At 63.1% G+C, this 48,318-nt stretch carries 44 protein-coding genes and 2 tRNA genes; 34 read left to right on the top strand and 12 right to left on the bottom strand.

Going from position 1 to position 48,318, the window contains the following annotated elements:
• Positions 1-24: 24 nt before the first annotated feature.
• Positions 25-111: transfer RNA gene (locus AC4FIJ_RS13100), tRNA-Leu, on the bottom strand.
• A 129-nt stretch (positions 112-240) separates the two neighbouring features.
• Positions 241-1,368, bottom strand: coding sequence for an alanine dehydrogenase (gene ald, locus AC4FIJ_RS13095; RefSeq protein WP_490337158.1), 1,128 nt, complete (start codon positions 1,366-1,368; stop codon positions 241-243).
• Positions 1,369-1,575: 207 nt separating this feature from the next.
• On the opposite strand from ald, the gene serS reads away from it, so the two are divergent.
• From serS to AC4FIJ_RS13060, 7 genes are all read left to right on the top strand, one after another.
• On the top strand, positions 1,576-2,868 hold the full coding sequence (gene serS, locus AC4FIJ_RS13090) for a serine--tRNA ligase (protein ID WP_490337157.1): 1,293 nt from the start codon (positions 1,576-1,578) through the stop codon (positions 2,866-2,868).
• Positions 2,868-3,644 carry a 5'/3'-nucleotidase SurE gene (gene surE, locus AC4FIJ_RS13085; RefSeq protein ID WP_490337156.1) on the top strand — a complete coding sequence of 259 codons (777 nt, stop codon included), beginning with the start codon at positions 2,868-2,870 and terminating at the stop codon, positions 3,642-3,644. The genes serS and surE overlap by 1 nt, the downstream gene beginning before the upstream one ends.
• On the top strand, positions 3,634-4,734 hold the full coding sequence (locus AC4FIJ_RS13080) for a potassium channel family protein (RefSeq protein WP_490337155.1): 1,101 nt from the start codon (positions 3,634-3,636) through the stop codon (positions 4,732-4,734). Before surE ends, AC4FIJ_RS13080 begins: the two co-directional genes overlap by 11 nt.
• Before the next feature lie 151 nt (positions 4,735-4,885).
• On the top strand, positions 4,886-6,922 hold the full coding sequence (locus AC4FIJ_RS13075) for a TadE/TadG family type IV pilus assembly protein (protein WP_490337154.1): 2,037 nt from the start codon (positions 4,886-4,888) through the stop codon (positions 6,920-6,922).
• Positions 6,923-6,926: 4 nt separating this feature from the next.
• Positions 6,927-7,418, top strand: coding sequence for a TadE/TadG family type IV pilus assembly protein (locus tag AC4FIJ_RS13070; RefSeq protein WP_490337153.1), 492 nt, complete (start codon positions 6,927-6,929; stop codon positions 7,416-7,418).
• A 2-nt stretch (positions 7,419-7,420) separates the two neighbouring features.
• Positions 7,421-7,843, top strand: coding sequence for a TadE/TadG family type IV pilus assembly protein (locus tag AC4FIJ_RS13065; RefSeq protein ID WP_490337152.1), 423 nt, complete (start codon positions 7,421-7,423; stop codon positions 7,841-7,843).
• 246 nt (positions 7,844-8,089) lie between these two features.
• Positions 8,090-8,854: a Crp/Fnr family transcriptional regulator gene (locus AC4FIJ_RS13060; RefSeq protein ID WP_490337151.1), complete on the top strand. Its 765-nt coding sequence runs from the start codon at positions 8,090-8,092 to the stop codon at positions 8,852-8,854.
• A 10-nt stretch (positions 8,855-8,864) separates the two neighbouring features.
• On the opposite strand, the gene hmgA is transcribed toward AC4FIJ_RS13060, so the two are convergent.
• From hmgA to phhA, 3 genes are read right to left on the bottom strand one after another with little or no spacing between them, the layout of a single operon-like run.
• Positions 8,865-10,175, bottom strand: coding sequence for a homogentisate 1,2-dioxygenase (hmgA, locus tag AC4FIJ_RS13055; protein WP_490337150.1), 1,311 nt, complete (start codon positions 10,173-10,175; stop codon positions 8,865-8,867).
• Positions 10,176-10,200: 25 nt separating this feature from the next.
• Complete coding sequence (gene hppD / locus AC4FIJ_RS13050) at positions 10,201-11,307, bottom strand: 4-hydroxyphenylpyruvate dioxygenase (protein WP_490337149.1); 1,107 nt, start codon at positions 11,305-11,307, stop codon at positions 10,201-10,203.
• Positions 11,300-12,178 carry a phenylalanine 4-monooxygenase gene (gene phhA, locus AC4FIJ_RS13045; RefSeq protein ID WP_490337148.1) on the bottom strand — a complete coding sequence of 293 codons (879 nt, stop codon included), beginning with the start codon at positions 12,176-12,178 and terminating at the stop codon, positions 11,300-11,302. Before phhA ends, hppD begins: the two co-directional genes overlap by 8 nt.
• Positions 12,179-12,281: 103 nt before the next feature.
• Between phhA and AC4FIJ_RS13040 the strand changes: the two genes are divergently transcribed.
• Positions 12,282-12,746 (top strand): Lrp/AsnC family transcriptional regulator, encoded by a 465-nt coding sequence (locus tag AC4FIJ_RS13040; RefSeq protein ID WP_490337147.1) that lies wholly within the window; start codon positions 12,282-12,284, stop codon positions 12,744-12,746.
• A 42-nt stretch (positions 12,747-12,788) separates the two neighbouring features.
• On the opposite strand, the gene AC4FIJ_RS13035 is transcribed toward AC4FIJ_RS13040, so the two are convergent.
• Positions 12,789-17,552: an NAD-glutamate dehydrogenase gene (locus tag AC4FIJ_RS13035; protein WP_490337160.1), complete on the bottom strand. Its 4,764-nt coding sequence runs from the start codon at positions 17,550-17,552 to the stop codon at positions 12,789-12,791.
• Between the two features lie 671 nt (positions 17,553-18,223).
• On the opposite strand from AC4FIJ_RS13035, the gene AC4FIJ_RS13030 reads away from it, so the two are divergent.
• From AC4FIJ_RS13030 to AC4FIJ_RS12940, 19 genes are all read left to right on the top strand, one after another.
• Complete coding sequence (locus AC4FIJ_RS13030; RefSeq protein ID WP_490337146.1) at positions 18,224-18,469, top strand: Flp family type IVb pilin; 246 nt, start codon at positions 18,224-18,226, stop codon at positions 18,467-18,469.
• 148 nt (positions 18,470-18,617) lie between these two features.
• Positions 18,618-19,487 carry a Flp pilus assembly protein CpaB gene (gene cpaB, locus AC4FIJ_RS13025; protein WP_490337145.1) on the top strand — a complete coding sequence of 290 codons (870 nt, stop codon included), beginning with the start codon at positions 18,618-18,620 and terminating at the stop codon, positions 19,485-19,487.
• 4 nt (positions 19,488-19,491) lie between these two features.
• Positions 19,492-20,880 carry a type II and III secretion system protein family protein gene (locus AC4FIJ_RS13020; RefSeq protein WP_490337144.1) on the top strand — a complete coding sequence of 463 codons (1,389 nt, stop codon included), beginning with the start codon at positions 19,492-19,494 and terminating at the stop codon, positions 20,878-20,880.
• Positions 20,870-21,169, top strand: a complete 300-nt coding sequence (locus AC4FIJ_RS13015; RefSeq protein ID WP_490337143.1) for a hypothetical protein — start codon at positions 20,870-20,872, stop codon at positions 21,167-21,169. The genes AC4FIJ_RS13020 and AC4FIJ_RS13015 overlap by 11 nt, the downstream gene beginning before the upstream one ends.
• A 33-nt stretch (positions 21,170-21,202) precedes the next feature.
• Positions 21,203-22,795 carry a pilus assembly protein TadG-related protein gene (locus tag AC4FIJ_RS13010; protein WP_490337142.1) on the top strand — a complete coding sequence of 531 codons (1,593 nt, stop codon included), beginning with the start codon at positions 21,203-21,205 and terminating at the stop codon, positions 22,793-22,795.
• Positions 22,792-23,301, top strand: a complete 510-nt coding sequence (locus AC4FIJ_RS13005) for a TadE/TadG family type IV pilus assembly protein (RefSeq protein ID WP_490337141.1) — start codon at positions 22,792-22,794, stop codon at positions 23,299-23,301. The genes AC4FIJ_RS13010 and AC4FIJ_RS13005 overlap by 4 nt, the downstream gene beginning before the upstream one ends.
• Complete coding sequence (locus AC4FIJ_RS13000) at positions 23,298-23,957, top strand: TadE/TadG family type IV pilus assembly protein (protein WP_490337140.1); 660 nt, start codon at positions 23,298-23,300, stop codon at positions 23,955-23,957. The genes AC4FIJ_RS13005 and AC4FIJ_RS13000 overlap by 4 nt, the downstream gene beginning before the upstream one ends.
• Positions 23,958-23,969: 12 nt before the next feature.
• A complete protein-coding gene (locus AC4FIJ_RS12995) occupies positions 23,970-25,157 on the top strand; it encodes a CpaE/TadZ family protein (RefSeq protein WP_490337139.1) in 1,188 nt (395 codons plus the stop codon).
• A gap of 56 nt (positions 25,158-25,213) precedes the next feature.
• Positions 25,214-26,533 carry a TadA family conjugal transfer-associated ATPase gene (locus tag AC4FIJ_RS12990; RefSeq protein WP_490337159.1) on the top strand — a complete coding sequence of 440 codons (1,320 nt, stop codon included), beginning with the start codon at positions 25,214-25,216 and terminating at the stop codon, positions 26,531-26,533.
• A complete protein-coding gene (locus tag AC4FIJ_RS12985) occupies positions 26,530-27,531 on the top strand; it encodes a type II secretion system F family protein (RefSeq protein WP_490337138.1) in 1,002 nt (333 codons plus the stop codon). Before AC4FIJ_RS12990 ends, AC4FIJ_RS12985 begins: the two co-directional genes overlap by 4 nt.
• A gap of 4 nt (positions 27,532-27,535) precedes the next feature.
• Positions 27,536-28,507: a type II secretion system F family protein gene (locus AC4FIJ_RS12980; protein ID WP_490337137.1), complete on the top strand. Its 972-nt coding sequence runs from the start codon at positions 27,536-27,538 to the stop codon at positions 28,505-28,507.
• Positions 28,508-28,528: 21 nt separating this feature from the next.
• Positions 28,529-29,332, top strand: a complete 804-nt coding sequence (locus AC4FIJ_RS12975; protein WP_490337136.1) for a hypothetical protein — start codon at positions 28,529-28,531, stop codon at positions 29,330-29,332.
• A 6-nt stretch (positions 29,333-29,338) separates the two neighbouring features.
• Positions 29,339-29,812 (top strand): A24 family peptidase, encoded by a 474-nt coding sequence (locus AC4FIJ_RS12970; RefSeq protein WP_490337135.1) that lies wholly within the window; start codon positions 29,339-29,341, stop codon positions 29,810-29,812.
• Positions 29,813-29,869: 57 nt separating this feature from the next.
• On the top strand, positions 29,870-30,604 hold the full coding sequence (locus tag AC4FIJ_RS12965) for an energy transducer TonB (protein WP_490337134.1): 735 nt from the start codon (positions 29,870-29,872) through the stop codon (positions 30,602-30,604).
• 258 nt (positions 30,605-30,862) lie between these two features.
• Complete coding sequence (locus tag AC4FIJ_RS12960; RefSeq protein WP_490337133.1) at positions 30,863-33,202, top strand: glycosyltransferase; 2,340 nt, start codon at positions 30,863-30,865, stop codon at positions 33,200-33,202.
• On the top strand, positions 33,159-34,463 hold the full coding sequence (locus tag AC4FIJ_RS12955; protein ID WP_490337132.1) for a glycoside hydrolase family 130 protein: 1,305 nt from the start codon (positions 33,159-33,161) through the stop codon (positions 34,461-34,463). The genes AC4FIJ_RS12960 and AC4FIJ_RS12955 overlap by 44 nt, the downstream gene beginning before the upstream one ends.
• Positions 34,464-34,472: 9 nt before the next feature.
• Positions 34,473-35,510, top strand: coding sequence for a mannose-1-phosphate guanylyltransferase (locus AC4FIJ_RS12950; protein ID WP_490337131.1), 1,038 nt, complete (start codon positions 34,473-34,475; stop codon positions 35,508-35,510).
• A 57-nt stretch (positions 35,511-35,567) separates the two neighbouring features.
• On the top strand, positions 35,568-36,371 hold the full coding sequence (locus AC4FIJ_RS12945; protein WP_490337130.1) for a class I mannose-6-phosphate isomerase: 804 nt from the start codon (positions 35,568-35,570) through the stop codon (positions 36,369-36,371).
• A 42-nt stretch (positions 36,372-36,413) separates the two neighbouring features.
• On the top strand, positions 36,414-36,854 hold the full coding sequence (locus tag AC4FIJ_RS12940; protein WP_490337129.1) for a DUF2721 domain-containing protein: 441 nt from the start codon (positions 36,414-36,416) through the stop codon (positions 36,852-36,854).
• A 7-nt stretch (positions 36,855-36,861) separates the two neighbouring features.
• Here AC4FIJ_RS12940 and AC4FIJ_RS12935 read toward each other — a convergent pair whose 3' ends face one another.
• The 3 genes from AC4FIJ_RS12935 to AC4FIJ_RS12925 are packed head-to-tail and all read right to left on the bottom strand — an operon-like array spanning position 36,862 to position 39,313.
• Positions 36,862-37,158 carry a polyhydroxyalkanoic acid system family protein gene (locus AC4FIJ_RS12935; protein WP_490337128.1) on the bottom strand — a complete coding sequence of 99 codons (297 nt, stop codon included), beginning with the start codon at positions 37,156-37,158 and terminating at the stop codon, positions 36,862-36,864.
• Positions 37,159-37,179: 21 nt separating this feature from the next.
• Positions 37,180-38,088 (bottom strand): hypothetical protein, encoded by a 909-nt coding sequence (locus AC4FIJ_RS12930; RefSeq protein WP_490337127.1) that lies wholly within the window; start codon positions 38,086-38,088, stop codon positions 37,180-37,182.
• 10 nt (positions 38,089-38,098) lie between these two features.
• Positions 38,099-39,313, bottom strand: a complete 1,215-nt coding sequence (locus AC4FIJ_RS12925) for a toxic anion resistance protein (RefSeq protein ID WP_490337126.1) — start codon at positions 39,311-39,313, stop codon at positions 38,099-38,101.
• A gap of 226 nt (positions 39,314-39,539) precedes the next feature.
• Between AC4FIJ_RS12925 and AC4FIJ_RS12920 the strand changes: the two genes are divergently transcribed.
• The gene (locus tag AC4FIJ_RS12920) at positions 39,540-39,671 is read left to right on the top strand and encodes an entericidin A/B family lipoprotein (RefSeq protein WP_490337125.1); all 132 of its coding nucleotides are present in this window, start codon (positions 39,540-39,542) and stop codon (positions 39,669-39,671) included.
• 26 nt (positions 39,672-39,697) lie between these two features.
• Here AC4FIJ_RS12920 and AC4FIJ_RS12915 read toward each other — a convergent pair whose 3' ends face one another.
• The gene (locus AC4FIJ_RS12915; RefSeq protein WP_490337124.1) at positions 39,698-41,551 is read right to left on the bottom strand and encodes a glycoside hydrolase family 15 protein; all 1,854 of its coding nucleotides are present in this window, start codon (positions 41,549-41,551) and stop codon (positions 39,698-39,700) included.
• A gap of 106 nt (positions 41,552-41,657) precedes the next feature.
• Between AC4FIJ_RS12915 and AC4FIJ_RS12910 the strand changes: the two genes are divergently transcribed.
• Positions 41,658-43,244 (top strand): DUF389 domain-containing protein, encoded by a 1,587-nt coding sequence (locus AC4FIJ_RS12910; RefSeq protein ID WP_490337123.1) that lies wholly within the window; start codon positions 41,658-41,660, stop codon positions 43,242-43,244.
• A gap of 15 nt (positions 43,245-43,259) precedes the next feature.
• On the opposite strand, the gene AC4FIJ_RS12905 is transcribed toward AC4FIJ_RS12910, so the two are convergent.
• Entirely contained in the window at positions 43,260-45,008 is a 1,749-nt protein-coding gene (locus tag AC4FIJ_RS12905; RefSeq protein WP_490337122.1) for a fatty acyl-AMP ligase, read from the bottom strand.
• 291 nt (positions 45,009-45,299) lie between these two features.
• Between AC4FIJ_RS12905 and AC4FIJ_RS12900 the strand changes: the two genes are divergently transcribed.
• The 4 genes from AC4FIJ_RS12900 (at position 45,300) to AC4FIJ_RS12885 (ending at position 47,455) form a co-directional block, all read left to right on the top strand.
• Positions 45,300-45,884 (top strand): regulatory protein RecX, encoded by a 585-nt coding sequence (locus tag AC4FIJ_RS12900; protein WP_490337121.1) that lies wholly within the window; start codon positions 45,300-45,302, stop codon positions 45,882-45,884.
• The gene (locus tag AC4FIJ_RS12895) at positions 45,884-46,411 is read left to right on the top strand and encodes a DUF192 domain-containing protein (protein WP_490337120.1); all 528 of its coding nucleotides are present in this window, start codon (positions 45,884-45,886) and stop codon (positions 46,409-46,411) included. Before AC4FIJ_RS12900 ends, AC4FIJ_RS12895 begins: the two co-directional genes overlap by 1 nt.
• A gap of 88 nt (positions 46,412-46,499) precedes the next feature.
• A complete protein-coding gene (locus tag AC4FIJ_RS12890; protein ID WP_490337119.1) occupies positions 46,500-46,898 on the top strand; it encodes an NADH:ubiquinone oxidoreductase subunit NDUFA12 in 399 nt (132 codons plus the stop codon).
• Positions 46,895-47,455, top strand: coding sequence for a DUF2155 domain-containing protein (locus tag AC4FIJ_RS12885; RefSeq protein ID WP_490337118.1), 561 nt, complete (start codon positions 46,895-46,897; stop codon positions 47,453-47,455). The genes AC4FIJ_RS12890 and AC4FIJ_RS12885 overlap by 4 nt, the downstream gene beginning before the upstream one ends.
• Here AC4FIJ_RS12885 and aat read toward each other — a convergent pair.
• On the bottom strand, positions 47,386-48,126 hold the full coding sequence (gene aat / locus AC4FIJ_RS12880; protein WP_490337117.1) for a leucyl/phenylalanyl-tRNA--protein transferase: 741 nt from the start codon (positions 48,124-48,126) through the stop codon (positions 47,386-47,388). The genes AC4FIJ_RS12885 and aat overlap by 70 nt on opposite strands.
• Positions 48,127-48,235: 109 nt before the next feature.
• Between aat and AC4FIJ_RS12875 the strand changes: the two genes are divergently transcribed.
• Positions 48,236-48,311, top strand: a tRNA-Trp gene (locus AC4FIJ_RS12875).
• The last annotated feature ends 7 nt before the right edge of the window (positions 48,312-48,318 follow it).

Below are 48,318 nucleotides of genomic sequence, written 5' to 3'. Positions count from 1 at the left end.
TTGGGAGAACGTGAGAAGAACAAATGGTGCCCAGAAGAGGACTCGAACCTCCACGCCCTTGCGAGCGCCGCCACCTGAAGACGGTGCGTCTACCAATTCCGCCATCTGGGCACATGTGCGAGGCGGCCAAGTGCGCCGCTGCACGGTAGGAGCGCGCAACTAGGGCGCGGCTTGATTCGTGTCAATGGCCCCTTCGCCAAAAACGTTCGGGAAATTGACGCGCTCCTTCAATTCCTTCGTTCAGGCCAGAATCCGCTCCACCGGCACATATTCATAGCCAAGCTCTTCGGCCACGGCGCGGTAGTTCAGCTGGCCGGCATGGACGTTCAGCCCCTCGGCCAGATGCGGATCGCTGCGCAGGGCATCGCGCCAATCGCCCGCATCGAAAGCCGCCGCGATGCGCAGCGCATGCGGCAGGGTGACATTGTTGAGCGCATAGGTGCTGGTGCGCGACACCGCACCGGGCATGTTGGCGACGCAGTAATGCACGATTCCGTCGACCACGAAGGTCGGGTCGTCGTGGGTGGTCGGATGCGACGTTTCGAAACAGCCGCCCTGATCGATCGCCACGTCGACCAGCACCGCGCCGGTCTTCATGTCCTTCAGCATCTCGCGGCTAACGAGCTTCGGCGCGGCCGCGCCGGGAATCAGCACGGCGCCGACGACCAGATCGGCGTCGCAAACGACCTCATGCAGGTTCGCCTTGTTCGAAAAGCGGGTCTTGGCGCGGCTCTCGAAATACATGCCCAAACGTTCGAGCTGTTCAGGGCTGCGGTCGAGGATGGTGACATCCGCGCCCATGCCCACCGCCATCTGCGCCGCGTTCCAGCCGACGACGCCGCCGCCGATGACCGCGACCTTGCCCGGCGCCACGCCCGGCACGCCGCCCAGCAGCGTGCCTCGACCGCCATGCGCCTTTTCCAGCGCGGTCGCGCCGGCCTGAACGCTCATGCGGCCCGCGACCTGGCTCATCGGCTTCAGAAGAGGCAGGCCGCCGCCCGGGCCGGTCACGGTTTCATAGGCGATGGCCGTCACGCCCGACTTTATAAGATCGGCGGTCTGCGCCGGATCGGGTGCGAGGTGAAGATAGGTATAGAGGATCTGCCCCTCGCGCAGCATCGCGCGTTCCGCCGGCTGCGGCTCCTTGACCTTCACAACCATGTCGCAGCTGGCGAAGATCTCCTGCGGACCATCGACGATGCGCGCGCCCGCCTGCACATAGGCCGCGTCATCCGCGCCGATCCCCAGCCCGCCGCCAGTTTCGACAAGCACTTCATGGCCGTTCGAGACGAGTTCGGTCACGCTCTCGGGCGTCAAACCGATACGATATTCGTGGTTCTTGATTTCGCGGGGCGTGCCGATGCGCATGGTGTGCTCCGTTGCAGTCGGAAGGTTGGAATTGCCGCCCCGATAGACCCGAAACGCGTACCAGATCGACAGGTTTCAGCCTGCTTTCATCAAAATTGCCCAATATGTCCTTTCGCGCCGAACCGGGCATCGCCGCATCGCTTTTGCGCGCAAGATTTATTCCCCACTGGACAGGGCCGACCCGCTTTCGCCATAGCCGCGACCAACATGCACGATATCCGCCTTGTCCGGGACGACCCCGAAGCTTTCGACGCTGCCCTCGTGAAACGTGGGGCCGAACCCGCATCCGCCAGCCTGCTTGCGCTGGACGAGGATCGCCGCGTGCTGCAGACCCGCGCGCAGGAAGGGCAGAACCGCCGGAACGAGGCTTCGAAAGCGATCGGCAAGGCGATGGCGCAGGGCGACAGCGACACCGCCGAGGCGCTGAAGGCCGAGGTGGCGCAGCTTAAGGATACGCTCCCTGCGTTGGAGGTGGAGGCCAAGGAAAAGGCCGACGCGCTCGACGCGATGCTGGCTGCGCTGCCCAACCTGGCCGCCCCCGACGTACCCGACGGCGCGGACGAGAACGATAATGTCGAGATTGCCCGCTGGGGCACGCCGCGAGAGTTCGACTTTCAGCCGAAGGAACATGCCGATTTCGGCCCCGCGCTTGGCCTCGATTTCGAGACGGCGGCGGCTATCAGCGGCGCACGCTTCACCTTTATGCGCGGACAGATGGCGCGGCTGAACCGGGCGCTGGGCGCGTTCATGCTGGACATGCAGGGCGCGGCGGACTTCACCGAATGCAACCCGCCGCTGCTGGTGCGCGACGAGGCCGCCTTCGGAACCGGGCAATTGCCCAAGTTCGAGGAGGATCTGTTCCGCACCACCGACGGCCGCTGGCTCATCCCCACCGCCGAAGTGTCGCTCACCAATGCGGTGAACGGCCAGATCCTCTCCCACGACCAGCTGCCGATGAAGCTCACCGCCCTCACCCCCTGCTTCCGCAGCGAGGCGGGGTCGGCGGGGCGCGATACGCGCGGGCTGATCCGCCAGCACCAGTTCGAGAAGGTGGAACTGGTCGCCATCACCGCCCCCGACCAGTCCGAGCAGATGCACGAGGACATGACCCGCGCCGCCGAGGCCGTGCTGGAAGCGCTCGAGCTGCCCTATCGCAAGATGCTGCTGTGTGCGGGCGACATGGGCTTCAGCGCGCGCAAGACCTATGATCTGGAAGTATGGCTGCCGGGGCAGAACGCCTACCGCGAGATCAGCTCGATCTCGAACTGCGGGGATTTCCAGGCACGGCGGATGAGGGCAAGGTTCAAGCCGCTCGATGAGAACGGCAAGCCTTCGAAGAAGACCGAATTCGTTCACACGCTCAACGGTTCGGGCCTGGCCGTGGGCCGCACGCTGGTCGCCCTACTGGAAAATTATCAGCAAGCCGACGGGTCGGTTACCATCCCCGCCGCGCTGCATCCCTATACGGGCGGCCTCACCAAGCTGGAGCCTGGCGCCTGATGCGTATCCTGCTGACCAATGACGACGGCATCCACGCCCCCGGCCTCGACGTGCTGGAAGCGATCGCGCGCGAGATTTCCGACGACATCTGGATCTGCGCCCCCTCTGAGGAGATGTCGGGCGCGGGCCATTCGCTCACACTTACTCGCCCGGTGCGCCTGCGCCGGCACGGCGAGCGGCGCTTCTCCGTCACCGGCACGCCGACCGATGCGGTGACGATGGGACTGCGCAAGGTGATGCCGGAGAAGCCCGATCTGATCCTGTCGGGGGTCAATCGCGGCGCGAATCTTGCCGACGACATCACCTATTCGGGCACCGTGTCCGCCGCACTGGAAGGCGCGCTGGCGGGCGTGCGCTCGATCGCGCTCAGCCAGGTCTACAGCCACGAGGCCGCCGGTGAGAACGTGTCCTTCGCTGCCGCGCGGGCCTGGGGCGCGAAAGTGCTTCGCCCGCTGGTGGGCATGGATTTTTCCGACCGCACGCTGATCAACATCAACTTCCCCGCCCTGCCTGCCGAGGATGTGCAAGGCATCCGGGTGGTCCGGCAAGGCTTCCACGACTATGGCCGCGGCACGCTGGTCGAGAGCACCGATCCGCGCGGCTTTCCCTATTTCTGGTTCGGCCTCGAACCGATCGAGCACACGCCGGGCCACGAAACCGATCTGGAAGCGGTGCAGGACGGCTTCATCGCGGTGACCCCGCTGCAGCTCGACCTGACGCATTACGCGTCTCTGGACCGGCTGGCGGGACGCTTCGCGGACAGCAATGGCGGATGACGTAGACCTTCTGGACAAGGCGCAGCCCGAAAGCGCCGCGCAGCGCCGCCGGCGCGAGCGGTTGAGGTTGCACCGGCCGCTGCGCCGCCGGGTGAAACTGCCGGTCTGGGCCGATGTCTTCATCCGGCTGGGCGCGGCGATCGCGCTGGTGTTCTTGGTCGTGCTGATCCACTGGTGGGACCGCACGGGGCTGGTCGACAATGTCGATGGCCATGTCAGCTTCCTCGACGTGGTCTATTTCACCATGATCTCGATCACCACCACCGGCTTTGGCGATATCGCGCCCGTGTCGGACAAGGCGCGGCTGGTCGAGGCGGTGATCGTGACGCCGATCCGCTTTGCCGTGATCTTCATCTTCGTCGGCGCCGCCTATAATTTCGTGATCAAGAAAAGCTGGGAGAAATGGCGCATGGCCCGTATCCAGGAACGCCTGACCGACCATTACGTCGTGCTGGGCTTTGGCGTATCGGGTTCGGAAGCGGTGGGCGAACTGATCGCCCGCGGCTGCGATCCCGAATGCATCGTCGTGATGGACAATAGCGAGGAACGCCTCGCCCTTGCCGAGCGGCTGGGGTGCAACGTGATCCAGGCGGATGCGACGCGCGACGATTCGCTGCGCGACGTGCGGATCGACCAAGCGGCGACCGTGCTCGTCAGCGCGGGGCGCGACGACGCCTCGATCCTGATCGTGCTGACCGTGCGTCACCTGGCGCCCAAGGTGCCAATCACCGTCGTCATCCGCGCGGCGGACAATGAATTGCTGGCCAAGCAGGCGGGCGCGACCAATGTGATCAACCCTGTCCGCATGACCGGTCTGCTGCTGGCAGGCTCGGCCAGCGGGATGCATGTTGCCGATTACCTTGCCGATCTTGCTTCGGTATCGGGCCGGGTCCAGCTTGTGGAGCGCGAGGCCAAGCCCGAGGACATTGGCAAGCCGCTGCGTCATCTGGGCACGGGCAGCATCGGGGTTCGGCTTTACCGGCAGGGGCGCGCCATCGGCTATTGGGAGCCGGAAGCCAATGCGGTCGAACAAGGCGACATGATTGTCGTTATCCGTCCGACTCCCGACATGGGCGAAGGCGTTCTGTAAATACGCATCTTTGCAGATCGGATTTTTAAGTCTTTTTTTAATACTGTCATCATAGTAACAGTAATTGTTTGGTGGGTAACAGGTTTTTATCGGAATCTTTACTACAGCGCGAAAGAGGTTGTGAAGGGTTGGCGGGCTATAACCCGCAGCCATGGAACCCGCACGCTCCGCCTCGTTTCGCCGCTTCGTCGCTCGTCTGCGCGACGACAGGCGCGCATCCGCCACCACCATCGTGGCGCTCAGCCTGCCTGTCGTCATTGGCGCGGTCGGCCTCGCGTTCGACATCAATCGCGGTTACGGCCAGCGGGTGATGAACCAGCGCGTTGCCGACATGGCCGCGCTGGCCGCCGCGATGGAATATCAGCGCGATGACGCTGTCGACATCGATGCAGTCGCCGGTGTCATCGCGATGGCGAACGGGCTGACCGGTGCGGTCGTCGATGCCGAACTGCTTACCGACTTCCCCAACGAAGGCGAAACCGCGGTCGAGGTTACGATATCGCGCGCGGTGCCCTTCGCGCTCGCCTCGGTCCTGGGCTTCTCGGGAAGCTATACGGTGACGGCTGACAGCGCGGCGATCGTCTCGGCACAGGCCAGCTATGCCACGCCCTGCTTCCTTGCGCTCGATTCCGGCAATGCGTCGCTGGTCGTCAGCGGCGGCGCGTCCATCATCGCGCCCGATTGCTCGGTCGCCGCGATCGGTGATCTTGACCAGAAGGGCAAGTCGATCGCGGCCAGCGACATTATTTCTGGCACTGGCAGCATCACGCTTAATTCCGGGTCGCTGGTCGCCAATTCGCTGCGCTATGGGGGCAGCCTCAACGTGCCGCAGTGGAATAGCGCGCTTCCCCCGCCGAAGGACCGGCACAATGTCGCGACCGGCCTTGCCGATCCGTGGGAAAACAACACCGAACTGCTGGCCGCCGCGGCCCAGATCGGCGATGCCGACCCGCTGCCCGCGCTTAGCGATCCCAGTACGCCCAACGGCGCCAATTACGACTTCTCGTGGAGCCCCAACAGCTGGGCCGCGCCCTATCGCGTCGGCAACACCAATGAATATCGCCTTCCCAAGAAGAACTACACGATCAAGAAATTTACCGTTGGCGGCGGGATCAAGGTCACGTTCGAGGCAGGGTCGGTCATCACGATCTCGCAAGGCTTTACCAACGGCGGCGGATCGACGGTCGATTTCGGAAACAGCGATCTCTACGTCAACGGCGGATTCGATACCGGGTCGGGCGGCGTCACCATCGGCAATGGCGTGCTGTGGATCGGATCGGGCACCGCGTCGTTCAAGGGCACGAACAAGAAAGGCGACGGCGACGTCATCATCAATGGCGACGTATCGCTGGGCGGCGGACATTACTTCGTCGCTGGCAAGGGCAATCACAGCTTCAAGTCGCTGACGCTGGGCGGCGGTGGCAACATGCTGCTGGGCGATGGCGACCTGATCGTTGCCGAAGGCATCAAGATCAACGGCAACAGCGAGCTGAATGCCGGCGACGGCGAATACAATATCGGCGCCAGCAAGCAGGGCTATGCGATCAAGCTGGAGGGCAGCGCGCGCATGTTCATGGGCGACGGTGCATTCTCGGCCCACGGCGATATCGACACGCAGGGCGGCAGCGCCATCGTGTTCGGAGAGACGAACAACCACTACATCGTGGGTGATCTGAAGATCGCGGGCTCGGCATTCTTCGGACCTGGGCGATACACGATCGACGGCGATTTCGAAAACGGCACCGGCGGCACCGTCTGGCCGCAGACTTCGACCCTTAATGGCGAGCAATATGGCAGCTGGGGTTCGGGTTATGACATGGCAGGCTATGACGTCAGCTTCTTTGCTGCGGGCACGCTGAATCTGGCAGGCGGTGCCAAGACAAAGCTGCTGGCCGCCACCAAGTCGGTTATGGGCGGAGAGATCGGGACGCTGCTGTTCCACTCCGACACCAGCAGCAAGGCGAGCTGGACCGGCGGATCGGGCAATATCTTCAGCGGCGTGGTCCACCTTCCCAATACCGAAGTCTCGATGACAGGCGGCAATTCGACCAGTGGCGGCGGCGCATGCTTCATGTTGATCGCCGGCAAGATCAAGGCCGCTGGCGGCGCGGTCGCGGGCAGCGCATGCGTGTCGTCGACCGAGGACGGTGGCGGTTCCGGATCCACCACGGTCAAGCTGGTGAAATGACGCCATGAAGCTGTTTCGCCAGATCCGCTATGATGCAAGCGGTGCCGTCGCGGTCGAATTCGCGCTTTGGACCGTCGGGCTGTTCCTTCTTGTCGCGGCGGGCCTCGATTTCGGGCTCTACTACATTCAGCGCAGCCAAGTGGACGAATCGCTGTCGGCCACCGCGATCAGCGCGTTCGATTCGCGCAGCAATGTCGCCTTCACCACGCTTCCCGCCTATGCCAGAGCCCTGTCTGGCGACAATGCTATGACGGTGGCAGTGAAGTGCAACGGCGTTGCGGGCAGCTGTACCAATCTTACGCGCACGTGTTCCTGCCTCAACAGCGACAACAGCTATACGGCGCAGGCCTGCGGGACGGTGTGCACCGCCAATGGCACCAGTGCGGGATATTATCTGACACTCGACGCCAGCACGAATTTCAGCTCGGTCATCGTCCCCAGCGCGGTGGTAGGCGGCGGCAAGATTTCGCGCAGCACGACATTGCGGCTGGAGTGACCATGCTGAACCGACTCTTCAAGGACCAGCGCGGGGCGGCCGCGATCGAGTTCGCCTTACTGGGGCCCACGCTGGTCCTGATGCTGTTCGGCCTGATCGAAACCGGGCGCCTGTTCTGGACGCAGCACACGCTGGACGAGGTCGCCTATTCGACCGTGCGCTGCATGTCGATCTCCACCCAATGCGACGACCAGACCGCCCAGCAGGATTTCGCGATCAGCCGCGCGGGATCATACGGCATCACCATCGCAGCCGCCGATGTCGCGGTGCAAAGCAATACCACCTGCAAGACCTTTGGCAGTTCCAACAGGGTGGTGATCGACGCCGGATTCAATTCGGTGATGCACAATCTGGTCCCTCAGTTTCCTGCCGTGATCGAAGCCGAAGCCTGCTTCCCCAGCCTTGCCGGCGCGGCGACCCCATAAGGCGCCCAGCCCGCCATCTTGCCAGAGAACCCGGGTAAATCACTGCGAATTCAATCGTCTTCCCTGATATGCAAAGCCCTCAAGGTCGATCATGGATGCAAGTGCAAGATCGCTTACTTGAAAACATTGATTTCGGACTGTTCAAAGCAGACTGATACAATTATTGCATTGCTTCTGGACTGATCCACAGATCGAAGATGACAGCGGGGGCGGTACTTACCATAGTGTAAGTCCGACAGGTGGGGTATGAATGGTTCGCAGAGTGCCTTTCTAAGGCAAGAGAGTGAATTCCGCAGCGCCGACACCGACAAGGATGCGGCCATCGTTTCCTTTGTCGGCCGGATCGGGCAGTTCGGCCAAATCGCCGATGCAGCCGTGCTTCACCCGGCAGTCGATCGCATCGGCGTGATGCAACGCGATCAGCCGATCTGGGCCGAGCAGAACCATGCCGACAGGATCTTCGTTGTCGACACGGGCTTCGCCTTCGCCTTCAGCCTGTATCCCGACGGACGCCGCCACATCGGCGACATCTTCGCCGCCGGCGCGATTTGCAACTGGTCCAGTGTGTGGGGCGGCATGCTGATCGAGAATGTGACCTTCAAGGCGCGGTCGCGTCTCGTCGTGTTCAGGCGCGATCGTCTGCTGGAAATCGTGGCGGAGCAGCCCGAGTTGCACGGCGCGATCGAACGTCATGAGAATGCGCGTTGCCATCGCAGGCAGCAGCGTTGCCGTGGCCTGATCGCGCTGCCCGCCATGGACCGGCTGGCGCTGACCCTGCTCGACATTCAGGACGAGTTGCGCGCTGCGGGCGGCGACGATGAATGGATGTCCCTTCCGCTGACCCTGCGCGAACTGGGCGATCTGACGGGGCTGACAGACGTCCATATCTCGCGAACGCTTCGCAAGCTGCAGGACAGCGGCTTTATCGAAAAGCGCGGCAAGCGGTTCCGCCTTCACGCCGACCCCGGCATAAAGGCGGCGCTCGACTACCAGCACTTCTTCGCAGGCTGATCCAGCCCGGTCAGCCCTTGGCGCGCGGCAGTTTCGCCTTGGGAAAATCGCGCCAGCATTCGTCGTAATCGGTCTGCCGTTCATCCAGCTCCAGCGCGACGCTAGTGGGCGCGATGACCCACCGGCTTTCGAACATGAAGGCCAGCGTGTCGTCCAGCTTCACCGGGGCGAGATCGGCCTCCATCGCCTTGCGGGTGCTGGCCGCATCGGGGCCGTGGCCGTTCATCTGGTTGTGCAGGCTGGCCCCGCCCGGTTCGAAGCCGCCTTTTCCGTCACCGGCGCCCTCCTTGGCGTCATAGACGCCGTGGATCAGGCCCATGAACTCGCTCATCACATTGCGATGGAACCATGGCGGGCGAAACGTGTCCTCGGCCACCATCCAGCGCGGCGGGAAAATCACGAAATCGCAATTGGCCGTGCCCGGTGTGTCGCTCGGGCTTGTCAGCACGGTGAAGATCGACGGATCGGGATGGTCGAAGCTGACCGTGCCGATGGTGTTGAACCGCGCAAGATCATAACGCAGCGGCACGCTGTTGCCATGCCAGGCAACGACGTCGAAGGGTGAGTGATCGAGGGTTGTCTGCCACAGATGACCCTGGAATTTCTGGACGAGCTGAAAACCGCCCTCATCGTCCTCGAACGAGGCCACCGGCGTTTCGAAATCGCGGGGATTGGCAAGGCCGTTCGATCCGATGGGGCCAAGATCGGGCAGGCGGAAGGGCGCGCCATAGTTCTCGCAGACATAGCCGCGCGCAGGGCCATCCAGTGAAACGCTGAAACGCATACCGCGCGGGATCAGCGCGATATGCCCGGGCGGCACCGCAAGCAGCCCCATTTCGGTCCGCAAAGTCAGAACGCCCGTTTGCGGGACGATCAGCAATTCCCCGTCCGAGAATTGCAATGCGCGCCGCTCCATCGACCGGTTTGCGGCGTAAAGATGCACACCAATGCCCGCGCCGGTCCCGGCATCGCCATTGGCGGCATAGGTCACCAGACCGTCGAGCCAGTCCGTCGGCCCATCCGGCATCGCCAATGCGCTCCAGCGAAGCCGGTTTGGATCGACCGGGCCCGCAAGCGGCGCGGTCATCAGCCGTGACGCATTGTCCAGACGTTCGAACGGCGGATGGCTCGCCGCCGGACGCAGGCGATAGAGCCATGACCGTCGGTTTTCGGCACGCGGCGCGGTAAAGGCCGTGGTCGAGAATTGTTCGGCATAGAGGCCAAAGGCTGGCCGCTGCGGGCTGTTGCGCCCGATCGGCAGCGCGCCGGCAATCGCCTCGCTGGCGAAATGATTGCCGAAACCGGTCATATATCCGGACATCGCCCGCTCTCCCGTCAGGCCGCGATCAGGCGTTTTCGCCCGGCTGATCCACCTTCAGCGTGCCGCGGCGCACCTGGTCGCGCTCCATGCTTTCGAACAGCGCTTTGAAATTGCCTTCGCCAAAGCCCTCGTCGCCCTTGCGCTGGATGAATTCGAAGAAGACCGGACCGACATTGGCCTCGGCGAAGATCTGCAGCAGCAGGCGCGGGCTGCCGCCCTCGGTCGTGCCGTCGAGCAGGATGCCTCGGGTCTTCAGCTCCTCGGTGTTTTCGCCGTGGCCGGGCAGGCGCTCGGTCAGCATCTCGTAATAGGTTTCGGGCGGGGCGGTCATGAAGGGCACGCCCGTCTGCTTCAGCGAATCCCACGCTGCGATCAGATCGTCGCAGATGAAGGCGATGTGCTGGATGCCTTCGCCGTTGAATTCGCGCAGGAATTCCTCAATCTGGCCCTTGCCGCCCTCGCCTTCCTCGTTCAGCGGAATGCGGATCTTGCCGTCGGGCGCGGTCAGCGCCTTGGACGTCAGGCCGGTATATTCGCCCTTGATGTCGAAGAAGCGGATCTCGCGGAAGTTGAAGAGCTTTTCATAGTAATCGGCCCAATAGGCCATGCGCCCGCCATAGACATTATGCGTCAGATGATCGATGCGCTGGAAGCCGGCGCCCTTGGGATGCTTGTCGACACCGGGCAGATAGTCGAAGTCGATGTCATAGATCGACATGTCGCCGCGCTCGGCGCCTTCATAGCGGTCGACCAGATAGATGATCGCATTGCCAATGCCGCGAATGGCGGGCAGGCGCAGTTCCATCGGGCCGGTTTCAAGCTGGACGGGCTCCGCCGAACGGTCGAGCAATTCCTCATAGGCGCGGCGCGCGTCCTTGACCCGGAATGCCATGCCGCAGGCGCTGGGGCCATGTTCGCGGCTGAAGAACCAGGCGGGCGAGCCGGGTTCGTAATTGGTGATCAGGTTGATGTCGCCCTGCCGCCACAGCTGCACGTCCTTGGAGCGATGGTTGGCGACATGGGTAAAACCCATCGCCTTGAAAACCGGCTCCAGCACGCCTTTTTCGGGTGCGGAGAATTCGACGAATTCGAATCCGTCGAGGCCAATGGGGTTTTCGAAAAGGTCAGTCATGGGTCGCGTCCTCGCGTAAATCGGTAAGTTGGATAAGCGTGTCGCCGTCCTGCGGGCGGTCGGCGGGCAGCGGATCGGTCTCCCGGTATCTTTCGTAGATCGGACCGAAATCCAGATCGACGAGGCCGGTGATCAGCTGGCTGAGATCGTCGATGACAAAATAGGTGCTCTGGAAACTGTCGATGGCATAGGCGGTGCGCATGATCCGTACGGGATCGAAGCCGACACGCAACACATCGGGATCGGTGGTCGAAAACACAGTCTCGCCTGCCGAGGACACGATGCCGGCCCCATAGGCGCGGATCTCGCCCTTTTCCCTGATCAGCCCGAATTCGACCGTGTACCAGTAGATGCGCGCCAGCATGGGCACCGCATCCATTGCCCGCGCCCTTTCCCCGGCTGCGCCATAGGCGGCCATGAAATCGGCGAAGATAGGGTCCAGCAGCATCGGTACGTGGCCGAAGAAGTCGTGGAACACGTCGGGCTCGACCAGATAGTCCAGCTCGTGCTCCTCACGGATCCAGCGGGTCACCGGGAAGCGCCGATTGGCGAGATGGTCGAAAAATATCTCGTCTGGAATGAAGCCGGGTACCGCAACGATGCGCCATCCGGTCGCCTCGCTCAGAACAGCGCTCGCCTGTTCGAAATCGGGGATGCCGTCCGCACAGTCCAGCCGCTCCAGCCCGTCGAGAAAGGCGCGTGCCGCGTGTTTCCGGGCGAGCCCGACCTGCCGCTCGTAAAGACGACGCCAGCGGTCATGCTCCGCGTCGGTATAGGCACCGTGATCCTGCGGCACGGCGTAATCCTGTGCCGCATGCGTATAGTCGCCGCGCAATTCGTTCGAGCTATTGGCCGATCCGGGTTTCTTCATATCTGTATAATACCACACGAGCCGAACGGTTTCCGTGCTAAGATTCGCCGGAAAAAGCCCGCCTTTGGTGGAATCGACCAAGATTTCGCGCTATAGTGGCGAAATGGCTCGTCTCGACACTTATGACAAGCGGATCATCGCCGCCCTGCAGGAAGATGCCCGCATGCCCATCGCAGCGGTGGCGGAACGCGCGGCATTGTCCGCGACGCCCGTCAGCCGCCGTGTAAAGCGACTGGAGGATGACGGGGTCATCGCGGGATACGCCCCGCTGCTCGATCCGCGCAAGCTGGGGTTCGAGCTTGAGGCCTATGTGCTGATCAATCTGAAGTCGCATTCGGACAAGACGATCGCACGTTTCGAAACGCTGATCCGCGAGCATCCCTATATCGTCTCATGCCACGCGGTGACGGGGGACATGGACTATATCCTTCGCGTCATCGCCCGCGATGTCGAACATCTCTCGCAGATCACGCTTAAGAATCTGGTGCGCATGGAAGGCGTGCGTGACGTCAAGTCGATCATCGCACTGGAAGCGATCAAGGAAAGCCGGGCGCCGCCGCTGGAATAGGGCCAGGACGGCGCCCGCGCGTTTCGCTGAATTTTCAAGATGTCAGCGCATCAACATGTTGCGCGCCTGGCTTGCGATCTGGGCCAGCATGGCGGGCGCGATGGTCGGTGCTGACTTGGCGCGCCCGATCATGGCGCGGAAGCGCCGGATCGCGGCTTCGCGTTCGCCCGCCCATTCTTCCACGGCGCCCAGAGGATCGTCCTTGGCCTTCTTGGCGCGTGACAGGTCGCGGAGGAAATCGAGGCGCATCTGCTGAAAATCGCGGGAAAGACCCGCGACCAGCAGACGCTCCCATGGATCGGACGGGGCCATCAGCGCCGCCGTCGACTGCGCCCAGTGCAAGCCCATCTGATCGCCAAGCCGCGTGAACGCATCTGTCAGCATGCGCGGATCGATCCCGGTTTCCGATGCCAGCTGGGCAAGACCCACCGCACCGTCGAGGTCGAACAATCCGGCGACACGCTCGGCCTCAGGAGTCGGCACGCCTGCTTCGGCGAAGCGGTCGAGCAGCTTCTGCGAATTCGCCCGCGCCTCCTCGGCCAGCAATTCGCGCGTATCGGTGGCAAGCGAGGCAACATGCCCGTCCAGCCGGTCCAGCGTGCGCGAAGGCCTGACCTGTCCCGCGCTGGCCCGCAGCACGTCCGCCATGTGACCACGCACCGCATTGGCCATGTAATCGAGCAGGAGCAGGCGGGCCGGTTCGGCCATGGCGGCGCTTTCGACACTGTCCCAGCATTCGTCCAGATCAAACAGCTGCACCGCGACGGCGAAGGCCGCGGCGACCTCTGACAACGGGACACCTTCCTCTTCCGCCAGTTCGAACGGGTGGACGATGCCCAGACGATTGACCACGGCATTGGCAAGCTGCGTGGCGATGATCTCGCGCCGCAGGCGGTGGCCCGCGATCTGCTTGCGGAAATCGCTGCGCATCGGCTGCGGGAAGGACGCGAACAGAAGGTCCTCCAGCCCCTCGTCATCGGGGAGGGACGACTCTTCGATATCGGCTTGCAGACGCAGCTTCGCCGAAGAGAGCAGGACGGCCAGTTCGGGCCGGGTCAGTCCCCTGCCCTCCGCCGCGCGGCGCGCGAGGGTTTCGCTGTCCGCCAGCCCTTCGGTCCGCCGGTCGAGGTCGCCGGTTTCCTCCAGCATTTCGATCACGCGCAGATGGCTGGCCGTGGCATGCGACGCGCCGCGCTCCGCGACCGACAAGGCAAGCGCCTGCAGACGGTTGTCCTCCAGCACGATCTCGGCGACCTCGTCGGTCATCTCGACCAGCAGGGCGTTGCGCCGTTCCTCCGACAGACGCCCGGCCCGGCGCGCGGCGGCGAAGGCGATCTTGATATTCACCTCGTTATCCGAACAATCGACGCCCGCCGAATTGTCGATGAAGTCGGTATTGATCCGCCCGTCGTTCAGTCCGAATTCGATCCGCGCGGCCTGCGTGATGCCGAGGTTCGCGCCCTCGCCGATCACCTTCACGCGCAGATCGCTGGCGCTGATGCGCAAGGCGTCGTTGGTGGGATCGCCGACCTGCGCATTCACCTCGTGGCTGGCCTTCACATAAGTGCCGATGCCGCCGAACCATAGCAGGTCGACCGGCGCAGAAAGGATCGCCGCGATCAGACGATCGGGCTCGATCTCGCTGTCCTCGACGCCCAGTGCCTCGCGCGCCTCGGCCGACAGAGGAATGCGCTTCATCGTGCGCGGGAATACGCCGCCGCCCTTGCTGATCAGGTCCTTGTCGTAATCGTCCCAGCTGGAATGCGTCAATTCGAACAGGCGCTTGCGCTCTTTCCAGCTCTTGGCCGCATCCGGATCGGGATCGATGAAGATGTGCCGGTGGTCGAACGCGGCGACCAGCCGGATCGCCTTGGACAGCAGCATGCCATTGCCGAACACGTCGCCCGACATGTCGCCGCAACCGACGACGCGGATCGGGTCGGACTGCACGTCCACGCCCATTTCGCGGAAGTGCCGCTGAACCGAAATCCACGCACCGCGGGCAGTGATGCCCATCGCCTTGTGGTCGTATCCATTGGATCCGCCGCTGGCGAAAGCATCGTCGAGCCAGAAGCCGCGATCCTCGGCAATCGCATTGGCAACGTCGGAAAAGCGCGCCGTGCCCTTGTCGGCAGCGACCACGAAATAGGGGTCCTCCCCATCGCGGCACAGGACGCCTTCAGGATGAACGACCTTGTCGTTGACGATATTGTCGGTGACCGACAGCAGCGTGCGGATAAAGACCTGATAGCTTGCCTGGCCCTCGGTCGCCCAGCCGGCGCGGTCGCGCGAGGGATCGGGCAATTGCTTGGGATAAAAGCCGCCCTTGGCGCCCGTCGGAACGATCACGGCGTTCTTCACGCGCTGCGCTTTCATCAGGCCCAGGATCTCGGTGCGGAAATCGTCGCGCCGGTCGGACCAGCGCAGACCGCCGCGCGCGACCTGTCCGGCGCGCAGGTGCACGCCCTCTACCCGCCGCGAATAGACGAAGATCTCGCGCCACGGCACGGGCTTTGGCAGGCCGGGAATCAGCGCGGATTCGATCTTGAACGCCAGCGCCTCGTTTGCCGCGGGGGCAAAGGCATTGGTGCGCAGGATCGCGTCGACAAGGCTCTGGTACTGGCGCAGCAGCCGGTCGTCGTTGATCAGCTCGACCTTCAGCAGCGCGGTGCGGATTTCCTCGCGCGCATCGGCGGCGGCTTTTTCGCGGTCGCCCTTGAAGTCCGGCTGGTGGCATGCCCGGAACAGCGCCAGCAGATTGCGCGCGATGTCGGGATTGCGCGCCAAAGTGCCGACCGCCGAGACGATGGTAAAGCCAAGCCCGCCCTGCCGGAAATAGCGATACATCGCGCGCAGCCAGTCGGTCTCTGCCGCGCTAAGGCCTGCGGAAATCACCAGCCGGTTGAACTGGTCATTCTCTGCCGCATTGTTGAGCACGGCGGCGATCGCCTGTTCGATGATCTCGGCACGCTCCAGCAGATCCTGCGTGGACTCGCCTCCGGAAAGGCCCAGACCGAAATCGTGGATCGTGCCCAGCTTGCCATCGTCCAGCGGCGTCGGAATTTCCGACATGACGCGAAAGCCGAAATTCTCCAGCGCAGGCACCGCGTCCGACAGCGGCAATTGCCCGTGCTGCTGATACACTTTCAGCCGCAGCGGCTCCTCGTGAGTCGCGTCGTGGTGATCGGGGCAATAGAGGCGGACCGCGCGGGCGGGCGGGGCATCAGCCACCGCGCCTTCGTCCCCGGCGCTGATATTGTGCAGGCGGGCGATGTCGCGCGCCGCTTCGGTCGCACCGTAAAAGCCGCGATAGGACGCGGGAAAGCTCTCGGCATAGCGGGCCGAGATGGCGGGTGCGCGGGTGCTGTCCTCCAGCTTGGCCAGCTCGCTTTCGACCGCTTCGCTCCAGCCGCGCAGCATCACCTGCAATTGCGCGTCGAGCGCCTTTTCGTCGAAGTCGCCCTCGATGGTCCGGATGTCGAGCACAAAGCGGATCATCGCCAACGCCCCGCCCTCAATCTGCACGCTCCAGTCCAGCAGATCCGCACCGATCGCGTCGTGCAGCATCGAGAGGATGCGCAGCCGCACCTCGGTCGACATCATGTCGCGCGGCAGCCAGACAAAGGCGAACAGATGGCGGGCCAGCGGCGCCTCGACCAGGGTCAGGCGCGGGCGCGGACGGTCGGCCAGGCTGGTCATGGCGGTGGCGACGCGTTCGATGTCGCGTTCGGAAAAGCCGATCAGCAGATCGTGCGGCAATTCGGTCAGCGCGTGCACCAGCGCCTTGCCGGTATGCGCACCGCTGTCAAAACCCAGCCGGTCCATCATGTGCGACAGCTGCTGGCGCATGCGGGGCACGCGATCGGGCGGAGAGGCGAGGCCCGCGCTGGTCCAGATGCCTGCGTGGACCGACAGCGCCGCGACCTGCCCATCCTCGATCAGCGGGACGATGAACAGGTCGACCGGCACGCGGCGATGCACGCGCGACACCGTATTGGCCTTGACGATCAGCGGCGCCTGACCGCGATTATTGCCGCCCGGATCGTCGAACCATGCAAAGGCGCGTTCGAACGAAGCGGGGGCCAGTATGTCCTTCGCGCTCTTACGGCAGATGCCCATCTTCTGGGTGAACGACCCGTCGCGCTTGCAGGTGACATGGCCCAGCTGCGTCAGCATGTCGTCGGCCAGCCAGCTCAGCAGCGCCGCGCCTTCGGGATCGGTGATGCGGCCCGCGTCCTCAAGCATGGCGGCCTTCATGCGGGGCCAGTCCTCGACCGCGGCGCGCACGTCGGCAAGCGTCGCGCGGATGGCCGAGACCATCTCGCGCCGCGCCTTGGCATCGACGCGGGCGGTTTCGATATAGATCATCGATTCGCGCACTTCGCCGGCGCCGTTCGCGCCGACCAGCTCCTGCAAGGCGCCCTCTCCGTCGCGGCGGACGGGGACGACCGGGTGCAGCAGACGGTCGATGACCAGCCCCTGCCCGGCCAGCGTAGCGGCGATGGAGTCGACCAGGAACGGCATGTCGTCGTTGATGATCGCGATCCGCATCATGCGGTGGGGTTCGGTGGCGGTCCCGACCTCGATCACCGGCTCACCCGCGTCGCGGTCATGCGCGGCGGCGAGGATATAATCGGTCACCACATCCATTTCGCCGTCGGACAGAGGCGGATCGCCCGCCAGCAGCGAGGCGCGGATACGCGCGGCCAGCGCGTCCTTGTGCGCCTTGCTCGCTTTCGAATTGTTCTTCTGGCGCGTGCCGGTCTTGGCCTTTGCGGCTTTTCCGGCCTTGGCTTGGCTTGCCATCATGTCCCTCTCTTGCTCACGGTCCCGGTGCTTTCGATACAGACCGGACCGCCGTTCGTTCCCGTTTTGCCGATATGCGCGGGACTCTGTGGTTGGATAGGCCGGATTTGCGACGGTGCAGTTTCAAATGCAACGACGTTTCGCCGTTATCCCTCGGCGCGTCGACGAGCCCCAATGAAAGCCCTGCGAGCGAGACACTGACAATACTGTAAATAATCGAGTCGCGGCGATCGAGCTGGTAAATAGACAGGGTTAATGCCCAAATATCGGCGCAATTCCGTGCCAACCCGGCACAGGGTTTCCGGCATATCCTTTGAAGCTGACGCAAGACATTGAATCAAATATCTTTTTTTAGACACCTGACGAGCGATTTCATAATTCTAACGAAATGACAGGACTTGTTAGCTTTATTAAGGGTCAAGTATCTGAAAAACATCGCAAAGTGTTGGGCGCGGGATAAAGATTGACGAAGTTTAACGCCGGGCGCAGATTTATTGACATTCCAGTGGGATGCGTGGGGCGCGGCCTTGCGGGAACGGTCTGCGAGAGGATGCAGCCACCCGGGGCGTGCAAGCCCGCTGGAATGGGGGGCAACCGGAAATAGAGGCCGGCATCCTTCATAATTTTGCCAAACTGCGCTTGGGTCCAGATTGACCTAGAGGGGTATGAACATGAAGACTTTCATCAAGAATTTCATCGCTGACGAATCGGGCGCCTCGGCGGCCGAATATGCTCTGATCATCGCCGTTGTCGGCGTGGGTATCGGCGCTGCTGCGCTGGTGCTGGGCGCGAACGTTGAGAGCGCTATCGGAAACTCAGCGAACGAGATAGATAATTGCAACAAATCAGGTGGTACTGCTGGCCAGTATAATGCAGCTGGCACAAATAAGTGCCCGGGCGGCACCACCGCTCCCTAATCGTACGTTTGGAAGCCCCGCTTCCTTTCATGGCGGCGGGGCTTTCCCACTCCCAAATCGGGACAGTAGGAAGTCCTTCACTTTTCTAAGTTAACAGTACTTGTTACATAAATGACGAATCAATCGCGGCTGAGGGGGCGCGAGGGGGATGGCAGGACGTAATCTGATATTTCTGGCGGTCGCGATCGGTCTTGGCCTGATCGCCGTGGTGCTCGCCAACTCCTATTTCTCTGGGGTTGAGGCAGAGCAGGAACGCATCGCCCAGCAGAACGAAGTCGCCCGCATCGTGGTCGCGACGCAGCCGCTGGACTTCGGCACCGCGCTCACCACCGAAAACACCCGCATGCAGAATTTCCCGGCCAATTCGGTCCCGACCGGCGCCTTCTTCTCGATCGACGAGCTGGTGCAGGGCGGACAGGTCGCGATCCGGCCCATCGTGCCGGGCGAACCCATCCTTGCCGACAAGCTGAGCGGACGCGCCGTGCTGTCCGCCAACCTGCCTGACGACATGCGCGCCGTGTCCTTCCCGGTCAACGCCACCACCCAGGTCTCGGGCTTTGTGCGCCCGGCCGACGTGGTCGACGTCATGCTGACCCGCGGCGAAGGCGACGACCGCGTGGTCGAGGTGATCATGGAAAGCGTGCCCGTCCTTGCGGTCGACCAGGTCGCCAGCGAAAGCGCGACCGAACCCGGCGTCGGCGGAAACGTGACCGTCATGGTCGACCAGTTCGATGCGCAAAAGATCACGCTCGCCCGCCAGCTGGGCCAGCTGAGCCTTGCCCTGCGCAATGTCGAGAATACCGAACCGGGCCCCGGCATCGCTGTATCGGCCCGCGACATCGGCAGCGGCTATCGCGCGCCGGTTCGCACCGCCTATGTCGAGGCCGCGCCATCGGCGCCCGCACCGCGCGCTCCGGCCGCGGCACCGGCGCCCGCTCGTCCCAGGGGGCCGAGCATGACCGTGGTACGGGGAACCGACACGGCCGACTATTCCGTAGACCGCCTTGGGGGGAGGTGATCTCATGCGTAAACATTTCATGATGGCTGCACTGGCAGCGGCGACTGCCCTGCCCCTTGCGGCTCCGGCAATCGCACAGGACTATGGCCTCCACGCAGGCGGGCTGGAAGTTCCGATCAACAAGAGCCAGGTCGTCACCAGCGACCGCGCCATCAGCCGCGCCATGGTCGGCAGCGCCGAGATTGCGGATGTGCTGCCGATCTCGGACCGCTCGATCTATGTGCTGGGCAAGTCGTCAGGCACGACCAGCCTGACGCTGTATGACCGCAATAATCAGGTCATTGCCGTGATGGATGTGACGGTCGGCCCGGATGTCGACGGCATCCGCGGCGAACTGGCTGCGCTGATGCCGGGAGAAGAGGTCAACGCGCGGCTGTCGGCGGGATCGGTGATCCTGTCCGGTTATGTCAGCGACGCGGGCGCGGCCAGCCGCGCATCGCGTATCGCCGAGGCGTTCGCAGGCGATAAGGTGGTGAACCTGCTGTCGGTCGGCGGCAGCCAGCAGGTGATGCTGGAAGTCCGCTTTGCCGAGGTGAACCGCAATATCGGCAGCCAGTTTGGCGCCCGCGGCGTGGGCATCAGCGACAGCGGCAAGTTCGGTTTCGCCATCGGCCCAGGTGCTTCGGCAACCGATGGCCCGGGTGGTGGCACCAATCTGGGCGTCAGCGCGATCGACAGCGCGTTCGGCATTATCGGTACGCTGTTCAACATCGGCGACGTCAATATCGAGGCCTATCTCGACACTCTGGAAGGCAAGGGCCTTGCCAAGACACTGGCCGAACCGACGCTGGTCGCCCTGTCGGGAGAGCCTGCATCGTTCCTGGCGGGCGGCGAATTCCCGATCCCCGTCGCCGGCGGCGCGGGCGGAAACGCCGATGCGATCACCGTCGCGTTCAAAACCTTTGGCGTCAGCCTTGCGTTCACGCCGACGGTATTGGGCAACAATGTCATCAACCTGATCGTGGAGCCGGAAGTCAGCTCACTGGATCCGTCGGCATCGGTGACGATCAACGACATATCGGTACCGGGCCTCCAGACGCGGCGAGCCAGCACCACGCTGGAACTGCGCGACGGCGAAAGCTTTGCGATCGCGGGCCTGCTGCGCGAGGATATGACGACCACGGTGTCGCAGATGCCGCTGCTGGGTTCGATCCCGATCCTCGGCTCTCTTTTCCGGTCGAGCGAGTACCAGAAGGGCCAGACCGAACTGCTGATCGTGGTTACCCCGCGCCTGGTGAAGCCGATCCGTCCGGGCCGGGTGAACCTGCCGACCGACCGGGTCGAGGATCCGGATCCGCTCGATGTTCATCTGGTCGGCGACGACTATCAGCCCGTGCCGCTTGCGCCAACTGCGCCCGCCGCAGCCCAGGAGGTTCCGGACTATGAATATTAAACTCTTCATCCTGCCCGCTGCGGCGGCGCTGACCGGCGGCTGCTCGTACTATGGCAGTCAGGAAGCGGGTCCGTTCGATCCGGCGGCTTTCGGGGAAGCGAACCGGCAGGCCTATGCCGCGATGATCGTCAATCCCGACCCCGTCTATGACGAGGACATGACGTACTCTGCTGAAATCGCGAACGAAGCCGTCGAGGCCTATCGCGCGGGCGAAGTCGAAGAACCCGAAGTGCAGACCCAAAGCGGGCTTCAGGGCCTGAACATGGGCGGCGGCGGCGGCGGCACCTGATCCGCAGTGCATGCGAGATGATGGCGAACAGAGATGCAGGAGCATATTCGCAAATTCGGATCTGATGAAAGTGGCGCAGTCGCGGGCATTTATGCCGTCGCGCTGATCGGCCTGATCGCAGTCGGCGGGGTGGGTTTCGATTATGCCCGCATGGCTGGCATGGATTCCGAACTGCAGAACGCGGCGGACCAGGCAGCACTTGCGGCGGCGACGCAGTTGGATGGTCAGGATGGAGCCTGCGCAAGGGCTGACGATGCGGCGATCAACCTGCTTTCGAACATAACGCTGCTGTCGAACGACGGTTCGGGTAATCAGGTCACGATCAATTCGGGTGGCGCTGCCGCGACGGGAAGCGACCAGTGCAATGACCGCGGTCACATCGTATTTTACAGCTCCTATACCGATCCCGACACGTTCACCGTCTCAACATCAGACGAAACAACCAAGATCGTGAAAGTCGCAGTCGATTCGCGCGCGGCGCGCTATGCCTTTACCCCCATTGTCGGGGCAATTTTTTCCACGATGTCAGCGAGGGCAGTCGCCAGTCTGGGATCTTCGGTATGCAATACGCCGCCCGTAATGATCTGCAATCCGGCGGAAAGCACGGATCCGAATTTCGACGGTCTCTACCGTGGAAAAGGTGTTCGCCTTGTATCCGTTGGTAGCGGCGGCGGCGGTTGGGTGCCTGGCAATTTTGGCTATTTGCGGACCGGTTACGGCAATGGCGCGAATGACCTGCGAATGGCGCTTGGTTGGAACACACCGCCGGGCGAGTGCATCGAGACGACCGGTGTAGACACCAAGCCTGGGGCAAATACGTCTGTAACTGATGCGATCAATACGCGTTTTGATATTTTCGATCAGGGCCAGAACTGTCCTACCGGTGGCACATGCTCGCCATCGCTCAACTCGGTGAAGGATCTGATCAAGAAGGCCGGCACTACCGGTAACGCCTGCTCTTTGGGCACCCAAGGCTGGGATCTTGCGCCCGAAGCTGACCAATATCTTCCCGCTTCCGTCATTCCGCTGACTTCCGGCTCCGCCATGCCAAAGGTGATGGGATATCCCCGGGATATCTGTCACGCCGTTGCCGATACCACGGGCGGGCATTGCAGCTCTCCGGTTGGGAACGGAACATGGGATCGCAATGCCTATTTCAAAGTCAATTACCCCAGTTGGGGATGGGGAAGCTGGACCACAAACACTGGCCTGCCATCCGACGCCACGCGCTATGACGTCTATCGCTGGGAGATGGAGCACGCCGGAGACACTGTGGTAGGTGAAACCGTACTCGGGAACCGCCAAGTAAGCGGGAACGGGGGCAATGCTCGTTTCAGCCATGGTGCAGCGCAATGCCGTACACCCATTACGCCTACCGAAGTTCAGCCTGACAGGCGCAAGATCACCGTAGCCGTCATCAATTGCGTAGCCGAAGGCGTGAACGGCAGTTCAACCAACGTCCCGGTGACGAAATGGATAGACGCATTCCTTGTTGAACCCTCGGTCAACCGCCCGCGTACGCATCAAGGCGACGTTTATATCGAAGTGGTTGGCGTCACCACCCTCGGCGGCGGTGGCGAAGTGGGACAGGCTGTCCGCAAGGACAAGCCTTACCTGATCGAATGATCGCGCGCCTGCGCCATCTGCTTCGCGACCGGCGCGGGGTTGCGAGCGTTGAGTTCGCGCTGATGACACCGATCATTTTCGCACTTATGTTCACGGCGTTCGAAGGGGGGCACTACCTCTGGACCGAACACAAGGTGATCAAGGGCGTAAGGCAGGGTGCACGCTATGCCGCCCGCCTTCCGTTTGCGAGCTATGACTGCTCTACGACGACGCCTACGGGGACGACCGCCATCCCACTCGACAATATAAAGAATGTCGTTCGTACCGGCATTCCCAGCGGACAAGCCTTTCCCAAGGTCAAGGGCTGGACGAATGGCGACATCACCATCACCGTCAGCTGCAATTCGAGTTTCGACAAGGGCCTCTACAGCAACACGACCGGCGGAGCACCACGTGTACTTGTCAGCACGGTGGTCACCTACCCCGCGATCCTCGGTTTGCTCGGCTTTGACACGAGTAACGTGAAGGTTCGCGCGCAAGCGCAGGCTGCGGTTGCGGGCGTATGAGACTATGGCGCTCAGTTCGCCGGTTCGGCAGCGACACTCGCGGCGCTTCAGCCGTCGAATTTGCGCTGATCGTGCCCGTCATGATCCTGTTCCTTCTGGGCATTATCGACGTCGGAAGGTTCATCTGGAACACCAACGAAGTCGAAAAAGCCGTGCAGATCGGAACGCGCTGGGCGGTGGCGACCGATATCATCCCAGGTGACGATGCCGCCAACGGTCTCAAGAATTACAGCTACGCCATCAGCGGGGGCATCCCGCAAGGCCAAACCGTACCTAAAACGCCGTCGGGTGCAGGGGGGCAGTCTTTCCCCGGCGTTACGTGCACCAGCACGGCGGCGGGTGCCGTGACATGCACCTGCAAGGCGAGTTGCCCGTTCAGCACCACCACTACTGGCACGTCGTTTACCAATATCGTTGGCCGAATGAATCAGATTTACGGCGGAATCGGCAACCAAAACGTGCAAATCGATTACGACTGGTCCGGATTGGGATACTCCGGAGATCCCAATGGCTCGGATGTTGACCCTCTGGTAACAGTCACCGTTAAGAATGTGGCCTTTCGCCCGATCTTCCTTGCGGGGATTTTCAACTTTGGCCTCCCCGATCTCAGCTACACGCTGACGATGGAAGACGGGGAAGGCGTGTATTCAAACTAGGTTGTCGGCACAATGAAAAGCGAACTTAACATTGCAGGCAGCAGCGGGACCGAATTGCCCATGAATGCTTTCGTCATCGCAAGTCCGGCCCATATCGCCCGCTTGGACGGGGCGATCGGGAACAGCCGTGCCAGCAAGCTCAACACGATTGCCTTGGCTTCCGGCGATCCCGTGCCGTTCTCGGTCATGGACCAGGCGGAAATGCTGGTCCTCGAAATCGATCCTGAGAGCGAAGCGTCGCTCGCGCGCATGGAACAGGTGCGCCGTGCCCGTCCCAACCTGCCCCTTTTGGCAGCGGTGGAAAATGCGGACCTGCGTCTTGTTCGCGCACTCTTGCGGCAGGGCGTCAGCGATGTGGTCGCCCTGCCCTTCGATTTCGACGAGTTGTTCACGCAGGTCATCGATGCGGCCGCGACCAGCAGCCAGTCCGGGACCATGGACCGGCTCGCCCCGATGGCGACGATGGTGCACGCCGTTGGCGGCATGGGCGCGACATCGGTTCTGACCCATCTGGCCGCAGCGATTGCCGATGACGGCGGCTGCGGATCGCGCGTCTGCCTGATCGATCTCGACCTGCAATTTGGCGAAGTCGCGGTCCAGATGGGGCTGACGCCGCAAAACAGCGTCCTCGACCTGCTTGAGGCCGGTGAGCGGCTGGACGGCGACCTGATCAGGGACACGGCCGTCCAGACGAAATACGGTCACTACATCATCGCAGCGCCCAGCCAGATCACGCCTCTGGAAGATGTCGATGTCGATCGGTTGCTGCGCATGCTGACCCTTGCGCGGCGCGAATATGACTACGTGCTGCTCGACCTGCCGGTGAACTGGACGAACTGGTCGCTGTCGGCGGCGCTGGCCTGCAGCGAGATGCTAATCCTGACCGATCAGTCGATCGGCGGCCTGCGCCAGACCAAGCGCTGTCTCGACCTGTTCGACATGATGGATGTGCCGCGCGAGAATCTGCAGCTGATCGTCAATCGCGCCGAAAAGAAGATGTTTCAGTCGATCGGCGTGCATGAAGTCGCCGATACGCTCCACCGCAATGTCTCGGCCACCATCGCGAAGGACAAGGCCGGGCTGGAATCCGCGCAGGATCAGGGCGTGCTGCTGGGCGAAATCAACAAGAAGGCACCCTTCGTCAGGGATGTCGCGCGACTGGCCGAACAAATGTGCCAGCGTCATGGGGGACAAGCCTGATGAAATGGTCGGTCAAGCGCGCAGAGGCCCCGGTCCAGCCGGATGGCGTCATCCAGATGGCGGCACTGCAGACGCTGGACGGCGAGCAGGACGAGGCGAAGAAACGCGCGCTGGACCTGAAGGTGTCGATCCACCGCGCTCTGCTCGACAAGATCAACCTGTCCGCGCTGGAACAGATGCCGCGCGAACAGATCCGCACCGAAATTTCCGAAATCATCGGCGAGATCCTGCTGCAGCGGCACGAACCGCTTAACCGCAGTGAACGCACCGCGCTGATCGACGATGTTCTTGATGAGCTGCTTGGCCTAGGCCCGCTGGAACCCCTGCTGCAGGACGATTCGATCACCGACATTCTGGTGAATGGGCCCGATATCGTGTTCGTGGAACGCAACGGCCTGCTGGAACGCGTCCAGACCGAGTTCCAGAACGACAAGCATTTGATGCGCATTATCCAGAAGATCGTCAGCGCGGTGGGCCGGCGCATCGACGAATCCTCGCCCTTTGTCGATGCGCGCCTGGCCGACGGTTCGCGCGTCAATGCGATCGTATCGCCGCTGGCGGTGGACGGATCGCTGCTGTCCATTCGTAAGTTTGCGAAGAAGCGGATCGGGATCGACCGGCTGATCGAGCTGGGCTCCGTCCCAGAACCCATGGCGCAGGTGCTGCGCGCCGTGGTCGCCTCGCGCCGCAATGTGCTGATTTCGGGCGGTACCGGTTCGGGCAAGACCACGCTGCTGAACGCGATGAGCTCCTATATCGATCCGCGCGAACGCATCGTCACGATCGAGGATTCGGCCGAGCTTCAGCTGCAGCAGGAACATGTCGCGCGGCTTGAAACCCGCCCCGCCAATGTCGAGGGCAAGGGCGAAGTGACCCAGCGCGAACTGGTGAAGAACGCGCTGCGCATGCGTCCCGACCGCATCATCGTGGGCGAAGTCCGCGCCGGTGAGGCGTTCGACATGCTGCAGGCGATGAACACCGGCCACGACGGGTCGATGACCACCGTCCACGCCAACACGCCGCGCGATGCGCTGTCGCGCCTTGAACAGATGATCGGCATGAGCGGGATCGACATGCCGCCGCGTTCCGCACGCGCCCAGATCGCGTCTGCCATCAACGTGGTGGTGCAGGTCGGACGGCTCGCCGATGGTCGCCGCCGGGTCATGAGTGTCTCCGAACTGACCGGCATGGAGGGCGAGACGATCACCATGCAGGAGATCTATCGCTACAAGATCACCGGACGGGACGAGAACAACAATGTCATCGGCCGCTTCGAGGCGACCGGCATCCGGCCCAAGTTCCATGCCGAAGCGCAGGCGACCGGTATCAACCTTCCGCCCGAACTGTTCCGTCCGGACTTCGAGATGGGCTCATGATCGAGACCCTTCTCAAGGCTATCACCCTGCTGGCGATTTTCGGCACGGTGTTCCTGATCGTCCAGCTCGGTCTGAACTACAGCTGGTCCAAGACCGCGCATGTCAGGGCGGTCAACAAGCGCCTGACGATGATCCGTCAGGGCACCAGCCGGGACGAGATCCTGGCGCGCCTGCGCAAGAATACGCCGCAGGATCATGCCAATCTGCCCCCCGCCATCGCGCATATGCTGCAAAAGCTGGAACGCACGATGATGGCCGCGCAGGTCAGTTTCACCCCCATCCAGCTGATGACCGTCATGGCGGCGGCCTTCGTCGTCATATCGGCGCTGCTGATGCTGCTGATCGGCGGAGCGGGTTTCAGCTTTACCGCGGGCACCATCCTGCTGTCGCTGGTTCTGGCCGCATCCATCACGTTTATCGTACCGGTCATGGTCCTCAGCATGATCGCGACCAAGCGGCGCAAGCGCGTTGAGGAACAGTTCCCCATCGCGCTCGACGTGTTCGTCCGCGCATTGCGGGCCGGCCATCCCATCGCGGCAGCGCTCGAATTGCTGACCGAAGAAATGGAAGACCCCATCGGCAGCGAATTCGGCCTTGTCGCGGACGAGGTTGCCTATGGCGCCGAGCTGACCGATGCGCTGACCGCCATGGCGGAACGCTGGGACCTCGACGACATCCGCATGTTCGTCGTCTCGCTGTCGGTTCAGAACGAGACCGGCGGCAATCTGGCCGAAATCCTGCAGAACCTGTCAGAAGTGATCCGTGCGCGTGCCAGCCTCTACATGAAGGTCAGGGCGCTCAGTTCCGAGGGGCGCATGACCGGCTGGATGCTGACGATCCTGCCGATTGCCGCCTTCATCGGCCTGTTCATGGTGAACCCCGAATTTTATCTGTCGGTGGCAGAGGACAGGATGTTCATCATCGGCTTCATCGTGCTGATGGTGATGTATGTTTCCGGGTTCCTGTGGATCCGCAAGATCATCGATCTGAAGGTCTGACGCCATGATTGACTTCATCCTCGCCAGCCAGACCGCGCGTGTCGCAACACTGCTTGGGCTGTTCGCGATCGTGGCGGCACTGGCCTATCTCGTGCTTGGCGCGTTTTCGCGGCGCTCGCAGATCCGTGCAGGATTGCAAACGCTGGGCACCGAAAAGCGCGAAGCGCAGAGCGCGGCCAGCCTGCGCGAATCCAACAACAGCTCGGCATGGAGCAATCTTGCCGACATGGTCGAGCGGACTGGACTTAGCCTCAACGATTCGAAGAACGACAGGCTGCGCGACAAGCTGATCGAGGCCGGTTACACCCACCCGTCGGCGCCGCGCATCTTCACGCTGTGCCGGCTGATCCTTCCCTTCGTGCTTGTATTGGGTTTCGTACTGCTGATGTATTCTCGGCCCGAGCCGCCGGGGTTCTTCTCGCTCTATATCTTCGGTTCGGTGCTTGGCTTCATCGGCCTCTACCTGCCCAATATCTATGTGCAGGCAAAGGCGGACCGCCGGCGCGAGCAGATCGTGAACGGCTTTCCCGACTGCCTCGACCTTCTGCTGGTCTGCGTCGAGGCGGGCCTGGGGATCGAGGCGGGGATGGACCGCGTGGGCCGTGAAATGGTGCAGTCTCATCCGCTGGTCTCGCAATTGCTGTCGGTCGCAGTGCTCCGCCTGCGGGCGGGCGCCAGCCGCGAGGAAGCGTTCCGCAAGATGGCCGACATGGCAGGCGTCGACGAGATCCGGTCGTTCACCACATTGCTGGTGCAGTCGGACAAGCTGGGCACCAGCATCTCGTCGACCTTGCGCGTCTACGCCGGTGAAATGCGCGAAAAGCGCCGCATGAGGGCAGAGGAAAAGGCGCACCGCATTCCGGTCCTGATTTCCGTACCGCTCGTGGTATGCATGCTGCCGACGATGATCGGCGTGCTGATGCTGCCTGCAAGCATTCGCGTCGTTCGCGACATTTTCCCGCTGATGAACGGGTAAGGATAAAGGGGGTATCCGATCGTGCTGAAACTCAACGCAAGGAAGGCCGTCACCGCGACGGCAATCGTCGCGGCATCGCTGGGGCTTTCGGGCTGTCAGGCGCTGTTCGGCCCATCGACCGCTTCGCGCGGAGAGGCGCAGAGCGTTGACATGGGCGATTATTTCGAGGGGCGCCTCGCGGTCGGACGCTATTACCTTGAAAAGGGACTGACGACGCAGGCCATCACCTCGTTCCGGCAGGCCTCCTACGATCCGCGCTTTGCGGGAGAGGCCTATAACGGCATGGCGATCGCTTACGATCAGCTGGGCCGGTCCGATCTGGCGCATCGCTATTTCAGCATGGCGGTCGCGTCCGCGCCGGGTGACGACCGTTTCTCGCGCAATCTTGCCAGGCTTGAAAACCGTACGCCGGTGCTGCCTGATGCATTGCCGCAGGCGCAGCAAGTAGAACTGGCGGACATGGACCTGCCCGAATTGCCCGCCATCGCGGCGGCCGAACCGCAGGTCGAAAAGCGCGGCCCGATCACCATCGGCGCGCGGCCAGCAACGGGGATCACGGTTGCCGGGCGCTCGACAGGCGAAGCGGTCAGGGTATCGAAGGCGGAAGTACGGATCGCTCCGGCCGCCGCCCCAGTCAGCAACAACCCCGTCAGCGCCGGTTCGGTCAGCGCCGCCTCGCCGGTTCGTACCGCGGCGCGCGCCGAATCGCAAAGCGCGGGGCGTGCGGTGATTTCGCGGGCGCGGCGCAGCGCGGCGGCCCGCCGCGGCTATCCGGTCAGGCTGGTCTTCAACGGCAATCAGGCTTCGCTGGCTTCGCAGGACTGATAGATCGTGGAGATTTTGCCGGCCGCCTATCTGGCGGCCTTCACGCTGCTTGCGCTTGCCGGTGCATGGACCGACCTTCGCCGGCAAGTCATTCCGAATGCACTCAATCTTGCGATCCTTGTTATCGGGCTCGTCGCCGTTCCGCTGATGCTCGGCTGGATGGGACTGGTCTGGGGCCTCGCGCATTTTGCGGCGGCGCTTGTCGTCGGCATCGGGCTGTTCGCAATCGGGGCCTGGGGCGGAGGCGACGCGAAATTCTTTGCCGCCTGCGCGCTATGGATACCGGTACAGCAGACGATCGCCTATCTGGTCGGGCTTGGAATTGCGGGCCTGTTCCTCATTCTCGGCTGGATCATCTGGGCAAAGCTGAAGGGCCTGCCCATGTCGCGCAAAAGCCCCCTTCCCTACGGCGTCGCCATTGCCTTCGGCGGAATCTTCGCGGTGGTTTCGCTACCCGCTCTCGGCTTCTGGCCGGGTTGAGGCCATGAACGGCTCTGCCAGCGGGAACAGCCGCGCGGGGCCGGAATTTGATGAACAATGGCTAAGACAATCCGAACAGGGGGAAGGCGGCGGCAATCGCGGGGGCAACGCATCGCGATCATCCTGCTGGTTGGCGCGCTCCATCTGGGGGCGATTTACGCCTTGCTGCGTGCCTTTGACATCGACGTCATCCCGCAATCGGCCAAGTCCATCATCGCCTTCGATGTAGACCCGCCCGATCCGCCGCCCCCTCCCCCGCCGCCCGAGCCGGATCCCGAACCCGAGGGCGCCGCGGCGCCGCCTGCACCAAAGGCCGATCCGGCCCCAAAGGCGGCACCTCCTCCCAAACAAGTCGTGAAGCCCGATCCGCCCCTGCCGCCCGTGACCGGGGAAGGAACGCAGACGCGGTCGGGTGCCGCCGATGCCGGCTCTGGCACGGGCGGAGGCGGGACAGGTTTCGGCACCGGAAGCGGCGCGTCGGGCAGCGGTAGCGGCGGCGTTGTCGCGCAACGCGCCGTGAAGATCGCTGGCGATATCGTCGATGCGCGCGATTATCCGCGGAGTGGAAGCCGTGATCGTTCGGGCACATCCGTCACCGTATATTTCACTGTCGGAACCGACGGCGTCCCACGCGATTGTCGAATCGCCAAGCCGAGCGGCGATCCCGAGGCAGACCGCATAACATGTCGGCTAGTTGAACAAAGATTTCGCTACAGACCTGCTTTGGATCGCAACGGCAATCCGGTTCCCGACAGGACCGGCTGGCGTCAGTCTTTCTTTTTAAGGACTTGACGTTGTGCAACTGCGAAAAGAAGATATACCACCTATTGATGACTTTGTCTTTGCGTTGAAGCGAGTTAACATTCATCAATAGCCCAAGTTTTCTGCTGTTTTTTGCAGGCGCGAAGGAACCGAAACAACTTCGGGTGCATTGAGGGAGATACCGCCTCAACGCGAGGGATAATCGAAATGGGAAATGGGACGTCACGCGAATTGCCCCGGTCGGATCGTCCGACGCGCGACCCGTCGTCAGCATCGCATCAAGGCGACGTGGTCCGACTGTTTTCCGACGCGAGTGCACCGTCCGCACGTCGCCGAATTGCCCTTGTCGGTACCTATACGCCGCGCAAATGCGGCATCGCCACTTTCACCGGTGATATCGTCGAACAGCTTGGCGTTCACCACCCCGACATTTGCTGCGATGTCTATGCGCTGACCGACCCCGAAAAGCCGATGGTGCATACGAATATCAGCGGCGAGATCCGGCAGGATCTGCGCAGCGACTATGCGCGCATCGCAAGGCGCATCAACGATTCCGGCGTCGATGCGGTCTGGATTCAGCACGAATACGGCATTTTCGGCGGCGAATGCGGCGAGCTCGTACTCGATCTGGTAGATCGCATCGCCGCTCCCTTGATCGTCACGCTACATACGGTGCTTGCAGACCCTTCGCCCAAGCAGCGGGAGATACTGGAGCGCCTTGTCGACAGGGCCTCTCAGGTGATGGTCATGGCGCGGCACTCGCGCGAACTGCTGCGCGACATGTACGGCGTTGGCGATGAGCGCGTGACCGTCATCGAACATGGCGCACCCGACCGGCCTTTCGGGCGCCAGAATATCTTCAAGGACGCGCTGGGCATTTCGGACCGCCCCGTCATGATGAGCTTTGGGCTGATCGGGCCGGGCAAGGGTCTTGAGCATGTTATCGAAGCGCTCCCCGCGATTACCGCGCGGCACCCTGAATTCCTGTATCGCATCGTCGGCGCGACCCATCCCAATCTTGTGGCCGAACAGGGTGAGGCCTATCGCGACCGTCTGGAAGCGTTGGCCGACAGGCTGGGCGTGGCGGACCACATCGAATGGGTGGACCGCTTTGTGGAGACAGAGGAGCTGCTCGACCAGCTTGAGGCGAGCGACATCTATGTCACGGCCTATCCCAATCTCCAGCAATCCACATCCGGCACGCTCAGCTATGCAGTCGCCTTGGGCAAGGCTGTCATTTCGACTCCTTATCTGCACGCATCGGAACTGCTCGCCGATGGCGTCGGCGAATTGATCGAACCCTGTTCGAGCGATGCCGTGGCCATGGCCGTCATTCGTCTGCTGGACGATCCGGCGGAGCTTCAGGCCTTGCAGCGGCGGGCCTATGAACGCGGGCGGGAGACGATCTGGCCGCGCTATGCCGATGCGATCGTAAAGATGATCGACAGCGTGTCCGCCGATGCGCCGCGCTTCACGCCGGCCGAATTTGCGGCGCCGGCCATCGCGGGTTTCCTCGACATGTGCGACGACACCGGCATGGCCCAGCACGCCATCGGCAAGGTGCCCGATCGCCGGCATGGCTATTGCCTCGATGACAATGCCCGCGCCCTGATGCTAGTGAGCGTGGCCGACGTTCTGGACGAAGCGGAAGCGAGCCTTTGGGGAACGCGCTTCGCCGCCTTTATCAATCATGCATGGAACCCGGACGCGAACCGTTTCCGCAATTTCATGAACTATGATCGCAGCTGGTGCGAAGATGCCGGTTCAGACGACGCCAATGGGCGTGCGCTATGGGCACTGGGCCACACGGCGCTGCACGGACGAACCGAGGACCTGCGCTGGTGGGCCCGCGGTCTCTTCGACGAAGCGCTGCCTATCATGGACGGCATCGAATCCCCGCGCGCCATCGCCTTCGCGACACTGGGCGCGGTCTGCAGGCTTGAGGGCGAGCCCGATCATGCCGGTGCGCTCGCGCTGGTCGCGCGTAGCGGCGAATTGCTCCACCGCCTTCTTGCGCAGTCGAGGCGCCCCGACTGGGCGTGGTTCGAGGCCGTGCTGGGTTATGACAATCCGCGCCTGTCGCAGGCGCTGATCGAGGCTGGCCGGATCACTGGTCAGGCCGAATGGACCCTGGCGGGACTATCCAGCCTGCGCTGGATCGCCACCATGCAGATCTCTGCCACCGGGCAATTCCGGCCCGTCGGTTCGGACACGTTCAGCCATCCGCATGAAGCCCTGCCCTTCGACCAGCAGCCGCTGGAAGCGCAAGCCGCTATCGAAGCCGCCGCGAGTGCCTATCGTGCCGATCCGGCGCAGCGCTGGATCGATCACGCGCGCGCGGCCTATCGCTGGTTCTTTGGCGGAAACGACCGTGGTGCCGTGCTGGCCGATCTGGATACCGGGCGGTGCCGCGACGGCATCACACCGCGCGGTGCCAACCGCAATTGCGGTGCAGAATCCATTTTGGCGTTTCAGCTTGCGCATTACGGCGTGGTAGCGCTCAGCCGTGAGGGCCGCGGCGATTCGAAGTCGTCCGGTTCCGACCCGGACGATCATTCTAAGGCGTTTCACGCGGGAGAAATCCTTGAGAAAAGGCGAATACCCGAAAAGCCCGCTGCGAATTTCTGAAACGCGGCTGCATGCAGACCATTCTCGCGTAGTCCTTCGACCGTTTCACCTGGGCTGGCAGGCCAGAACCGCCGACGGCAATCGCGCCCTGAAACTTGTCGAGGATATTGCGCGTCTTTCCGAAGAGGCGGCAAAGGCGGAATACGATCATGTCTGCCACGACTTCCTCGAACGGCACTGGCAAACGGAGCAGATGTTCCTCGAGCGTTATGCCGAGGTCGAGGAGACGCTGGATCTGGATCCGGGCTCCTATTCCGAACTGCGCAAGAAGCTTATCGGCAGCTATTTCTGCCATGAATACACCTATGCCGCCGCTGCGCTGATGAACCCGTCGATCGTGCCGCATCCCGACCAGAGCGGCATGAGCGAGGATTCCTGCCGCTTTGTGATGAGCCTGCGTGCGGTTGGCGAGGGGCACATCAGCTCGATCGCCTTTCGCGAAGGCATCATGGAGGCGGACGGATCATTCCGGCTGTGGCCGCAATCCAGTTTCGCGACCGCTGCCAATTCGGCTGACATACCCCCCGACAGCGACGGGATTGCCGAAGTGCACCGGCATCCCGAAAGCAGCCTGTCGAACACGGTCATCTTCCCAATTACCGAGCAACAGGCCGGCGGGCTGGAAGATTTACGCCTCGTTCGTTTCGACCACGGCGATTGGGATTACGAGTGGATCGGCACCTATACCGCCTATTCCGGCCGCTCCATCCGGTCCGAGATCCTGCGCACGCGCGACTTCAGGACCTTTTCGCTGGAACCCATCCTGGGCAAGGCCGGACGCAACAAGGGCATGGCGCTGTTCCCGCAGAAGATCAACGGTCGCTATGCGATGGTCAGCCGGCAGGACGGCAAGAACCTGTTCCTGCTGTTCTCGGACGATCTGGTCACCTGGGATGACGAGGGGGCCAAGCTGATGGGCCCCAAATATCCATGGGAATTCATCCAGATAGGCAATTGCGGCAGCCCGATCCTTACCGACGAAGGATGGCTGCTGTTTACCCATGGCGTGGGCGCGATGCGCAAATATTCGCTTGGCTGCGCCCTGCTGGATCGCGACGACCCTTCAAAGGTATTGGCGCGAAGCAGCGCGCCTGTGCTGGCGGCGGAGGACGATGACCGCTCGGGCTATGTGCCGAACGTGGTATATACTTGCGGGGCCTTGAAACTTGGCCGCAGCCTGTTGATTCCATACGGGATATCGGACAGCGCAGTCGGGTTCGCGAGCTGCGCCGTGGACGACCTTTTGGCGATGATGGAGTAACGCCCCGCAATGGCAAAGATGGTTCCTGTCGTGCTGTGCGGTGGCAGCGGCACGCGGCTGTGGCCGCGATCGCGTAAAAGCTTTCCCAAGCCCTTCCTGCCGCTGATCGGCGATTCGACCCTGTTCGAGGCCACGCTGGCGCGGTGCAGCGACAGCGATGGCTTTCTGCCGCCGATCGTCGTCACGGGCGAGAGCCATCTTGACCATGTCGACGCGCAGCTGGGCGACCGTCCCGGCGCGCAGGTCATTGTCGAACCGATGGCGCGCAACACGGCCGCTGCCATCGCGATGGCGGCATGCCGGCTCGACCCCGAAACCGTGATGCTGGTCTGCCCGTCGGATCACCATATCGCCGACACCGCGGCTTTTGCGCGCTCGGCAGCGCGTGCCGCGTCACTGGCCGAAGAAGGCTGGCTGGTCGCCTTCGGCATCACGGCAACTGCGCCTGAGACAGGCTTCGGCTATATCAAGCGCGGAGAGCCGATTGGCGAAGGGGCCTATGCGGTCGAACGCTTTGTCGAGAAGCCCGACCTTGAACGCGCGCGTCATTTCCTGTCCGACGGCGGTTATAGCTGGAATGGCGGATTGTTCGCTTTCCGCGCCGACCGCTTCATGGAAGAGCTGGAAACCCATCGCCCCGCGATTGCGGCTGCCGCCCGCAAAGCCGCGGACATGGGTCGCGAAGAGGGTCGCCGCTTTCATCCGGATGCCGAGGCCTTTGCCGCAATCGAATCGGAATCGGTCGATTACGCGGTCATGGAGAACACCGATCGCGCCGCCGTGGTGCCCGCCAGCATGGGCTGGTCCGACATCGGCAGCTGGACCAGCCTGCGCGATGCGCATGTGCGCGATCAGGACGGCAATAAGGCGCATGGCCGCGCGGAACTGGTCGATTGTAAGAACGTCTATGTCGATACAGACGGCCCGCGGGTGTCGGTAATCGGACTGGACGACGTTGTCGTGGTGGTGAATGGTGACGAAGTGCTCGTGACCACGGCTAACGGCGCCCAAAAGGTTGGAAAGCTGGAAGGCGCTGCAAAGCAGTAGCTCGCCGGTTTTCGGCATTAATGGCCAGCCATGGCGGTCAGATTGGGGATTGGTGCAATGACGGTCCTGCCGACGCGCGAAGTTGAAAAGGTGTGGGGACGCGACAGGCTCCCGGCCCCGTTCGCCGCGCCCGATGGCAAACGCATCGGCGAAATCTGGTTCGAGCCGCCCACGGCATTGGACGAACTGCTCGTCAAATATATCTTCACGTCCGAAAAGCTGTCGATCCAGACCCATCCTGACGATGATCAGGCCGAGGCGATGGGCAAGGGCCGGCAGGGCAAGTCGGAATGCTGGTATGTAATCGACGCCGATCCGGGCGCGACCCTTGGCGTGGGTTTCGCGCAGCCGATCGGTGCCGATGCGATGCGCGCCGCTGCTCTCGACGGTTCCATAGAGGACATGCTGGTCTGGCACGAGGTCAAGGCGGGCGATTTCTTCTACATCCCGGCGAATACGGTCCATGCAATCGGCCCGGGTGTAAGCCTGATCGAAGTGCAGCAGAACTCGGACATAACCTACCGGCTCTACGACTATGGACGCCCGCGCGAACTGCACCTTGAAGAGGGCATGGCCGTGGCGAAAGGCGAGCCCTACGACCCCTCGCTTCGGCAACATGTTCCGGATCATGGGACGACCAGGTTGGTCGATGGGCCGTTCTTTCTACTCGACCGGCTGGACGGGCTGCCGGATGCCTCGCTGGCGGCGGATTATCCGGGTCCGCTGCTGGTCATCCCGCGCGATGCAGATGTTTCGGTGAACGGAGAGCAGGTCGGCCCCGGTCAGTGTGCTCTGGCCGGCAGCATCGAATCGGTGAGTTTTCCTGCCAAAGGTCGCTGCCTGATCGCAAGACCTGTCTGATCCCCGCTTGCGCAGGCGAAAGCCCGAACTACATTCGCGCACATGATCGCCCAGACCATTCAGCTCGCCCTTGCCCCGGTTTTCGTACTGGTGGCCATCGGCAATCTTTTGAACCTCCTGGCCGGACGGCTGGGGCGGGTTGTCGACCGCGCACGATCGCTGCAGGCACGGTACAAGGAGACCGAAGGGGACGAGCATGACGAGGTCGTGCGCGAAATCCGCTCGGTCGATCAGCGGATTGCGATGATCAATCGCGCGATGCTGCTGCTGGTGGTATCTGCGCTGATGATCGGGCTGACGGTGCTGTCGATCTTTCTCACCACCTATTACTGGGCGGATCTGGGCTGGCTGGACGGCGTCTTTTTCCTGTTCGCCCTCGGCCTGCTGATGATCGCGCTGGTCACCTTTCTTGCCGAAACCCGGCTTGCCTCAAGCACGCTGCGCATCCCCGCGCGCCTGCTGGAGAGCCACCGCAAGCTGTAGCGACGGCTCAGCTCAGCAGCTTGCGGCCCTTCTCTTCCAGCGGGCCGCTGATCATCGATTCGACGAAGGACAGGGCCGGCGGGAGGTCGATCTCGAACACCACCTGCGCGTCTTCAACGTCCACGTGGCCGGTCAATTCCTGGCCCATGGCGCGGATCACCATCAGCATGCGATCCTCGCTCTGCCACGAGGTTTCGATCTGGGCGAGCCCGCCGGGCACGAAATCGGCCATGTCGTCGCGGCGGGTGTCGAGACGGCGGCGCACTTCGGCACGGTCGAGCGAATGGGGAACGGCTACGCGCATGTCGGGAAGGAGTCCTCGGCTTCAGCCCTTGCGACGTGTGCGCAGGGGGTCTTTTTCTGGGTTCAGGGGATCGGATTGCAGCGGATCCAGATTCAGGGGAACGCCGCTTCCGGTTTCGCCCTGATCGGGGCGCGGCAACGCCACATCCTCGGCACCGGGCGGCGGGAGAGCGGCATCCTGCGCCGATACTTCGCCCAGCGGCACATCGGGACCGCCATAACGATAATCAAGATAGCGGCTGCGCGTTGCAAGCTCGTCCAGCGCGCCTTCGGCCAGCTGGCGGGTCACGACGTCGATCTCGCCGCTAATCCGTTCCAGGCCCTCGACCAGCTGCCTGTCGGGGATGCCGCCCGCCCTCGCCTCGGCGCGCAGATGTGCGGGTATCGCGGTATAGCTGGCAACGATCTGCGGCAGATGTTCGCCGACAAGCTTGCGCACCTCGACCGCGGCGGGCGTATTCTCATCCAGACCGGTCAGCTGCACGCCCAGCCCGTCGAGCTGGCTGCCGATGCGCTCGACAAGATCAACCGCCGGTGCAGGCAGGGCCGCGCGCTGCGATTCCAGCCATAATTCGGTGCGATTGACGGTCTGCTTCAGATTGCCGCGCGCAAGATCCTCGCGCCGGGGCATTTTCATGCGGGGGTAGCGCATGAAAATGAACGCCGCGACGATCATCAGCAGGACGGTAACGAACAGCCCTTCGAAACCGAGCGCCGAAACGAAGGCACCGAACGCCATCGATGCGATCACGATCACCGCCAGCGCCATAGCCAGCCGCAGCAGCTTGCCGGTCAGGTGCTTGCGCTTGATCTTGGCCGAACCCTTACCGATCGATTTTGCGTCCACACGCCGACCGCCCGCGCGCTGATGCGTCAGGCTGGACTTGGCCGAAGCCATGATACGGTCGGAATCGTGCGTGCTGTCAGCCATGCGCGGCGCCTCAGCCCTCGATGCTCAGCAAGTCGGTCTGCTGGATTTCGGCCGCCGCGCGATTGGCGCCTTCGGCCCGCGCGATATAACCGCGCGACCGCTCCACCTCGTCCGAGAGGGTGTCAACGGTCTGCTTCATCGAATCGAGCGCCTTGACCTTGAAATTGTCGATCGTGTCCATCGTGTCATAGATGTTCTGGAACGCGCGCTGCAGCGTTTCCAAGGGAATCGTGCTCGACGCGGCCTGTTCGTGGATCGTGCCGGTCTGCTGTTTCAGCAGCGTGCTGGTCGAATCGATGATGCCCGCCGTCGTGGTGTTGAGCGCGGTGATCTGGCCCAGCACTAGCTTCTGGTTGGTCATCGCCTGCGCCACGGTCACCGCGGTGCGCAGCGCCGACACGGTGGTGGTGCTGGCACGGTCGACGCCCTTCACCAGCTCGACATTGTTCTTCTTGACGAGATCGAGCGCGAGATAGCCCTGCACCGACACCGCCATCTGCGTCAGCAGATCCTGCGTGCGCTGGCGCGTATAGAACAGCGCTGTCTCGCGGATCGCCTTGGCCTTGGCAGGGTCGGACACGTCGAGTTCGTTGGCGGCATTCTCAAGCTCGCGGTCCAGCGCCTTGGAGATGTGGATCATCTGTTCCAGATTGCCCATCGCTTCCCATAGCTTGGCCCGCTCGGTGTCGATGGCGGCATTGTCCATCAACAGCTCGTCCTTGCCGCTGGCGAGGCGGGTGAGGATCGACTGGATATGCGACTGCGCGCTAGTGTAGCTGTCGAAGTAGTTCTTCAGCTTGTTGCCGAACGGGATGATGCCCAGGATCTTTCGCGGGCCCGACAGCTTGCCCTGACGGCCCGGATCCAGCTCTTCAACCGTGCGGCGCAGTTCGGCCAGGTCGGCGCCGACGCCGGTGTCCTTGTCCATCGCGCGCACCGGGCGGTCGAGGAAGCGGTTCGATTGACCGGCCGCCGCCACGATTTCCTTGCGGCCCATATTGGTCAGCTGGTCGACCTTCTTGCCGAACTCCGGAGAATTGGCGTCCGAGGCGATAAGATCCTCGACAAAGCTCTCGACCTTGGCATCCAGCTTTGACTTCACGTCGTCGCTGACCGGCACCAATCCGGCGGCCTTCTCGGGCTTTACATCAGGCACGGGGCTCGGCGCCTCGAGCGTCAGCTCATTCTCGGTAGCGGTCGCGGTGGGTATGGTCTGGTCGGCCATCGTCTTCCTGAATGTTGGCGGGGGCAGGCCCCGTTTGAACTGGTGTATTAGCAGTGTAAGACAGCTGTTTCAAGAAAGCCCGTGGTTCCCGTTCCGGGCACATCGTAGAATGTGGCGCAGGAATGCGACATAGATCGGCTGTTCGCAACCGCGCGCCAGCATATTGCGCAATTCCGCCGCCGCGCTAGAGGTAACGCGGACCCCTTGCTCCTCAGGACAGATGCGCATGTTTCGCAAGACTTTGTTGACCGCCGCCATCACCGCAACCCTGCTTGCCGTCTCCGCCTGCAATACGGTCAAGGGCCTGGGCGAGGATATCAGCTCGGTCGGGCGGGCGGGCGAAGAAGCGATCGATTGATCGGCGGTCCTTCACGGACCGCGCGATCAGCGATATTCGTTCCAGCTCTTGGTCAGCATGACCGCGCAATTGATGATGCCGACCAGCGAATAGGTCTGCGGGTAATTGCCCCATAGCTCAAGCGTGTGGGGGTCGATGTCCTCGCTCAGCATTCCGGCGCCGGTACGCCGGTCGAGCATCGCCTCGAACAATTTGCGCGCTTCCTCGCCGCGGCCGGTGTGGTGCAGCGCCTCGATCAGCCAGAAGGTGCAGACGTTGAACGCCGTGTGCGGCAGGCCGAAATCGTCCTCGCTGTCATAGCGCAGCATGTGATCGCCGCGCCGCAGCGCCTTTTCCAGCACCGCGAGGGTGGAATGAAAGCGTGGATCGTCCTTGCCGATGAAGCGCAGGTCCAGCAATTGCAGCAGGCTGGCATCGCGCTGGTCGCCGCCGAAGGTCGCGGCGATCGCGCCGCTCTTCTCGTTCCAGGCCGCCTTCATGATCGATTCCTGCACACGCGCCGCGTGGCTTCGCCAGTATTCCTCGCGCTCGGTCAGGCCCAGCGCCTGTGCGGCATGCGCCAGCCGGTCGGCCGCCGCCCAGCACATCGCCGCCGAATAGGTATGGATGTGGGTCGAATTGCGCAGTTCCCAAAGCCCCGCATCCGGCGTCGACCAGACCTTCAGCGCCCTTTCGCCCACACGTTCCAGCGAATGAAAATCCTCCAAGCCTGACATGCGCAGCAGGCGCTGATCGGCGAAGGCCTGGACCGATGACAGGATGATCTGCCCATAGGCATCGTGCTGCACCTGCCGCCAGGCGTCGTTGCCGACACGTACCGGTCCCATGCCGCGATATCCGGCAAGGTCGGGCGCTTCCCATTCCAGCAATTCGCCATTGCCGCGCACATCATACAGCGGCTGGATATGCCCGCCCTGCGCATTATCGACGATATTGCGCAGATATTGCAGATAGCTTTCCAGCACGTCGAGCGCGCCGATCCGGTTCAGTGCCTGCACCGTGTAATAGGCGTCGCGGATCCAGCAATAGCGATAATCCCAGTTGCGACCGGAATCGGCATGTTCGGGGATCGAGGTCGTCAGCGCAGCGACGATGGCGCCGGTGTCTTCATGCTGGCAGAGTTTCAGGCCGATTGCCGCGCGAATGACCGCGTCCTGCCATTCGAACGGTATGGCAAGGCCGCGCACCCATTGCTGCCATTCCTCGGTCGTGCGGGCGAGCATGTCGCCAAGCCCGGTATCCAGCGATTCCGAAAAGCTCTCGTCAGGTCCGAAGAAGAAATGCAGTTCCTTTTCGAGCCGGAACGCGCTTTCCTGCTGGACAAGCCCGACCGGCGCATCAGTCGTCAGCCGCATGCCCATCGCCGGCATGCGGAACGAGACATGGCTGGACCCAAAGCTGCGTTCGGGCGAGGTCGCGCCATAATCCGCGGCGGGCCGCAGCGCCATCCGCATGCGCGGAGAGCCGGATACCGGCCTTACGATACGCACGAAGGCGACCGGGCGGTACATCCGTCCCCGACGCTTGTAGCGCGGGCAGAAGTCATAGACATCGAAGGCATTGCCATCGTCGTCGGCAAAGCTCGTCTTCAGGATCGGCGTGTTGCGGACATAGGATTGCGCGACGACCTTCCCGCCTTCGAGCGAGATGGACCAGAAACCGCGCTGGTCCCCGTCGGCCTTACCGTGATCGATCAGCGAGCAGAACACAGGATCGCCGTCGACGCGCGGCAGGCAGGCCCATGTAAATGTGCCTTCCTTGTCCACCAGCGCAGAGCACTGGCAATTGCCGATGGGCCATAGGTCGAGCGAGGCAGTGCCCCGCTTTGGCTGGGCGGCCTTTTGAGAGACAGCGGCGGTCACGTGATTCGGTTCGTTCATGCCCGGCGTTTCTTACGCGCAACGGCTCTGCTGTGAAGGGCCAAAGCTAAGGAATATTAAGTCTGGCCATCTCGACACGCAGAAAAATCCAGCGCAATCAGTCGCGATGACCCAGACCAAGCCAAGCCTGCCCGCGCATGAAAAAGCCATTCGCAGGGGCGACAGCTTTACCGACCTGCTGCTTTCGTGGCGGCTGTGGTGGCGTCATTCGGTCTGCGCCAGCGTGGATCAGGCCGATGTGATCGAACAGCGGCGCGAGGAAGCGGTCATCTCCGCGCGCTATCTGTTCATGCTGGCGATGTCTGCGGGGATCGCGGTCCTCGGTCTGCTGCTTTCCTCTCCGGCAGTCGTGATCGGGGCGATGCTGTTGTCGCCGCTGATGGGGCCGATCATCGGCCTCGGCTTCAGCCTTGCGACGGGCGATTTCGGCTGGCTGCGCAAATCGGCCAAGGCGCTGGCGGTCGGCTCGGTGATCGCGGTGGGCTTCACCGCCCTGATCGTTGCGCTCTCTCCTATCCAGACCGTCACGGCCGAGATCGCCGCCCGGACGCGGCCCAATCTGTTCGATCTGTTCGTGGCGCTGTTCTCGGCCCTTGCGGGTGCCTATGCCATGATCCGCGGGCGAGAGGGCACAGTCGTGGGCGTTGCCATCGCGACTGCCCTGATGCCGCCGCTGGCCGTGGTGGGCTTTGGCCTTGCTACCTTTAACTGGACCGTTTTTTCGGGCGCCCTGCTGCTTTACGTCACCAACCTGATCACCATTGCGCTGACGGCGACGGTGATGGCGCGGCTGTACGGGTTTCGCACCAATCTCACGCAGAACCAGACGCGGCTGCAGGATGTCATCGTGATCGCCTCGTTCGTCGCGCTGGCGATCCCGCTGGGACTGTCGCTGAACCAGATCCGCAAGGAGGCGATCTTCTCGCGGCAGGCCAATGCCGCCATCGCCGACAGCTTTACGGCCAATGCCCGCATTTCCTCGCTCGACATAGATTTCAAGGGCGATCCCATCTCAGTCGTGGCCACGGTACTGACGCCCGAGATCGCGCCGCGCGCGCAAGAGATGGTGCAGCGCCGTCTTGCGCGTGCGCTGGGCGATCCGGTCGCCGTCACGATCGAGCAGTTCAAGGTCGGAACCAGCGCCAGCGCCGCCGAAGAGGCGCAACTGGCCGCCGCAAGGGCACAGGCGCAGGAGGCCACCGACCGCGAGATCCGCGACCTCGTCGAATTGCTGGCGCTGGTCGCGGGGGTCGAGGAAACCGACGTGCTGATCGACCGCGACAACCGCCGCGCCATGGTGACGGCAAAACCGCTCGATGGCGCGGAGCTGCTCGCCTATCGCGAACTGGAGCAGCGCATTGCGCGTCGGGTCGACGACTGGACCATCACGCTGGTCCCGCCTGCCCGTAGCCTGCCCGACATCACGTTGAGCGAGACAGGTCCCGACGAGGATGGCGCGCTGGCCTTGAATTTGGCCGAATGGGCCGGGAAACGCATATCGGCGCCAATCGAGGTGACAGGCCGCGAGCCGGAATTGACGCAGGTCCGCCGCCTGCTTGCCGCAGACGGGGTCGCGACGGTGCCGGTCGATGGCGGATCTACGGGACGTGTCTCGCTTCGCTGGTCGGCGCCTGACACGCTGCCGGTTGCCGTACCGCCGGAGGAAGCCTCCGCCGCGCCCAGTCAGAACTGAGCGCAGCGCAAGCGATCAGGCCGCGAGGCGATAGGGTTCGATCTCACCCGCAAGATACAGCTTCTTGGCCTTGGCGCGGCTGAGCTTGCCCGAACTGGTGCGCGGCAATGTGCGCGGCGGAACCAGTTCGACGACGCAGTTCATGCCTGTGATGGCGCGCACCTTGTCACGGATCTCGTCATGCAGGCGGACGCGTTCGACCGGATCGGACACGCGGCAATGGACCAGCACGGCGGGCACTTCCTCGCCATTGTCGGCCTGGATCGCAAAGGCGGCGATGTCGCCCTGGTGGAAGCCGGGAAGCTGCTCCACCGCCCATTCGATGTCCTGTGGCCAATGGTTCTTGCCATTGATGATGATCATGTCCTTGGCGCGGCCGACGATGAACAGATAGCCGTTGACCATGTACCCCATGTCGCCGGTATCGAGCCAGCCATCTACCAGACATGCCTCGGTCGCTTCGGGATCGCGGAAATAGCTGTGCATCACGCTGGGGCCGCGGCACCAGACCTTGCCGATCATGTGATCGCCAAGCTCGTGCCCGTCCTCGCCGCGGATCACGACTTCCATGTCGCGCACGGCCTTGCCGCAATTGACGATGGCGCGGTAGCGGGCGGGGCGTGAGAGGTCGCGGGGAACGCCCGACAGGCGCTCTTCCTCGACCAGTTCGACCTTGATGCCTTCGCCCGGCGGCATGATGGTGACGGCCAGCGTCGCTTCGGCCAGGCCATAGCTGGGGGTGAAGGCATTGGCCTTGAACCCGGCATCGGCAAACGCATCGACAAAGTTCTGCATGACGTCGGGGCGGATCATGTCCGCGCCATTGCCCGCCAGCCGCCAGCGCGACAGATCGAAGCGTTCGGCCACGTTCGACTGGCTGGAAATGCGGCGCGCGCAGATGTCATAGCCGAAGGTCGGCGAATAGCTGATCGAATTGCCCTCGTTGCGGCTGATGAGGTCTAGCCATGCGAGCGGGCGGCGGGCGAAATCCTCGGTCTTGAGATAGTCGCCCGAAACCTGGTTCGCGATCAGCGACAGGAAGCAGCCGACAAGGCCCATGTCGTGATACCACGGCAGCCAGCTGATGCAGCGGTCGTTGGGCCCGACGGCCATCCCGTGCGAGTGTCCGGCCAGATTGTTCAGCAGGGCTTTGTGCGTGACCGCCACGCCGTGCGGGAAACGGGTCGAGCCGCTAGAGTATTGCAGGTAGCAGATGTCGTCGGGCGACAATTCCGGCAACGCGACTTCTGCAGGGTCGCGAGTCGCAAAGCTGTCCCAGTCGATCCCCTCGCATCCCTGACGGGCGCAGGCCGCCTCGGTCATGGTGGCGATTTCGGCGGGATAGAACAGTACCTTGGGATCGGAACTGGCGAGCTGCACCGCAAGCTGGTCGATATAGCTTTCCTTGCCGCCAAAGCTGGTCGGCAGGGGCAGCGGCACGGGCCAGGCGCCGGCATAGACCGCGCCGCAGAACAGCGCGGCGAAATCGGCACCGGTCTCGGCGATAAGCGCGATGCGGTCGCCCGGTTTGATACCCGCGGAAATCAGCCGATAGGCTGCCTTGAGCGCGTCCTCGCGAAGCTCTGCAAACGGGTAGGGCCGCACCAGCCGCCCACGCGCATCGTGGAAATTCAGACCGCGCTTGCCGCGTGCGGCATAATCCAGCGCCTCGGCAAATGTGCCGAAGTCGGCGAAGCGGCGTTCCAGCGCGTCTTCGTTCGGGGTGGGGACGAGATCCTCGGCCCGTTCGGGGGTCTGCGTCATAATAGTGTTACTTTTCCCGTCTAATCTTCAGAGTCCGTCAGGCTTGCGCGCTGACCGGATTGGATTGCGCTGCCTAGCGCATCGGGGGCTGAATGCCGAATGAAGCATTCGCGGGCGACATGCGGCCCGATGCCGTGGCTTCTCTTACCGACCGGAACATGCATCGAAAGCGGCATCATTTTGTGCTCCCCCTCTCGCGCAACCCATTATAAGCCTAGTACTAACCGCCAAGCGGTCCAGAAATCCCGGGTCATTCCCATTGTTACCGGATTGTGGCACGATTAAGGCGTTATGACAGAGGATGCGGGCCCTTATCCACGATCTAATCTACGCGCAAGGGCGGTCCGTCCGCTGGACGCTGCACGTCTGGAGGAACTGGCGCTGTCCTATGTCGCCCGTTTCGCGACCACCGCAAAGGGTCTGGAGCGTTACTGCAAGCGCAAGCTGCGCGAGCGGGGATGGAGCGAGGACGAGCCCCACCAGCCCGACCTCAGTGCACTGGTCGAGCGCTTCGTGCGCAATGGCTATGTGAACGACGAGGAATATGCCCGCGTCCGCAAGGGCGGTCTGCTGCGGCGCGGTTACGGGGCCCGGCGGATCCACGCCACGCTGGACGCGGCCGGCGTCGCCGGGGAAGACCGCGGCGAGATCGAGGATGCCGAGGCGCGGCTGGCGGCGCTGCGACTGGTGCGCAAGCGCCGGTTCGGCCCATTCGGCGCGGACGGCACGCCGCCGGGCGACCGCGCGGTTCGCGAAAAGCAGATCGCGGCGATGATCCGCGCCGGCCACCCACTGGACAGCGCCCGCGAATTGGTCGATGCCGCGGACCGGAAATCCGCGCTCGACTGGGCGGGCATTCAAGACGAGGATTGGTGATGTCTTTTCGCTTCCGCGCCCTTGCGCTGGGCATGGCGCTCTCTCTGGTCGCATGGGGCTGCACGCAGGCGGAAACGCCAGCCAGCACGGCTGTCGCCGAAGCACCCTCCGTCCATCCGGAATCGGGCCTGCCCATCGTGCCGCTGACGATTAACAGCGGCGGCAAGGCCATCCCGTTTCGGGTCGAATATACGACGACGCCAGAGGCCGAGATGAAGGGGCTGATGTTCCGCACCGAGCTTGGTCCGAACGAGGGGATGATCTTTCCCAACAAGATCATGAACCCCGGCGCCCCGCCCGCGCCGCGCAGCTTCTATATGAAGAACACGCTGATCCCGCTGGACCTGATCTTCATCGCGCCCGACTCGACGATCGAGAGCATCGCCGCCAACGCGGAACCCTATTCGCTCGAATCGATACGGTCACAGGGTCCGGTGATCGCGGTGCTGGAAATCGCGGGCGGCCGCGCGGCCGAACTCGGCCTCGAACCGGGGGACAAGGTCGCGTGGAGCGAGCCCTCCCGCTGATTGGCGAACTGATCGGGCGCAATTTCCGCACACACCGCTCGCTTCGGGCGTTGCGGTGCGTGGCGGCTCGGGCTAACGGAATGGCGCGATGAACATTCTCATGAAGATCTTCACCTGGTGGGACGGCGCCACCATCGGCACATTGCTCGACAGCTGGCGTCATGGCGAGGAAGTCGGCCAGGATGCGCAGGGCAACCGCTATTTCCGTGGGCGCAAGAAAAATGCGCAGGGGAACGAGCGCCGCTGGGTGATCTATTCCGGCTCCAACGATGCCAGCCGCGTGCCTGCCGAATGGCACGGCTGGCTGCATGGCGCGGGTGAAGACGTGCCCGAAAGCAACCTGCCGCCGCCGCGCATCTGGGAAGTGGACTACACGCCCAATGCGACCGGGACGCAGACCGCCTATCGCCCGTCCGGTGCGCTGGAAAAGGGCGGGGTTCGCGCCCGTGCGACCGGCGATTACGAAGCCTGGTCGCCCGACCAGTGATTCCGCTGCGCCCGGTGGCCGCCGCCGCCGCGCTGATGGCGTTGGCGGCGTGCGGAATGTTCGGAGAGGAAGATGGCACTCCCTCTGGCGAAGACACGCCCAGCGTGACGGAAGAAGCGCCCGCCATTGCCGCCCAGGCCGAGAACGAGACGATCGAGGCCGGCGAAGGCGATGCGGAGGATGCCGATATTCCGACGGGCACTCCGCTGGAGGAGCGCGTTGCGACGCTTGGCCTGCTCAACAAGCGGAATAATCTGACCGTCGATGTCGAGCTGAAGCCGGGCGAAGAGACGATCGTCGACGATGTCCTTATCAAGCTGGCAAGCTGCGAGCGGCGGCCCCCGTGGGATCCGGAGCCAGAGACCGGCGCATTCGTGCAGGTTTCGGTGCGCGATTCGGTTCAGGGTGAAGACGCGCGCTTTCGCCGCGTCTTTTCGGGCTGGCTATTCCTGAACAGCCCCTCGCTCAACGTGGTCGAGCATCCGGTCTATGATGTCTGGGTCAAGGATTGCGCGATGAGCTTTCCGGGTGAGGAAGCCGCGGACGACAGCGAATAGAACCCGTCCGGCAGGCTGGCGAAGCTGGCCTGCGCGGTGGGACGCAGCGCCGTTTCCAGCAATTGCAGATAATCCGACTGCGGCATCGCCACCGCGCCCATCGTCGCGAGATGGGGCGTCATGAACTGGCAGTCGAGCAATTCCATCCGCGACACGCGCATCGCCGCGACCAGCCAGCATAGCGCCACTTTCGACGCATCGCTGACCAGGCTGAACATGGATTCGCCGCAAAACACGCGGCCAAAGCCCACGCCGTAGAGGCCGCCGACCAGTTCGCGTCCATCGCCACCCTCGACCCAGCATTCGATTGAATGGGCATTGCCCAGCCGGTGCAGCAGGCGATAGCTGGCCGCGATGCGGATGCTGATCCAGCTGTCGGCGCCGTCATCGATGCGGCTGGGTCGCCGCGGGGCGGCGCAGGCGTCGACGACCTGCGCGAAGGCGGTGTTGCAGGTCACAGTGAACCGCTCGGCCTTCAGCACCTTGGCCAGCGAGCGGGACAGGTGCAGGCCGTCCAGCGGGATGATCGCCCGTTCGCGCGGTTCGATCCACATGACTTCGGGGTCGTCGCGCGATTCGGCCATCGGAAAGATGCCGCTGCGATAGGCGAGCATCAGCAATTCGGGATCGATCACGTCATGCGCGTCTTCGGGGCGGCTGCGATTGCTCATCGTGCGCGATAATGGCGCGAGATTACCCGCCTGTCACCGGTTTCGCGTTCTAACGTGAAAGCACCGCTTGTCAGGCGCGTCTCTTCGCTATAGAGGGCCAGCTTCCTGCAGGGGTGTAGCTCAGCTGGTAGAGCATCGGTCTCCAAAACCGAGGGCCACGGGTTCGAATCCTGTCACCCCTGCCATTTCCTT

The sequence above is a fragment of the Croceicoccus sp. genome, from assembly GCF_983967925.1.
This window is presented reverse-complemented; position numbering and strand designations above follow the sequence as displayed.

Coding starts and splice junctions, on each gene's coding strand:
- ald (WP_490337158.1), bottom strand. CDS start 1,368: ATGCGCATCGGCACGCCCCGCGAAATCAAGAACCACGAATATCGTATC.
- serS (WP_490337157.1), top strand. CDS start 1,576: ATGCACGATATCCGCCTTGTCCGGGACGACCCCGAAGCTTTCGACGCT.
- surE (WP_490337156.1), top strand. CDS start 2,868: ATGCGTATCCTGCTGACCAATGACGACGGCATCCACGCCCCCGGCCTC.
- AC4FIJ_RS13080 (WP_490337155.1), top strand. CDS start 3,634: ATGGCGGATGACGTAGACCTTCTGGACAAGGCGCAGCCCGAAAGCGCC.
- AC4FIJ_RS13075 (WP_490337154.1), top strand. CDS start 4,886: ATGGAACCCGCACGCTCCGCCTCGTTTCGCCGCTTCGTCGCTCGTCTG.
- AC4FIJ_RS13070 (WP_490337153.1), top strand. CDS start 6,927: ATGAAGCTGTTTCGCCAGATCCGCTATGATGCAAGCGGTGCCGTCGCG.
- AC4FIJ_RS13065 (WP_490337152.1), top strand. CDS start 7,421: ATGCTGAACCGACTCTTCAAGGACCAGCGCGGGGCGGCCGCGATCGAG.
- AC4FIJ_RS13060 (WP_490337151.1), top strand. CDS start 8,090: ATGAATGGTTCGCAGAGTGCCTTTCTAAGGCAAGAGAGTGAATTCCGC.
- hmgA (WP_490337150.1), bottom strand. CDS start 10,175: ATGTCCGGATATATGACCGGTTTCGGCAATCATTTCGCCAGCGAGGCG.
- hppD (WP_490337149.1), bottom strand. CDS start 11,307: ATGACTGACCTTTTCGAAAACCCCATTGGCCTCGACGGATTCGAATTC.
- phhA (WP_490337148.1), bottom strand. CDS start 12,178: ATGAAGAAACCCGGATCGGCCAATAGCTCGAACGAATTGCGCGGCGAC.
- AC4FIJ_RS13040 (WP_490337147.1), top strand. CDS start 12,282: ATGGCTCGTCTCGACACTTATGACAAGCGGATCATCGCCGCCCTGCAG.
- AC4FIJ_RS13035 (WP_490337160.1), bottom strand. CDS start 17,552: ATGGCAAGCCAAGCCAAGGCCGGAAAAGCCGCAAAGGCCAAGACCGGC.
- AC4FIJ_RS13030 (WP_490337146.1), top strand. CDS start 18,224: ATGAAGACTTTCATCAAGAATTTCATCGCTGACGAATCGGGCGCCTCG.
- cpaB (WP_490337145.1), top strand. CDS start 18,618: ATGGCAGGACGTAATCTGATATTTCTGGCGGTCGCGATCGGTCTTGGC.
- AC4FIJ_RS13020 (WP_490337144.1), top strand. CDS start 19,492: ATGCGTAAACATTTCATGATGGCTGCACTGGCAGCGGCGACTGCCCTG.
- AC4FIJ_RS13015 (WP_490337143.1), top strand. CDS start 20,870: ATGAATATTAAACTCTTCATCCTGCCCGCTGCGGCGGCGCTGACCGGC.
- AC4FIJ_RS13010 (WP_490337142.1), top strand. CDS start 21,203: ATGCAGGAGCATATTCGCAAATTCGGATCTGATGAAAGTGGCGCAGTC.
- AC4FIJ_RS13005 (WP_490337141.1), top strand. CDS start 22,792: ATGATCGCGCGCCTGCGCCATCTGCTTCGCGACCGGCGCGGGGTTGCG.
- AC4FIJ_RS13000 (WP_490337140.1), top strand. CDS start 23,298: ATGAGACTATGGCGCTCAGTTCGCCGGTTCGGCAGCGACACTCGCGGC.
- AC4FIJ_RS12995 (WP_490337139.1), top strand. CDS start 23,970: ATGAAAAGCGAACTTAACATTGCAGGCAGCAGCGGGACCGAATTGCCC.
- AC4FIJ_RS12990 (WP_490337159.1), top strand. CDS start 25,214: ATGGCGGCACTGCAGACGCTGGACGGCGAGCAGGACGAGGCGAAGAAA.
- AC4FIJ_RS12985 (WP_490337138.1), top strand. CDS start 26,530: ATGATCGAGACCCTTCTCAAGGCTATCACCCTGCTGGCGATTTTCGGC.
- AC4FIJ_RS12980 (WP_490337137.1), top strand. CDS start 27,536: ATGATTGACTTCATCCTCGCCAGCCAGACCGCGCGTGTCGCAACACTG.
- AC4FIJ_RS12965 (WP_490337134.1), top strand. CDS start 29,870: ATGGCTAAGACAATCCGAACAGGGGGAAGGCGGCGGCAATCGCGGGGG.
- AC4FIJ_RS12950 (WP_490337131.1), top strand. CDS start 34,473: ATGGCAAAGATGGTTCCTGTCGTGCTGTGCGGTGGCAGCGGCACGCGG.
- AC4FIJ_RS12945 (WP_490337130.1), top strand. CDS start 35,568: ATGACGGTCCTGCCGACGCGCGAAGTTGAAAAGGTGTGGGGACGCGAC.
- AC4FIJ_RS12940 (WP_490337129.1), top strand. CDS start 36,414: ATGATCGCCCAGACCATTCAGCTCGCCCTTGCCCCGGTTTTCGTACTG.
- AC4FIJ_RS12935 (WP_490337128.1), bottom strand. CDS start 37,158: ATGCGCGTAGCCGTTCCCCATTCGCTCGACCGTGCCGAAGTGCGCCGC.
- AC4FIJ_RS12930 (WP_490337127.1), bottom strand. CDS start 38,088: ATGGCTGACAGCACGCACGATTCCGACCGTATCATGGCTTCGGCCAAG.
- AC4FIJ_RS12925 (WP_490337126.1), bottom strand. CDS start 39,313: ATGGCCGACCAGACCATACCCACCGCGACCGCTACCGAGAATGAGCTG.
- AC4FIJ_RS12920 (WP_490337125.1), top strand. CDS start 39,540: ATGTTTCGCAAGACTTTGTTGACCGCCGCCATCACCGCAACCCTGCTT.
- AC4FIJ_RS12915 (WP_490337124.1), bottom strand. CDS start 41,551: ATGAACGAACCGAATCACGTGACCGCCGCTGTCTCTCAAAAGGCCGCC.
- AC4FIJ_RS12910 (WP_490337123.1), top strand. CDS start 41,658: ATGACCCAGACCAAGCCAAGCCTGCCCGCGCATGAAAAAGCCATTCGC.
- AC4FIJ_RS12905 (WP_490337122.1), bottom strand. CDS start 45,008: ATGACGCAGACCCCCGAACGGGCCGAGGATCTCGTCCCCACCCCGAAC.
- AC4FIJ_RS12900 (WP_490337121.1), top strand. CDS start 45,300: ATGACAGAGGATGCGGGCCCTTATCCACGATCTAATCTACGCGCAAGG.
- AC4FIJ_RS12895 (WP_490337120.1), top strand. CDS start 45,884: ATGTCTTTTCGCTTCCGCGCCCTTGCGCTGGGCATGGCGCTCTCTCTG.
- AC4FIJ_RS12890 (WP_490337119.1), top strand. CDS start 46,500: ATGAACATTCTCATGAAGATCTTCACCTGGTGGGACGGCGCCACCATC.
- aat (WP_490337117.1), bottom strand. CDS start 48,126: ATGAGCAATCGCAGCCGCCCCGAAGACGCGCATGACGTGATCGATCCC.